54 protein-coding genes (2 of these 54 running past the window's edge) are annotated in these 56,290 nt (G+C 60.7%); 31 read left to right on the top strand and 23 right to left on the bottom strand.

The features are described from left to right. Window positions 1-1,691, bottom strand: the 5' end (the start) of a protein-coding gene (locus BOP93_RS06655; RefSeq protein ID WP_104501988.1) for a dermonecrotic toxin domain-containing protein. Its footprint begins 2,545 nt before the window's first position; 1,691 of the gene's 4,236 nt are visible here — the first part of the coding sequence; it begins with the start codon at window positions 1,689-1,691; the stop codon falls past the left edge of the window. Window positions 1,692-1,942: 251 nt separating this feature from the next. Then, window positions 1,943-2,254: a DUF2288 domain-containing protein gene (locus BOP93_RS06650; protein WP_104501987.1), complete on the bottom strand. Its 312-nt coding sequence runs from the start codon at window positions 2,252-2,254 to the stop codon at window positions 1,943-1,945. 341 nt (window positions 2,255-2,595) lie between these two features. Between BOP93_RS06650 and BOP93_RS06645 the strand changes: the two genes are divergently transcribed. From BOP93_RS06645 to BOP93_RS06605, 9 genes are all read left to right on the top strand, one after another. Beyond that, window positions 2,596-3,723: a branched-chain amino acid ABC transporter substrate-binding protein gene (locus BOP93_RS06645; RefSeq protein WP_104501986.1), complete on the top strand. Its 1,128-nt coding sequence runs from the start codon at window positions 2,596-2,598 to the stop codon at window positions 3,721-3,723. A 226-nt stretch (window positions 3,724-3,949) separates the two neighbouring features. After that, window positions 3,950-4,873, top strand: coding sequence for a high-affinity branched-chain amino acid ABC transporter permease LivH (gene livH, locus BOP93_RS06640; protein ID WP_104501985.1), 924 nt, complete (start codon window positions 3,950-3,952; stop codon window positions 4,871-4,873). Next, entirely contained in the window at window positions 4,870-6,123 is a 1,254-nt protein-coding gene (locus BOP93_RS06635; protein ID WP_065893411.1) for a high-affinity branched-chain amino acid ABC transporter permease LivM, read from the top strand. The genes livH and BOP93_RS06635 overlap by 4 nt, the downstream gene beginning before the upstream one ends. Next, window positions 6,120-6,887 (top strand): high-affinity branched-chain amino acid ABC transporter ATP-binding protein LivG, encoded by a 768-nt coding sequence (livG, locus tag BOP93_RS06630; protein WP_065893410.1) that lies wholly within the window; start codon window positions 6,120-6,122, stop codon window positions 6,885-6,887. The genes BOP93_RS06635 and livG overlap by 4 nt, the downstream gene beginning before the upstream one ends. 1 nt (window position 6,888) lies before the next feature. Then, window positions 6,889-7,590: an ABC transporter ATP-binding protein gene (locus tag BOP93_RS06625; RefSeq protein ID WP_065886142.1), complete on the top strand. Its 702-nt coding sequence runs from the start codon at window positions 6,889-6,891 to the stop codon at window positions 7,588-7,590. A gap of 229 nt (window positions 7,591-7,819) precedes the next feature. After that, window positions 7,820-8,116: a BufA1 family periplasmic bufferin-type metallophore gene (locus BOP93_RS06620; RefSeq protein ID WP_104501984.1), complete on the top strand. Its 297-nt coding sequence runs from the start codon at window positions 7,820-7,822 to the stop codon at window positions 8,114-8,116. 23 nt (window positions 8,117-8,139) lie between these two features. Beyond that, window positions 8,140-9,018, top strand: coding sequence for an MNIO family bufferin maturase (gene bufB / locus BOP93_RS06615; protein WP_104501983.1), 879 nt, complete (start codon window positions 8,140-8,142; stop codon window positions 9,016-9,018). Next, entirely contained in the window at window positions 9,015-9,791 is a 777-nt protein-coding gene (locus tag BOP93_RS06610) for an HvfC/BufC N-terminal domain-containing protein (protein ID WP_104501982.1), read from the top strand. Before bufB ends, BOP93_RS06610 begins: the two co-directional genes overlap by 4 nt. After that, window positions 9,788-10,273, top strand: a complete 486-nt coding sequence (locus BOP93_RS06605) for a DoxX family protein (protein ID WP_104501981.1) — start codon at window positions 9,788-9,790, stop codon at window positions 10,271-10,273. The genes BOP93_RS06610 and BOP93_RS06605 overlap by 4 nt, the downstream gene beginning before the upstream one ends. Here the strand turns inward: BOP93_RS06605 and BOP93_RS06600 are convergent. Then, window positions 10,264-11,178 carry a LysR family transcriptional regulator gene (locus BOP93_RS06600; RefSeq protein WP_104501980.1) on the bottom strand — a complete coding sequence of 305 codons (915 nt, stop codon included), beginning with the start codon at window positions 11,176-11,178 and terminating at the stop codon, window positions 10,264-10,266. The two genes, BOP93_RS06605 and BOP93_RS06600, sit on opposite strands and share 10 nt — an antisense overlap. A 104-nt stretch (window positions 11,179-11,282) precedes the next feature. Here BOP93_RS06600 and BOP93_RS06595 point away from each other — a divergent pair, with 104 nt between their 5' ends. The 3 genes from BOP93_RS06595 (at window position 11,283) to BOP93_RS06585 (ending at window position 14,369) form a co-directional block, all read left to right on the top strand. After that, the gene (locus tag BOP93_RS06595; RefSeq protein ID WP_104501979.1) at window positions 11,283-11,882 is read left to right on the top strand and encodes a short chain dehydrogenase; all 600 of its coding nucleotides are present in this window, start codon (window positions 11,283-11,285) and stop codon (window positions 11,880-11,882) included. A 95-nt stretch (window positions 11,883-11,977) separates the two neighbouring features. Then, window positions 11,978-12,649 carry a COG3650 family protein gene (locus BOP93_RS06590; protein WP_104501978.1) on the top strand — a complete coding sequence of 224 codons (672 nt, stop codon included), beginning with the start codon at window positions 11,978-11,980 and terminating at the stop codon, window positions 12,647-12,649. A 106-nt stretch (window positions 12,650-12,755) separates the two neighbouring features. After that, window positions 12,756-14,369 (top strand): NAD(P)/FAD-dependent oxidoreductase, encoded by a 1,614-nt coding sequence (locus tag BOP93_RS06585; RefSeq protein WP_104501977.1) that lies wholly within the window; start codon window positions 12,756-12,758, stop codon window positions 14,367-14,369. Between the two features lie 110 nt (window positions 14,370-14,479). On the opposite strand, the gene BOP93_RS06580 is transcribed toward BOP93_RS06585, so the two are convergent. Further along, on the bottom strand, window positions 14,480-15,574 hold the full coding sequence (locus BOP93_RS06580) for a PLP-dependent cysteine synthase family protein (protein ID WP_104501976.1): 1,095 nt from the start codon (window positions 15,572-15,574) through the stop codon (window positions 14,480-14,482). Window positions 15,575-15,789: 215 nt separating this feature from the next. On the opposite strand from BOP93_RS06580, the gene nhaA reads away from it, so the two are divergent. Beyond that, entirely contained in the window at window positions 15,790-16,974 is a 1,185-nt protein-coding gene (gene nhaA, locus BOP93_RS06575; protein ID WP_104501975.1) for a Na+/H+ antiporter NhaA, read from the top strand. Between the two features lie 715 nt (window positions 16,975-17,689). Here nhaA and BOP93_RS06570 read toward each other — a convergent pair. The 6 genes from BOP93_RS06570 to dinG form a co-directional block, all read right to left on the bottom strand. After that, window positions 17,690-18,154 carry a glycine zipper 2TM domain-containing protein gene (locus tag BOP93_RS06570; protein ID WP_065886131.1) on the bottom strand — a complete coding sequence of 155 codons (465 nt, stop codon included), beginning with the start codon at window positions 18,152-18,154 and terminating at the stop codon, window positions 17,690-17,692. Between the two features lie 256 nt (window positions 18,155-18,410). After that, window positions 18,411-19,058: a pyridoxamine 5'-phosphate oxidase gene (gene pdxH / locus BOP93_RS06565; protein WP_065897010.1), complete on the bottom strand. Its 648-nt coding sequence runs from the start codon at window positions 19,056-19,058 to the stop codon at window positions 18,411-18,413. 27 nt (window positions 19,059-19,085) lie between these two features. After that, window positions 19,086-20,240 carry an OmpA family protein gene (locus BOP93_RS06560; protein WP_104501974.1) on the bottom strand — a complete coding sequence of 385 codons (1,155 nt, stop codon included), beginning with the start codon at window positions 20,238-20,240 and terminating at the stop codon, window positions 19,086-19,088. A 142-nt stretch (window positions 20,241-20,382) separates the two neighbouring features. After that, on the bottom strand, window positions 20,383-21,528 hold the full coding sequence (locus BOP93_RS06555; protein WP_104501973.1) for a serine hydrolase domain-containing protein: 1,146 nt from the start codon (window positions 21,526-21,528) through the stop codon (window positions 20,383-20,385). Window positions 21,529-21,611: 83 nt separating this feature from the next. Further along, a complete protein-coding gene (locus BOP93_RS06550; RefSeq protein ID WP_104501972.1) occupies window positions 21,612-23,909 on the bottom strand; it encodes a beta-galactosidase in 2,298 nt (765 codons plus the stop codon). 88 nt (window positions 23,910-23,997) lie between these two features. Further along, window positions 23,998-26,142 carry an ATP-dependent DNA helicase DinG gene (dinG, locus tag BOP93_RS06545; RefSeq protein WP_104501971.1) on the bottom strand — a complete coding sequence of 715 codons (2,145 nt, stop codon included), beginning with the start codon at window positions 26,140-26,142 and terminating at the stop codon, window positions 23,998-24,000. 99 nt (window positions 26,143-26,241) lie between these two features. Here dinG and BOP93_RS06540 point away from each other — a divergent pair, with 99 nt between their 5' ends. After that, the gene (locus tag BOP93_RS06540; RefSeq protein ID WP_104501970.1) at window positions 26,242-26,706 is read left to right on the top strand and encodes a CopD family protein; all 465 of its coding nucleotides are present in this window, start codon (window positions 26,242-26,244) and stop codon (window positions 26,704-26,706) included. Window positions 26,707-26,821: 115 nt separating this feature from the next. On the opposite strand, the gene BOP93_RS06535 is transcribed toward BOP93_RS06540, so the two are convergent. Beyond that, on the bottom strand, window positions 26,822-27,580 hold the full coding sequence (locus BOP93_RS06535; protein ID WP_065886455.1) for a collagen-like triple helix repeat-containing protein: 759 nt from the start codon (window positions 27,578-27,580) through the stop codon (window positions 26,822-26,824). A 188-nt stretch (window positions 27,581-27,768) separates the two neighbouring features. Here BOP93_RS06535 and BOP93_RS06530 point away from each other — a divergent pair, with 188 nt between their 5' ends. From BOP93_RS06530 to pdeM, 14 genes are all read left to right on the top strand, one after another. Next, window positions 27,769-28,266, top strand: a complete 498-nt coding sequence (locus tag BOP93_RS06530; protein WP_104501969.1) for a DUF6231 family protein — start codon at window positions 27,769-27,771, stop codon at window positions 28,264-28,266. Window positions 28,267-28,270: 4 nt separating this feature from the next. Continuing rightward, window positions 28,271-28,741 carry a YchJ family protein gene (locus tag BOP93_RS06525; protein WP_104501968.1) on the top strand — a complete coding sequence of 157 codons (471 nt, stop codon included), beginning with the start codon at window positions 28,271-28,273 and terminating at the stop codon, window positions 28,739-28,741. Between the two features lie 22 nt (window positions 28,742-28,763). Next, window positions 28,764-29,246 carry an LEA type 2 family protein gene (locus tag BOP93_RS06520; protein WP_104501967.1) on the top strand — a complete coding sequence of 161 codons (483 nt, stop codon included), beginning with the start codon at window positions 28,764-28,766 and terminating at the stop codon, window positions 29,244-29,246. Beyond that, on the top strand, window positions 29,243-29,443 hold the full coding sequence (locus tag BOP93_RS06515; protein ID WP_065886122.1) for an SEC-C metal-binding domain-containing protein: 201 nt from the start codon (window positions 29,243-29,245) through the stop codon (window positions 29,441-29,443). The genes BOP93_RS06520 and BOP93_RS06515 overlap by 4 nt, the downstream gene beginning before the upstream one ends. 205 nt (window positions 29,444-29,648) lie before the next feature. After that, window positions 29,649-32,090, top strand: coding sequence for a penicillin acylase family protein (locus tag BOP93_RS06510; protein ID WP_104501966.1), 2,442 nt, complete (start codon window positions 29,649-29,651; stop codon window positions 32,088-32,090). A 182-nt stretch (window positions 32,091-32,272) separates the two neighbouring features. Beyond that, window positions 32,273-33,277, top strand: coding sequence for a ligase-associated DNA damage response exonuclease (locus BOP93_RS06505; protein ID WP_104501965.1), 1,005 nt, complete (start codon window positions 32,273-32,275; stop codon window positions 33,275-33,277). Continuing rightward, window positions 33,274-34,908 (top strand): ATP-dependent DNA ligase, encoded by a 1,635-nt coding sequence (locus BOP93_RS06500; RefSeq protein WP_104501964.1) that lies wholly within the window; start codon window positions 33,274-33,276, stop codon window positions 34,906-34,908. Before BOP93_RS06505 ends, BOP93_RS06500 begins: the two co-directional genes overlap by 4 nt. Window positions 34,909-35,218: 310 nt before the next feature. Then, window positions 35,219-35,998 (top strand): transporter substrate-binding domain-containing protein, encoded by a 780-nt coding sequence (locus tag BOP93_RS06495; protein WP_057723170.1) that lies wholly within the window; start codon window positions 35,219-35,221, stop codon window positions 35,996-35,998. A gap of 56 nt (window positions 35,999-36,054) precedes the next feature. Next, window positions 36,055-36,783, top strand: a complete 729-nt coding sequence (locus BOP93_RS06490) for an ABC transporter permease (protein WP_065893388.1) — start codon at window positions 36,055-36,057, stop codon at window positions 36,781-36,783. After that, window positions 36,780-37,490, top strand: coding sequence for an ABC transporter permease (locus tag BOP93_RS06485; protein WP_104501963.1), 711 nt, complete (start codon window positions 36,780-36,782; stop codon window positions 37,488-37,490). Before BOP93_RS06490 ends, BOP93_RS06485 begins: the two co-directional genes overlap by 4 nt. 9 nt (window positions 37,491-37,499) lie before the next feature. Further along, the gene (locus BOP93_RS06480) at window positions 37,500-38,618 is read left to right on the top strand and encodes a succinylglutamate desuccinylase/aspartoacylase family protein (protein WP_104501962.1); all 1,119 of its coding nucleotides are present in this window, start codon (window positions 37,500-37,502) and stop codon (window positions 38,616-38,618) included. A gap of 13 nt (window positions 38,619-38,631) precedes the next feature. Further along, window positions 38,632-39,396, top strand: coding sequence for an ABC transporter ATP-binding protein (locus BOP93_RS06475; protein ID WP_104501961.1), 765 nt, complete (start codon window positions 38,632-38,634; stop codon window positions 39,394-39,396). Between the two features lie 57 nt (window positions 39,397-39,453). Then, complete coding sequence (locus tag BOP93_RS06470) at window positions 39,454-41,934, top strand: ligase-associated DNA damage response DEXH box helicase (RefSeq protein WP_104501960.1); 2,481 nt, start codon at window positions 39,454-39,456, stop codon at window positions 41,932-41,934. After that, the gene (gene pdeM, locus BOP93_RS06465) at window positions 41,934-42,584 is read left to right on the top strand and encodes a ligase-associated DNA damage response endonuclease PdeM (protein ID WP_104501959.1); all 651 of its coding nucleotides are present in this window, start codon (window positions 41,934-41,936) and stop codon (window positions 42,582-42,584) included. The genes BOP93_RS06470 and pdeM overlap by 1 nt, the downstream gene beginning before the upstream one ends. Window positions 42,585-42,606: 22 nt before the next feature. Here the strand turns inward: pdeM and BOP93_RS06460 are convergent, their stop codons facing one another. Further along, a complete protein-coding gene (locus tag BOP93_RS06460; RefSeq protein ID WP_065886112.1) occupies window positions 42,607-42,804 on the bottom strand; it encodes a hypothetical protein in 198 nt (65 codons plus the stop codon). Window positions 42,805-42,912: 108 nt separating this feature from the next. After that, window positions 42,913-43,479: a dCTP deaminase gene (gene dcd / locus BOP93_RS06455; protein ID WP_003189215.1), complete on the bottom strand. Its 567-nt coding sequence runs from the start codon at window positions 43,477-43,479 to the stop codon at window positions 42,913-42,915. A gap of 388 nt (window positions 43,480-43,867) precedes the next feature. On the opposite strand from dcd, the gene BOP93_RS06450 reads away from it, so the two are divergent. Then, a complete protein-coding gene (locus BOP93_RS06450; protein WP_002554837.1) occupies window positions 43,868-44,077 on the top strand; it encodes a cold-shock protein in 210 nt (69 codons plus the stop codon). A 178-nt stretch (window positions 44,078-44,255) separates the two neighbouring features. On the opposite strand, the gene rpoS is transcribed toward BOP93_RS06450, so the two are convergent. From rpoS to BOP93_RS06410, 8 genes are all read right to left on the bottom strand, one after another. Further along, window positions 44,256-45,263, bottom strand: coding sequence for an RNA polymerase sigma factor RpoS (gene rpoS / locus BOP93_RS06445; protein WP_057723178.1), 1,008 nt, complete (start codon window positions 45,261-45,263; stop codon window positions 44,256-44,258). A 105-nt stretch (window positions 45,264-45,368) separates the two neighbouring features. After that, a complete protein-coding gene (locus tag BOP93_RS06440; protein WP_065932847.1) occupies window positions 45,369-46,205 on the bottom strand; it encodes a peptidoglycan DD-metalloendopeptidase family protein in 837 nt (278 codons plus the stop codon). A gap of 208 nt (window positions 46,206-46,413) precedes the next feature. Next, on the bottom strand, window positions 46,414-47,049 hold the full coding sequence (locus BOP93_RS06435; protein ID WP_170827533.1) for a protein-L-isoaspartate(D-aspartate) O-methyltransferase: 636 nt from the start codon (window positions 47,047-47,049) through the stop codon (window positions 46,414-46,416). Between the two features lie 41 nt (window positions 47,050-47,090). Further along, complete coding sequence (surE, locus tag BOP93_RS06430; RefSeq protein ID WP_065886108.1) at window positions 47,091-47,840, bottom strand: 5'/3'-nucleotidase SurE; 750 nt, start codon at window positions 47,838-47,840, stop codon at window positions 47,091-47,093. Next, window positions 47,828-48,886 (bottom strand): tRNA pseudouridine(13) synthase TruD, encoded by a 1,059-nt coding sequence (gene truD / locus BOP93_RS06425; RefSeq protein ID WP_104501958.1) that lies wholly within the window; start codon window positions 48,884-48,886, stop codon window positions 47,828-47,830. Before truD ends, surE begins: the two co-directional genes overlap by 13 nt. Beyond that, window positions 48,883-49,356 carry a 2-C-methyl-D-erythritol 2,4-cyclodiphosphate synthase gene (ispF, locus tag BOP93_RS06420; RefSeq protein ID WP_057723182.1) on the bottom strand — a complete coding sequence of 158 codons (474 nt, stop codon included), beginning with the start codon at window positions 49,354-49,356 and terminating at the stop codon, window positions 48,883-48,885. The genes truD and ispF overlap by 4 nt, the downstream gene beginning before the upstream one ends. A gap of 55 nt (window positions 49,357-49,411) precedes the next feature. Beyond that, a complete protein-coding gene (gene fghA / locus BOP93_RS06415) occupies window positions 49,412-50,257 on the bottom strand; it encodes an S-formylglutathione hydrolase (protein ID WP_104501957.1) in 846 nt (281 codons plus the stop codon). An 8-nt stretch (window positions 50,258-50,265) separates the two neighbouring features. Beyond that, a complete protein-coding gene (locus BOP93_RS06410) occupies window positions 50,266-51,378 on the bottom strand; it encodes an S-(hydroxymethyl)glutathione dehydrogenase/class III alcohol dehydrogenase (protein WP_065896986.1) in 1,113 nt (370 codons plus the stop codon). Between the two features lie 109 nt (window positions 51,379-51,487). Between BOP93_RS06410 and BOP93_RS06405 the strand changes: the two genes are divergently transcribed. Next, entirely contained in the window at window positions 51,488-52,384 is an 897-nt protein-coding gene (locus BOP93_RS06405) for a LysR substrate-binding domain-containing protein (protein WP_104501956.1), read from the top strand. A gap of 69 nt (window positions 52,385-52,453) precedes the next feature. Further along, window positions 52,454-55,480 carry a membrane-targeted effector domain-containing toxin gene (locus tag BOP93_RS06400; RefSeq protein ID WP_104501955.1) on the top strand — a complete coding sequence of 1,009 codons (3,027 nt, stop codon included), beginning with the start codon at window positions 52,454-52,456 and terminating at the stop codon, window positions 55,478-55,480. Window positions 55,481-55,483: 3 nt separating this feature from the next. Here BOP93_RS06400 and ispD read toward each other — a convergent pair whose 3' ends face one another. Together ispD and ftsB are read right to left on the bottom strand one after the other, a co-directional pair. Further along, entirely contained in the window at window positions 55,484-56,194 is a 711-nt protein-coding gene (ispD, locus tag BOP93_RS06395) for a 2-C-methyl-D-erythritol 4-phosphate cytidylyltransferase (protein WP_104501954.1), read from the bottom strand. After that, a protein-coding gene (gene ftsB / locus BOP93_RS06390; RefSeq protein WP_057723188.1) for a cell division protein FtsB crosses the window boundary here: on the bottom strand, window positions 56,191-56,290 show its 3' end. 179 nt of this gene lie beyond the right edge of the window; only the last 100 of its 279 coding nucleotides appear in the window; its start codon lies off the right edge, out of view; the stop codon is at window positions 56,191-56,193. Before ftsB ends, ispD begins: the two co-directional genes overlap by 4 nt.

Below are 56,290 nucleotides of genomic sequence, written 5' to 3'. Positions count from 1 at the left end.
TCCTTGACTTGCTGCGTGGTCAACTCCGTATAGGGCTCGCCGTAGAGGCTTAAGCGGGACTTGGCTACGAACACCTCGTCGAGGTAATCGACATTGACCAGCGCCAACTCTGCCAGGCTTTTTGTTTCAATGGCATAGTGGGACTGGCCGGTTTGCGGATTAGGCCTGGCACCGGGAAAATAGATGCCCGGTGCAGGGTTTGGCCGACGAATAGTGACCTTGATATCGGAAGGGTCCGTGTTGATGCCATATTGGTCCTCCAGCGCCTTCGCCAGTTGTTCATTGCTGTAGGCCAATAACGCTTTGTGGTCACCGAACTGTAAAACCGAGGGCGCGCCCTCCCCTGTATCGGTACGTTGCAGCTCACTCAAGTAGTCGCGCACGGCCGTCGCCCAAGCCTGTTTGTCCGCTTCTGCTGCTGTGCTTAAAAATTGATCGAGTTCAGCCTTGGAGCGCTTTGTTTCCCGAGCGAGCAGCACATCACTTACGCCAAAAAGCCGCTGCATGTCCGTGGCCAGATTCAAGCTGGCCGGCAATTGGCTAAAGTCTTCGTCTACACCCCGTTGCTGATAACGGCTGACCTCGAATGCCAAGTCTTCAATCAACTTTTCGTATTGCGACGCTACACTGGTGCTGAAGACCGATTCGAAAATCTCCTCATAGGCAAAACATCCTGTGGCGGGCACCCTGTCACGCAAGGTTGTAGCAGGTTCACAATCTTTGTTTGCCAGCAGTGTGAACAGGCTATCGAACTCGTAGTCGGTGTTTAAACGACGATGCAGTTCCTGATCCAGAAGCGCCAATGAAGGGAATGCCTCCAGCCCCCGATTGGGTGTGAACAACACCACGATGCCCACGCTGGCACTGGGCTCGACACGGCGAGCGACAGGGGCCGCAGGTGAAGTGTTGTCAGCTGACGGCGGATCAGAGGGGCCCTGGGAGGTTAGCACCAACGCCCCATGCAATGGCATGTCCGCAGTTGTGCCCTTGAGCACCAGGGAGTAGCCGGCAGGCCGGTTGGGCCTTGTTTGTCGTGCTACAGCATCGGGGTACGCCACAAACGCCTCGACCAGCAGCAAGCCATTAGAGTTCAGCGTTCCGTCCGCCCTGAGCAATGACGCTTCCAGGCTGATTTGCAAACTGCGCGCTAAAATAACGCGTTGCTTGTGCGAGCGCGGGTCTGCTGCGGTATCTGCCTTATTCCAGAACGCATCCAGGCAAGTCTTGTAGGCGGTCTGCAGTGAACCGGCAAGGTCATCCAGAAAAGCGTCAAATGCAACTGGGGTAAGCGACGATGGCAACCCCTGGTCGGCCGCCTCGTCTCGATCAAAGGTAAAGCGCGTACGCCGATTGGCATATGTCGCGGGTTGATCATCGACAATTCGCCTCACCACGGCATCCATCAAGCTGGGGAGTAGCCGGGTCACCTGATCGGCATCCGGCTCGACCGTCGCGTCGCTCGAATCGCTTTCAATGAACACCCGAGAGGCGTCCAAAGGCTTGGCGGTCGAGGGGAATATGGCATTCACTCGCTCGTTTAAAAACGATGAAAACGTCGGCCGCGCACGCAGAACCTGAAGCTTTTTATCGATGCCTTCGAGTTGATTCCGGTAGTGCGCCTTGTAGTCATTATCCTGCGTCGCCCAAAGGCTCGCAGAGGGAGTGGAAGACAAGCGTGAAGCCAGTTGCATGATTGAGCCCTTGCTGAAAAATGAATAGTTCAGGGCTCAAAATACGTCGCTGTCAGTTCGAGTAGGCATCACATACTTACGACGGAGATTCAGTTGTACTCAGTAACAATTAAACTGAGTTGGCAACAGTCATACAACTGTGCCCATGACGTTAACGTCACCCTTACCTGTGACATTTCTCTACGGCAAAGAGCCATCACGCTACTGGCCTACACACTTCGCTTCGCTGCGCTGGCGCACCATTGCGGGGCTCACCTGCTGATCGTCGCCCTTTCCTGGATCAGTATCCACGGCGAAACCACCACCGCCCACAAGCTCGGATCACGCTCAACAAGGTCCAACGCCCGCGTCGCAGACACTTCGCCAAGGCTCCCCGAAGCCAGCCAGGCAGCGACTTTGTCACGGTTGTCTTCGGCCATTCCCTCGGCCGCTTCGATCAAATCCAGGCCGGCGTCGACCCACAATAGGGCACCCTTGGCAAAGAACGGTTCGAGCTCCTTCCAGGTAATTTCAGCGGTTTCACCGAGCAGCTTGGCATAGAGGGTGCTTGGTTCTTGCGTCATGGGAGTTCACCTGAGTAAAAAATCGGCGCAATCATAGCGTCGTGGCTCAGTCAGAAAAACCCAGTAGCAAATGAGGTAGCGATTGAAAGCGTCGGAAAAGCCAGGGAATGCTTGAAAGACTGGTATAACCCCGGCGCAATTCTGTCTTTTTCTTTCATTTAAGCGACACAACCCGGTTTTGCCCCCGACAGCCAGCTTTTCAAGCGATCAACCGGCGCTCTACACTGTACCGGTACAGTTGCCAGGGCAATGCCGGGGGGATATCCGCGATATCTGATCCGGTTCTGCAGCTCACAAGGCCGCTAGAACTATAAAAAATACAACAGTAAGAGTGGAGCACTATGAATAAGGCTACTAAGCAGATTTCCAAACTGTTTGCCGCTATGGTCCTGGCTGGGGTTGCCGGCCATTCGTTCGCAGCCGACACCATCAAGATCGGCATCGCCGGTCCCAAGACCGGTCCCGTAACGCAATACGGCGACATGCAATTCATGGGTGCCAAGCAGGCCATCGCCGACATCAACGCCAAGGGCGGCGTAGACGGCAAAATGCTTGAAGCCAAGGAATACGATGACGCCTGCGATCCGAAACAGGCCGTTGCCGTCGCCAACAAAGTGGTCAATGACGGCGTCAAGTTCGTGGTCGGTCACCTCTGCTCCAGCTCCACTCAGCCCGCGTCGGATATTTATGAAGACGAAGGCGTCATCATGATTACCCCGGCAGCCACCAGCCCGGAAATCACCGCCCGTGGCTACAAGCTGATCTTCCGCACCATCGGCCTGGACAGCGCACAAGGCCCGGCGGCCGGCAACTACATCGCCGACCATGTGAAGCCGAAAATCGTTGCCGTACTGCACGACAAGCAGCAATACGGTGAAGGCATCGCCAGCGCCGTAAAGAAAACCCTTGAAGAAAAAGGCGTCAAAGTTGCCGTCTTCGAAGGCCTGAACGCCGGTGACAAGGACTTCTCCTCGATCATCCAGAAACTCAAGCAAGCCAACGTCGACTTCGTCTACTACGGCGGCTACCACCCGGAGCTGGGCCTGATCCTGCGCCAGGCCAAGGAAAAAGGCCTGAACGCCAAGTTCATGGGCCCAGAAGGCGTCGGCAACGATTCCATCTCGCAAATTGCCCAGGGCGCTTCCGAAGGCCTGCTGGTGACCCTGCCGAAATCCTTCGACACCGATCCTGCCAACAAAGCCATCGTTGAAGAGTTTGCCAAGAACAAGCAGGACCCAACCGGTCCGTTCGTGTTCCCGGCCTACTCGGCCATCGAAGTGATCGCCGGCGGTATCAAGGCCGCGAAAAGCGAAGACACTGCCAAGGTGGCCGAAGCCATCCACGCCGGTACCTTCAAGACCCCTACTGGTGACCTGAGCTTCGATGCCAAGGGCGACCTGAAGGACTTCAAGTTCGTGGTCTACGAATGGCACTTCGGTAAACCAAAAACCGAAGTTTCCCCTCAGTAAGCCAGGCGTTACTGGTCAACAAGCCCACTGTGAGAGCAGTGGGCTTTGTTTTACGAGGTTTATGGGCCTGTCACCCGCGATCCGGGCGCTGGCTCACCTGAAAATCTTAAAACCGTCACCAGCGGTTCGCTGGCAAACGCTTCGTGCAACCTGGTCACAGAACAGGGCACCCAGCCGGAAATGACTCCACCAGTGAAATGCGTATCGGGTTTTTAGGAGCGCTGTAATGCCTGAGATCTATCATTTTTTCCAACAGCTGGTTAATGGCCTGACCATTGGCAGCACCTATGCCTTGATAGCCATTGGCTACACAATGGTTTACGGCATCATTGGAATGATCAACTTCGCCCATGGCGAGGTGTACATGATTGGTTCCTACGTGGCCTTCATCGCCCTTGCCGGGCTGGCCATGATGGGGATCCACTCCCTGCCGCTGTTGATGACCGCTGCGTTCCTGGCGTCGATCATCGTGACCAGTGCCTATGGCTACAGTATCGAGCGGGTTGCCTACCGTCCCCTGCGTGGCAGCAACCGTTTGATCCCGCTGATTTCCGCCATCGGCATGTCGATTTTCCTGCAGAACACCGTACTGCTGTCCCAGGACTCCAAGGACAAGTCCATTCCCAACCTGATTCCGGGGAGCATCTCCTTCGGCCCAGGTGGCGCACAAGAAGTGCTGATCTCCTACATGCAGATCCTGGTCTTCATTGTCACCCTGGTGGCCATGCTCGGCCTCACGCTGTTCATTTCCCGCTCCCGTCTGGGGCGCGCCTGCCGGGCCTGCGCCGAAGACATCAAGATGGCCAACCTGCTGGGCATCAACACCAACAACATCATTGCCCTGACCTTCGTGATCGGCGCCGCACTCGCAGCCGTCGCTGCCGTGTTGCTGAGCATGCAGTACGGCGTGATCAACCCCAACGCCGGCTTCCTGGTAGGCCTCAAGGCCTTTACCGCGGCGGTATTGGGCGGCATCGGCAGCATCCCGGGCGCCATGCTCGGCGGGCTGGTGCTGGGTGTGGCCGAAGCCTTTGGCGCCGATATCTTCGGTGACCAGTACAAGGACGTCGTGGCATTCGGCCTGTTGGTTCTGGTGCTGTTGTTCCGTCCGACCGGCATCCTGGGCCGTCCGGAGGTTGAGAAAGTATGAGCAGATATCTTAAATCGGCGTTTTTCAGCGCCTTGCTGGTATGGGCCGTGGCCTTTCCGGTACTCGGCCTCAAGCTGAGCATTGTCGGGATCAACCTGGAAGTGCATGGCACCGGGCCCGTAACCCTGACCATCATCGCTCTGTGTTCGGTGCTGATGTTCTTGCGCGTGCTGTTCACCCAGCAGGTCGGCGCCCTGTTCAAGGGCAACCGTGCGCCGTTGGTGTCGCCCAAGGTCAGCCAATTCCTGACCCTGCCGCGCACCCAGCGCTACATCATCATCGGCCTGATCATCGCCGCATTGATCTGGCCGTTCTTCGGCTCGCGTGGCGCGGTGGACATCGCCACCCTGATCCTGATCTACGTGTTGCTTGGCCTTGGCCTGAACATCGTGGTGGGTCTGGCAGGGCTGCTCGACCTGGGCTATGTGGGCTTCTATGCGGTGGGTGCCTACACCTACGCGCTGCTCTCGCACTACCTGGGTTGGAGTTTCTGGATCTGCCTGCCATTGGCAGGTATGGCGGCGGCCACTTTCGGCTTCCTGCTGGGCTTTCCGGTGTTGCGCCTGCGCGGTGACTACCTGGCCATCGTGACCCTGGGCTTCGGTGAAATCATCCGCCTGTTCCTGCGTAACCTCACCGATATCACTGGTGGCCCCAATGGCATCAGCAGCATCCCCAAGCCGACGTTCTTCGGGCTGTCATTCGACCGCACCGCAGCCGAAGGCATGCAGACCTTCCACGAGTACTTCGGGATTGCCTACAACCCGGTGAGCAAAGTGGTGTTCCTGTACCTGGTCGCCCTGTTGCTGGCGTTGGCGGCACTGTTCGTGATCAACCGTTTGCTGCGCATGCCCATCGGCCGTGCGTGGGAAGCGTTGCGCGAAGATGAAATCGCCTGTCGCGCCCTGGGTCTGAACCCGACCATTATCAAGCTCTCCGCGTTCACCCTGGGCGCCGCGTTCGCCGGTTTTGCCGGCAGCTTCTTCGCCGCGCGCCAGGGCCTGGTGACCCCGGAGTCGTTCACCTTTATCGAGTCGGCGATCATTCTCGCCATCGTCGTATTGGGTGGCATGGGCTCGCAACTGGGCGTGATCCTGGCGGCGATCGTGATGATTCTGCTGCCGGAAATGATGCGTGAGTTCAGCGAATACCGCATGTTGATGTTCGGCGCCATGATGGTGCTGATGATGATCTGGCGCCCTCAAGGCCTGCTGCCCATGCAACGTCCACACATGGAGCTGCGCAAATGAGCCGCGAGATCCTGAAAGTCGAAAATCTGAGCATGCGCTTCGGCGGCTTGCTGGCGGTCAATGGCGTTGCCCTGACCGTCAAAGAGAAACAGGTTGTGGCGCTGATCGGCCCGAACGGCGCCGGCAAGACCACGGTGTTCAACTGCCTCACCGGTTTCTACAAGCCGAGCGGCGGCAATATCCTGCTGGACGGTCAGCCGATCCAGGGCCTGGCCGGTCACGAGATCGCCCGCAAGGGTGTGGTGCGCACCTTCCAGAACGTGCGTCTGTTCAAGGACATGACGGCGGTCGAGAACCTGCTGATCGCCCAGCACCGTCACCTGAACACCAACTTCTTCGCAGGCCTGTTCAAGACCCCGGCGTTCCGCAAGAGCGAGCGCGAGGCCATGGAGTACGCGGAATACTGGCTGGACAAGGTCAATCTCACCGAGTTCGCCAACCGGCCGGCCGGCACCCTCGCCTACGGCCAGCAACGGCGCCTGGAAATCGCCCGCTGCATGATGACTCGCCCGCGAATCCTGATGCTCGACGAACCGGCGGCCGGCCTGAACCCCAAGGAAACCGAAGACCTCAAGGCACTGATCGGCGTGTTGCGTGAGGAAAACAACGCCACGGTGCTGTTGATCGAACACGACATGAAACTGGTCATGAGCATTTCCGACCATATCGTGGTGATCAACCAGGGCACGCCGCTGGCCGACGGGACGCCGGAGCAGATCCGCGACAATCCCGAAGTGATCAAAGCCTATCTGGGGGAAGCGTAAAATGCTGCAATTCGAAAACGTTTGCACTTTCTACGGCAAGATCCAGGCCCTGCACAGCGTCAACGTGGAAGTGCGCCAGGGAGAGATCGTGACCCTGATCGGCGCCAACGGTGCCGGCAAGTCCACCCTGCTGATGACCCTGTGCGGCTCGCCCCAGGCCCACAGCGGGAGCATCCGCTACATGGGTGAAGAGCTGGTGGGCAAGCACTCCGCCGAAATCATGCGCAAGAGCATTGCGGTGGTACCGGAAGGCCGTCGCGTGTTCTCGCGCCTGACCGTGGAGGAGAACCTGGCCATGGGCGGGTTCTTTACCGACAAGGGCGACTACCAGGAGCAGATGGACAAGGTGCTGCACCTGTTCCCCCGTCTCAAGGAACGCTTCAGCCAGCGCGGCGGCACCATGTCCGGCGGCGAGCAGCAAATGCTCGCCATCGGCCGCGCGTTGATGAGCAAGCCCAAGCTGTTGCTGCTGGACGAGCCATCTTTGGGCCTGGCACCGATCATCATCCAGCAGATCTTCGACATCATCGAACAGCTGCGCAAGGACGGCGTGACGGTGTTCCTGGTGGAACAGAACGCCAACCAGGCCCTGAAAATCGCCGACCGGGCCTATGTGCTGGAGAACGGCCGGGTGGTGATGCAGGGCACTGGCGAGCAGCTGTTGACGGATCCGAAGGTGCGGGAGGCGTACCTCGGCGGCTAAGACCCGGCGCTGGCTCTAAATGTGGGAGGGGGCTTGCTCCCGATGGCGGTGGTTCAGTCAGAACATTTTTGACTGATACACCGCTATCGGGGGCAAGCCCCCTCCCACATTTGTTTTGCGTCATTTGAAGTTTTTTCGACTGGTCTTGTAACGAACCCAATCCCCCTCTCTCTAGTGGTGCAGGCAGGCAATCGAGCCTGTCCTTTCAACCCACTGCTGGAGATACACCATGACCACCAAGCTGTCCGCCGCCGCCCTCGTAATGGCCCTCGGCTCGGCTCTGAGCCTGTCTGCCCTCGCCACCACCGCCCATGCCGCCGACGACATGCAGAAATGCTTCGGCATCGCCGAAGCCGGCAAGAACGACTGCGCCGCAGGCGCCGGCACTTCCTGCGCCGGCACCTCGAAAACCAAAGACCAGGCCAACGCCTGGAAACTGGTCCCAGCCGGTACGTGCCTCAAGACCCCAAGCTCCACCTCGCCAACCGGTTTCGGTCAGGAAGCGGCCTTTACCGCCAAGTCCTGAATCCAAAAAAAACCTGAGGACTGATGATGACGCTTTCACTCTCCCCCACGGTCTCACCGGCTCAGGTGCCCGGCCTCCCTCACAGGGCCGGGCTGGGACTGAAGACCGAGCACATCCAGCACGTGCTTGAGACCCGCCCCGACGTCGGTTTCTTCGAAGTGCATGCCGAAAACTACATGGTTGCCGGCGGGCCTTTTCACCACCACCTGGGCTTGGTCCGCGAGCACTACCCACTGTCACTGCATGGCGTGGGCCTCTCCATCGGCGGCGAAAGTCCACTGAACCCTCAGCACCTGGCGAGGTTGGCCAGGCTGATCGATCGCTATCAACCCCACGCATTTTCCGAACACCTGGCCTGGTCCAGCCACGGCCCGGTATTTCTCAATGACCTGCTGCCCCTGGCCTACGATGCGCAAGCGCTGGCTCGGGTATGCGAGCACATAGACCAGCTGCAAAGCACGCTCAAGCGGCCGATGCTGCTGGAGAACCCGTCGACTTATGTGCAGTTCCAGCGCTCCACCCTGGACGAAACCGACTTCATCAGCGAGATCGTTCGGCGCACCGGCTGCGGTTTGCTGCTGGACGTGAATAACGTCTACGTGTCGTGCATCAATCATCAGCGTGATGCGCTGACCTACATCGATGCCTTGCCTTTGCATGCCGTCGGCGAGGTACACCTGGCCGGCTTTGCCGAAGACACCGACAGCCTGGGCGACCGACTGCTCATCGATGATCACGGTGCGCCGGTCGATGATGCCGTGTGGCGACTCTACGAACAGGTGCTCGAACGTACGGGGCCGGTCGCCACACTGATCGAGCGCGATAACCGGGTGCCGGCCTTCAGCGTGCTGCACGCCGAGGCCCGGCAAGCCGAATGGCATCTGTCGCGGGTGATGTCATGAGTGTCCAGAGCGCGTTTGCCGATGCCCTGCTCGCGGCGCACGGTGGCTGCCCGGATGGCCTGTTCAGCAGCAACGGCGCCGACCCCGCCAGCCGCTTTGCGGTGTATCGCAACAATGTGCATGGCTCGCTGATCAATGCCTTGGCGGCCAGTTATCCGGTGACGTTGCAACTGGTGGGCGATGAGTTCTTTCGCGCCATGGCCGGCCTTTTCGTCCAGGCCAACCCGCCTGCCAGCCCGCTGATCAACGAGTACGGCAGCCGATTGGCCGATTTTATTCAGGTATTCGAACCGGCCGACAGCGTGCCTTACCTGGCGGATGTCGCACGACTGGAGCGCCTGCGGGTGCGTGCCTATCACGCAGCCGACACGCCGGCGCTGTGCCAGCAGCATATTCTTCAGCACCTTCAGGGCCAGGCCAACCTCGGGCAGTCAAGCCTGCAACTGCATCCATCGCTTGCCACCTTGCGCTCTGCCCATGCGGTGGTGGCGATATGGGCCGCGCACCAGACTGACGGCGGTCTCGCTGATTTCAACCCCTGGCCTGCGCAGAACGCATTGGTGTTGCGCCACGGGCTGGCGGTCAAGACTTTCGCCATCGACAGCGGCTCGGTGGCCTTTATCAACTGCCTGAACCAGGGCACGGGGCTGGAAATGGCGGTGGAGCATGCCTTGCAGGCCTCCTCCGAATTCGACCTGCATCGCTGCCTGACGCTGTTGATCAGGCACGACGCCATCGCTCACTTACACCTGGAACAAAAGGTATCGCCATGAACAGTTCCGCTGCCGGCCTGCTGAAACAGGCCATAGCCCTTCTCGAAAAAACCCCTTACAGCCTGATCGCTTTTATCGCCCGTTTCTCCATCGCGGCGGTGTTCTGGAAGTCGGGGCAAACCAAGGTCGAAGGCTTTACCATCGACCTGATCAATGGCACCTTCGAACTCGGCGAACCCAGACTTGCTGCCTCGACCTTGCCACTGTTTCGCAGCGAATATCATGTCCCGCTGTTGTCCCCCGAAGTCGCCGCGCACCTGGCGGCATTTGCCGAGCACTTTTTCCCGGTGCTGATCCTGCTGGGATTGGCCACGCGATTCTCGGCCCTTGCCTTGATCGGCATGACCCTGACCATTCAGTTGTTTGTCTACCCGGACGCCTACCCCACCCATGGCACCTGGATTGCGCTGTTATTACTGTTGGTGGCCAGGGGCCCGGGCCGGTTATCCATCGACCACTGGATCGCTCGGCACTACCGCTGAAGGCGATCCAGGGTTGCACCGCTGCGCTTGAACCAGTCCACCAGGTAGTCGGCCAGTACCTGGGTGCGGCGCGGCAGGCCACCTTGATAGGGATGAACCAGGTACATCGGCTGGCTGCGCGTCTGATAGTCACGCAACAGCCAGCATAATCGACCGTCAGCCAATTCCGCCGGCAGCAGGTACGACGGCAGCCGCGCGATACCGGCGCCCACCAATGCGGCCTTCTTCAACAGGTTGTAGTGGTTGGAAGCGAAGGTGCCACTCACGCGCACACGCAGAAGCTCATGCCGCTGGTGATACAGCCATTCCTCGCGGCCGCTGTAGTGACTGTTGAGCAAACAGGTGTGGCCCGCCAGATCCGCCGGGCACAGCGGTTCGCCATGCTGTTGCAGATAAGCCGGGCTGGCGCAGGTCATCTCGTGCCAGGCCAGCAGAGGCTTGACCACCAGACGCTCATTCTCGATGGCCCCCGAGCGCACGCCCAGATCGAATCCGTCCCGTGCCAGGTCTCGATAGCCGTTGTTCAGTTCCAGTTCGATCTGCACCTGGGGGTATTGCTTGGAAAACTCCAGCAACAAGCCATCGAAGAATGTTTCTCCCAATGAAACCGGAACCGTCATACGCACCGGCCCGGCCAAGTCATCCTTAAGCCGTGCCAGTGCCTGACGCGCCCGTTCCACCTGCACCACCAGCGCTTGTGCCTGGGGCAGCAACACCGCGCCCGCCGCAGTAAGGCTCAGCTTGCGAGTGGTGCGATGCAGCAGCACCACGCCGAACTGCGCTTCCAACTGGCTGATCCGCTTGGACAATTGCCCCTTGCTGCACCCCAGTTGCTCGGCCGCCAGGGTGAAACTGCCGGCTTCGATCAATACGGCGAAAGCCGCCAGATCGTCCATTTCGCTCATCGATTGTTTCCAATTGAAAACCAACGGTTGCCCATTAGCGCGTTTATCCACGGAAAAAGCCACTCTAGACTGAACCTTCATCTCACTCCTGGAGGAACAGTACGATGAAAATCCTTTTGATTGGTGCCGGCGGCACGATCGGTTCGGCAGTCAAGGCCGAGCTGGCGCAGCGTCACGACGTGATTGCCATCGGTCGTAACAGCGGCGACTTCCAAGTCGATATCAGCGACAGCGCCTCGATACGCAAGCTGTTCGAGCAGACCGGCACGTTCGACGCGCTGATCTGCGCGGCAGGCAACGTGAACTTCGTGGCGCTGGGAGAGATGAGCCAAACCGACTTCGAACTGGGCTTGCGTGACAAGCTGATGGGCCAGGTCAACCTGCTGCTGATCGGCCGCGAGTTCGCCAATGATGGCGCGTCGTTTACCTTCACCAGCGGCATCCTGAACCGTGATCCGATCCGCACAGGTGCCTCGGCGGCGCTGGTCAACGGTGCGCTGGACGCCTTCGTCAAAGCCGCAGCAATCGAACTGCCCCGGGGGTTGCGCGTCAACTCCGTGAGCCCGACGGTGCTGGTGGAAGCCATGGGCAGCTACGCCCCCTATTTCCGTGGGTTCAAACCGGTAGCAGGCGCCGAAGTGGCTTTGGCCTACGCGAAAAGTGTCGAGGGCTTGCAGACCGGTCAGACTTTTATCGTGGGCTGAGTTTCAGGGTTGTAAGAATCGCCTGAAGCTGCGCCGCACACTTGTGATGCGGCGCGAGCCTGCGTAACGTGACGGCACTTGTCTGGAGACCGAAAATGCGTGCCGCCTCGACCCTTACCCTGCTAGCCCTGTTCCCCTTGTTCGCCGCTTGCCAGATGTTCGACAGCGAGCCGGCCAGGCTGTCTACCGTCGGGCTGACCCGCATGCAGGGCGAATTGACGGCAGTTGACGGCAAGCTGCTGTTCCAACCCTGCGGCGACCAGCGCAACTACGTGGTCAACGATACCGCCGGCACCAGCATCCTGCAGGAAGCCGCCTCCCTGGCCGGCCAGCAAGGCACGTTGTTTGCCGACTTGCGCGGCAAGTTTTCCGGCGTCGCCAGCGGCACCCAGGGCTCGGTGGACCTGCAACAGTTGTATCGCGTGGAGCGCTCGACATCGGCCTGCAATGACCCGGACTTCAAGCGCATGATCCTGCGGGCAAACGGCCATAAGCCGGCCTGGGCGATGAGCGTCACGGCCAAGGGCATGGTGCTGGAACGCGAAGGCCAGCCGCCTCTGGCGGTGCCTTATGTCGAAGAGCAACTGGGTGACGGGCGCTTCAATCTGATGACCGATGCCAATCACCAGCACATCGAATTGTGGGTCGCCCCGCAGCGCTGCGTCGACAGCGTGAGCGGCAGCCTGCAGCACATGAGCGCCGAATTGCGTGTCAACGGCCAGGTACAGCGTGGTTGTGCGGCGTTCGGCGGCTCGCGAGAGGACTGATTGCAGCTTGCATCGTTTTAACCTGACGGAAAAACCCTATTGGGGCTTATAATCGCCGGTTTGCAAAACAGCCGGCCTTCTTGCCCGCCGCCTACCGGATCCTGTCATGTTACGAATCACCGAACTCAAGCTGCCCATCGACCATCCCGAAGAAGACCTGCGGCCTGCCATCGTGCAGCGCCTGGGCATCGCCAGTGATGACCTGCTCGATTTCACCCTGTTCAAGCGCAGCTATGATGCCCGCAAGAAGTCCTCGGAATTGTGCTTCATCTACACCGTCGACCTCAATGTGAAGAACGAAGCGGCCCTGCTGCTCAAGTTTGCCGATGATCGCAACGTCAATCCGGCGCCGGATGTCAGCTACCACGTGGTGGGCAAGGCACCGGATGGCCTGGTCGAACGGCCGGTGGTAGTCGGTTTCGGCCCATGCGGAATCTTCGCCGGGCTGCTGCTGGCACAGATGGGCTTCAAGCCGATCATCCTCGAACGTGGCAAGGAAGTGCGCCAACGCACCAAGGACACCTGGGGTCTGTGGCGCAAAAGCGTGCTCAACCCCGAGTCCAACGTGCAGTTCGGCGAAGGCGGCGCCGGGACCTTCTCCGACGGCAAGCTGTACAGCCAGATCAAGGACCCGAAATTCCACGGGCGCAAGGTGCTGCACGAGTTCGTCAAGGCCGGCGCGCCGGAAGAGATTCTGTATGTCAGCAAACCGCATATCGGCACGTTCCGCCTGACCGGCGTGGTGGAAAACATGCGCCAGCAGATCATCGCCCTGGGCGGTGAAGTGCGCTTCGAACAACGGGTCACCGACGTGCTGATCGAAGATGGCCAGTTGAATGGCGTGGTCATCGACGGCGGCGAGCACATCCTCTCCAGGCACGTGATCCTTGCGCTGGGCCACAGTGCCCGCGACACCTTCCGCATGCTTCACAGCCGTGGCGTGTACATGGAGGCCAAGCCGTTCTCGGTGGGTTTCCGTATCGAACATCCACAATCGTTGATCGACGCCGCACGCCTGGGCAAATACGCCGGGCACCCGAAACTCGGTGCCGCCGATTACAAGCTGGTGCATCACGCCAAAAACGGTCGCTCGGTCTATAGCTTCTGCATGTGCCCTGGCGGTACCGTGGTGGCCGCGACGTCGGAACCCAATCGCGTCGTGACCAATGGCATGAGCCAATATTCGCGCAATGAGCGCAATGCCAACTCGGGCATCGTGGTCGGCATTACGCCTGAGGTGGACTACCCGGGCGGGCCGCTCGCCGGTATCGAACTGCAGGAGCGCCTGGAGTCCCATGCCTACGTGCTCGGCGGCAGCAATTACGAAGCCCCGGCGCAGTTGGTCGGCGATTTCATCGCAGGCAAGCCGTCCACGGCTATCGGCAGCGTGGAGCCGTCCTATAAGCCGGGGGTATCCCTGGGTGACTTGGCCCTGGCCCTGCCGGACTTCGCCATCGAAGCCATCCGCGAAGCCTTGCCGGCATTCGAGAAGCAGATCAAAGGCTACTCGCTGCACGACGCGGTCTTAACCGGCATCGAGACCCGCACCTCATCGCCGCTGCGGATCACCCGTGATGAATCGATGCAGAGCCTGAATGTGAAAGGCTTGTTCCCGGCCGGTGAAGGCGCGGGTTATGCCGGGGGCATTCTGTCGGCAGGTGTCGATGGCATTCGGATTGCCGAGGCCTTGGCGCGGGACATGCTGGGCATCGAGGCCTGAGAACATGTGGGAGGGGGCTTGCCCCCGATAGCAGTGGTTCAGTTGGAGCCTCTTTGACTGACACACCGCAATCGGGGGCAAGCCCCCTCCCACATTTGGTTCGTGGTGTGTCAGATATTAGCGCGCAGGACAGTGTCGGGTAGCGCATCACCGTGTTCGACACTTGCTGCAACGGCCGCGATCAATCCTTGCAAGTCATAGCCCTGCCCCGCCAGCCACGCCTGATCGTAGTAAGTGGTGGCATAGCGCTCTCCCCCATCACATAGAATCGCCACGATCGACCCCGACTCCCCCGCCGCTTTCATCTGTTGCGCAGCCACCAGGGCACCGATCAGATTCGTCCCGCTGGACCCCCCTACCCGCCGGCCCAACCGCTCGGCCAGGTAATGCATGGCCGCCAGGGACAGCGCGTCCGGCACCTTGACCATCGCATCGATCACCGCCGGCAAAAACGAGGCCTCGACCCGTGGCCGGCCAATGCCTTCGATCCGCGAACCACAGTCCAGGCGCAGGCTGGCGTCGCCGCTCAGGTAATAATCAAAAAACACCGAACGTTCGGCATCGGCACACAGCACGCGGGTGCAATGCTGGCGATAGCGCACATAGCGTCCCAGGGTCGCGGTAGTGCCGCCGGTTCCGGGGCTGGAAATCAACCAACTCGGCTCCGGGTGTTGCTCGAAACGCAACTGTTGGAAGATCGACTCGGCGATGTTGTTGTTCGCGCGCCAGTCGGTGGCGCGCTCGGCGTAGGTGAACTGGTCCATGAAGTGGCCGCCGCGCTCCTGCGCCAGACGTTCGGACTCGGCATATATTTGCGTAGGGTCCTGCACCAGATGGCTCTTGCCGCCATAAAAGGCGATTTGGGCGATCTTCTCCTGGGAGGTGGTGGCGGGCATCACGGCAATGAACGGCAGGCCGAGCAGGCGCGCGAAATAGGCTTCGGAAATGGCCGTCGAGCCGCTGGAAGCCTCGATCACGGGTGCACCCGGCTTCAGCCAGCCGTTGCACAATGCGTACAGGAACAGCGAACGGGCCAGCCGGTGCTTCAGGCTGCCGGTCGGATGGCTGGACTCATCCTTGAAGTACAACTCGATACCCGGCAAGCCCGGCAATGGCAACGGGATCAGGTGGGTGTCGGCGCTGCGCTGGAAATCCGCTTCAATGATACGGATGGCTTCGCGGGCCCAGGGACGGTGGTCGCTCATGAGGGACTTCTCTAAGGATTTCAGCCCGATATTAGGGGGTTTCCTACACTGCACACAGATACAGTGAAGACTCAATTGGACACACAATTGCTAGGCTTAGACGCAACGCTAGCGCTGCCCTACGCTTATAACAAATAAGAATATAACTTTTGTTTTAACAACTAACGGTACGGGTTAGGGTACCCACCTATTGAACCTGGATTGGAGAGCATCCCTTGCCTCTGCGTAGCACTTTCACTCGTTTCTTCCAGCTGGAGGCCGCCAGCGGCCTGTTGCTGATCGCTGCCGCCGCCTTGGCGCTGATTATCAACAACTCACCTTTGTCGCACCTGTACGGCGCCTTTCTCGACACGCCCGTGGTGGCCCAGGTTGGCGCGCTGCAGATCGCCAAGCCCGCCTTGCTGTGGATCAATGACGGCCTGATGGCGTTGTTCTTCCTGCTGATCGGTCTTGAGGTCAAGCGCGAGCTGCTCGATGGGCACCTGTCCAAACCGTCGCAAGTGGTGCTTCCGGGTGCGGCGGCGATCGGCGGCATGGTCGTGCCCGCGCTCATCTACTGGGCGTTGAACAAGGACAACCCTGCGGCCCTCGCCGGTTGGGCGATCCCGATGGCCACGGATATCGCCTTTGCGCTGGGCGTGCTGGCACTGCTGGGTAAACGCGTGCCGGTGTCGTTGAAACTGTTCCTGATGACCCTGGCAATCATCGACGACCTGGGCGCCATCATCGTCATTGCGCTGTTCTATTCCGCCGACCTGTCCGGCGCATCCCTGGCAGGCGCAGCGGCCTGCCTGATCGCCTTGATCGCGATGAACCGCATGGGCGTGGTCAAGCTTGGGCCGTACCTGATCATCGGCCTGATCCTGTGGGTGTGCGTACTCAAGAGCGGCGTGCACGCCACGTTGGCCGGGGTGACCCTGGCGTTCTGCATTCCATTGCGCACCCGCAATGCCGAAACCTCGCCCCTGCTGACTCTGGAGCATGCCCTGCACCCATGGGTGGCCTACGCCATACTGCCGTTGTTCGCGTTTGCCAACGCTGGGGTGTCCCTCACCGGCGTCAGCCTCGAGAGCTTTACCCACCACGTGCCCATGGGCATTGCCGCCGGCCTGTTGATCGGCAAGACCATCGGTGTGTTCGGCCTGACCTGGCTGGCCATCAAGACCGGCATCGCCTCACTGCCCAGCGGCGCTAACTGGGGCCAGGTGCTGGGGGTAGCGATTCTGTGTGGTATCGGCTTTACCATGAGCCTGTTTGTCGGCTCACTGGCCTTCGTACCGGGTGTCAGCGAGTTTGCCGGCGAGGATCGCATGGGGATTCTGACCGGTTCGATATTGGCGGCCTGTATCGGTTATGCGGTGACGGCGATGGCCAGTCGCAGGAAAGCCGTCACTTCCTAGCAGGTGATCGCCAAACACCAAAAAGCCGCCTCGAACTGAATCGAGGCGGCCCCACTTCTCAGACCTTACAGGTCATCGAAGCTGTCCCGCAGGAATACCCATACGTGATAAACACGCAGGGCATTCACTACGAGGTTCCACGTACGTCGTGCAAACTTAGACATACTCGGCCCTCCAAGCGTTGGGCCTTACCTCCAGCGCACTTACCGGAACACGTGGGCCTTCGAATGCTGTCATTGCGTTCTATGAGGCGGCAGGGTTGACGGGCCCTCCGCATCAATCCGGCACGGATTACTAGCCCGTGGCGGCGGGTCCAAAACCTTGCTCATTGACCCGGCTGACTCACAGGATGACGAACGTAGAACGGCGTCGATACTAACTGAGCGGCCCACCGAAGGTGTGACCAAGCGCACGGCGAATTTTGTTATTTATTTTCAATTTCTTTCTGACAAAAAAAGTATCAGAAGCGCTAGTGCTGCTTTACAACGGCTTCTTGCCAGATACCGCAGCCGGCAGTAACATTCCGACCATGTCATTGCGTTCTGTGAGCCTGCAAGGCTAGCTTGATATGGCCTTGCGATAAAAAACCGCCCTACTAAGGCGGTTTTTTATTATGTGCAATTAGGATCTTTTAGACGGTAAGATCACGGCCCATTAAACAAAAAACCCCAACCAGTCACCCGGTTGGGGTTTTTCTTTGCCTTTCGCTGACCGCTTAGCGGGTAACGCGGCTGGTACCGTCAACCGTCATGATGCGTACACGGTCGCCAATGCGGAAAATTTCATTTTCCTGCACGGCTTGTACGTAGGAGCGCATGCTGCCGTCGTCTTCGCGAACGGTGATTTCCACGCCCTGGGTGCGGGTCAGGCCTTCTTCGGTGGCCGAACCCAGCAGGCCGCCGGCCACCGCGCCGATCACAGCGGTGACGATACTGCCACGGCCGCCGCCGATGGCGCTGCCGCCAACGCCGCCGATGACTGCACCCGCAGCGCCGCCGATTGGGGTTTTGGTGCCTTCGATTTTCACCGGACGCAGGGATTCGATGGTGCCCATGCGAACGGTCTGTACGCGACGCGCCTCGTCACGGGAGTAGGAGTCGCCGGTCAGACTCGAGGCGCAGCCACCCAACAGCAAGGACAGGGTAGTAAAGCAGGCAACTAGTAAAACAGACTTACGCATAGCATCAACTCCAAAGGACAGGTATTCATTAAACGCTGCGGCTTGGCGCCTGTCACGGCAAGCCAGGCAAAAAAGTGCTTTCATTCAGCCTGAGTACAGACTGTCGGTACCACAGGATTCGACGAGCGGTAGCTAAGCCGCACCATGCCATAGCCTGGTTGATCAGTGTAGTCGTACAGCCGAAAACGCCGAAATCTCGTACATAAAGACTTCGGCGCGCAGGACATGATTCAGATGAGATGACGAAAGGCGACGCTCAAGGCGCAAGACGCTCGCGCGTCCATTGGCCCGCTTGCAGCCGATAGTTGAGGCGATCATGCAGTCGGCTGGCGCGGCCTTGCCAGAACTCGATGCGCTCCGGCAACAAACGATAGCCTCCCCAATGCTCGGGGCAATCGGGTTGGGTGTCGCTGAAACGTTGTTCAGTCGCCTTGAGCAGTTGCTGCAGTTCTTCGCGATCACCAATGACCTTGCTCTGCGGCGATGCCCACGCACCCAGGCGGCTGCCCAGGGGGCGTACCTGATAATAAGCATCCGACTCTTCAGGCGTGACCTTGACCACCCGCCCTTCAATACGCACCTGGCGCTCGAGGGTCGGCCAGAAAAAGGTCATGGCCGCGAACGGGCGCGCCGCCAGTTGCTCACCCTTGGCGCTCTGATAGTTGGTAAAGAAGGTAAAGCCCTGTGCATCCAGGCCCTTGAGCAACAGGATGCGACAGTGCGGCCGACCGTCCTGGTCAACCGTCGCCAGGGTCATGGCATTGGCCTCCACCGGTGCCTGCTCGGTTTTCACCGCATCGGCGAACCACTGGTGGAACAAGGCAAACGGTTCGTCCGGGGCCTGGGCCTCGCTCAAACCGTCCCGTGTGTAGTCACGGCGCATATCGGCCAGTGCCTGGGTCATGCGGCTTTATCCTTGTGGTTCAACGGATCAGTTTTTCGCCTGGTCGTTACTCGCCGGTGCAGCAGCCTTGGCTTTGGTCGCAGCCGGTTTCTTCGCAGCCGGCTTGGCCGGGGCCTTTTTAGCGGCTGACTTGGCAGCCGGCTTGGCGGCGGCTTTCTTGGCCGGCGCTTTCTTGGCCGGGGCTTTTGCCGCCGGGGCCGGTGCGGGAACATCCTGCACGGCGACCATTTCAGCCACAGGCGGAGTCTTGCCCGAGTTGTACTGGCTCAGCAGCGCCAACATAGTTGTACGCTGAGTGAACATGATTTCCATGCGACGATTCAGCGCACGGCCCTGGGAACTGTCATTGGCGGCGCGCGGCATCAGGTCGCCCATGCCCCGCAGCATCAGGCGGTCCTGCTTCAAACCGCTGAGGCTGAAAATCGAGGCAATCGACTGCGCGCGTTCCTTGCTCAGCGCCTGGCTGGCCGGAGCGCTGCCGGTGGCATCAACGTGGCCCAGAACCAGTACGGCGGTCTTTGGATCGGCTTCAACGGCCTTGGCGACGCGCGTGAACGGGCCCAGGGTCACCGGCAGCAGCATCGCCGGGCGTTTCGGGTTGTAAGAGCCGTCTACCGGGGCAATGACCACCAGTACGTTGTCGCGACGTTCCAATTGCAGGTTGCTGTCCTTGATCGCAGCGCGCAGGCGCGGCTCGTAATCGTCCAGCCAGGCCTGGGTGATTTTCGGATCGGGCATCTGCACGTTGGTCACATCGACCTTGGCCAGTGGCTTGGGCTTGGTATCGAACGGCCACCACCAGTGGGCTTCGGTGTCGGTCTTGGCCACGGGAGCCGGGGTGGCGGCCTGGAGGTCGGCTTTCAGGTCGGCCTTGGCCTCGGCGGCCTTGTCGTCGGCGCTCTTGGCGGAGAATGGCCACCAGTTGAAGCCAGTGTCGCTCTTGGCTGCCGGAGCAGGCGCTGCGGCGACAGGCGCGACAGGCTTGGCATCGGCAGCGGGCTTGGCGTCAGCAACAGGCTTGGCATCCGGCTTGGCGTCGGTCTGGGTCACTGCGTCCTTGGTAGCAACCTTATCTGATCCAAATGACCACCAGTGCCCACCTTCGGCATCATTTTGTGGAGTTTGTGCACAGCCGGTAATAGTGAGGCACAGCGCCAGTGCCAAGGACTTGTTCGATAACATGAGATATCCACAAAATGAGAAAAAACCAAGGGGCCACATGCCCCGTTAACCAGACGCTTAAAGAACATTGAAGTTACATCATTGCGTTCAGCGTCTTCTTATACGTGCCTTTGTAACAAAAAATTGTGAAACAGCAAGGGGTTTATAGACAACCGGCCAATATTCCGACCAACTTCTGAGCCCGTGGGTCCATAAGTACATAGGGCCCCAGGGTATTAGTCACAAAACCGAAGGCTACATCATGCTCAGGGTCGGCAAACCCTACCGAGCCCCCTGCCCCCGGATGCCCAAATGCGCGCGGACCAAGGCCGAACGTAGCATTGGGCAACTCCGGTTGATCCAACATGCAACCCAGGCCGAAACGGGTTTGGGTCAATAAGGTTTTATCCGGCCCGATACTGTGCTCGCGGGTCAATTGTTCGAGCATGTCGCTTTCCAGCAAACTACCGTCCAATAAACCACTATAAAAGCCGGCCAGGCTGCGTGCATTACCGTGACCATTTGCCGCGGGTTGCTGCATACGCCGCCATTCGGGTTTATTAGTGCTGGTCAGAATAGACGGCGGATTGGCAAATGCACTTGTAGTCATTGCCGTGGGTTCACGCATCATTACTTGAAGTAACCGTTGTGCCGCAGCATCGCCCATATTGCCCTTGCTGCGGGCTATATGGGCGACACGGTAAAACTCTTCGTCCGCCAGGCCCACGTGAAAATCCAGTCCCAACGGCCGCGCCACCCGCGCCACGATAGACTCCCCGGGCCCGCGACCATCGGCACGGCGCAACAGTTCACCGACCAGCCAGCCATAGGTGATCGCCTCGTAGCCATGGCCCTGGCCAGGTGTCCACCACGGCGCTTCGGCCGCCAGGGTATCGACCATCAGTTGCCAGTCGTACAGGGCTTCGATGGGCAGCATCTCGCGGATCGCCGGCAGCCCGGCCTGATGGCAGAGCAACTGGCGCAAGGTAATGGACGCTTTGCCCGCTGCGGCAAATTCCGGCCAGTAATCGGCCACGGGCGCATCCAGCTTCAGCTTGCCTTCGGCAACCAGCTGCAGGGCGGTGACGGCAGTGAAGGTCTTGGTGCAGGAGAACAGATTGACGATCGTGTCACTGTGCCAGGCCTCGGCGCCGTCCTTATCGGCGGTGCCGGCCCACAGGTCGACAACCGTCTCGCCGCCGACCTGGATGCAAAGCCCGGCACCGCGCTCCTGAGGGTCATCGAACAATGCGGCAAACGCTTCACGTACCGCTTCGAACTGGAGCGCGTAATGACCCTGAATCTGCACCGGAGCGACCTCGAGAAAACCGCATGAAAAGTGGCCGACATTGTTCCAGTCATTGAGGGATTTGTGAACCCGTCAACGGCGAATCAATGCCCATTTCCGGAGTGCCCGCCAGCATGCCCGGCGCCCTGGCCAGCACCTTTGCCGGCCTGACCCGAGCGGCCGCCTTCACTCTCACGGGACGCACCGGCGGCCCTGGCTTTTTCAGCCTCCTTACCCAGTTGGTCGACCGCCGCGAGATTGCTTTTACGCACGCTCTCGACAAAACCCTGAAAGGGCACGTCAGTGATGCCAACCAGGCCGAAATGGCCGTTTTCACCGTCCAGCAGGCGTCCGGTCACGGGCTGGTCCAGGTACTGGAACCAGTGCACGCCGACAATCGAAGGCTCCGCCATGGCTTGCTTGAGGAAGGCGGCATAGGCCGCGCCCCGCTCTTCTTCACGGGCCAACTGCGTCACGCCGCCCCAGAATGGGCCACGGTCGCTCGAGCCAAAGTTGAACTCGGTGATCAATACCGGTTTGTCGAGTGCGCGCAGGGCGGCGAAGTCATAACCGTCCTGGGGCTTGAGGGTATACATATTGAAGCTCAGCACATCGCAATACTGTGCACAGGACGCCACGGCTTCAGGGGTGCTCACGGCGTAACGCCCGCCCAGCAGCAGTTGGTTGGGCGCGTGCCATTTCAGCGAGTCGGAGATGGTCTTGAAGTAGGCATCGGCGAAGGTCTTCTGGAAATACTTGAAGTCGGCCTCGATTTCCGGGTGTTCCGGGCTGGGCATCGGCGGCTCGAAGCCGGGGTCTTCCATCAGCTCCCAGCCGGCCAGGTGGATGCCCCAGGCTTTCGACAGACCGTCCTCATTGCGGTACTTGTCGCGCAGTTGCTTGAGGAAGGCACGCTTGGCCGGCACGTCGGTGGTCATGCGCAGGGTGCCGTAGGCCAGGGCATAGCGCGATTTTGCATCGTCGCCAGGGCCGGCCCAGGCCAGTTCGTTGTCGGCGAAGAAGCCGATCAGCCACGGGTCGTCGCGATGATCGCGAGCGGCAATGGCCACGGCGCGCTCAGTGGCCATGGCGAAGCGTGGGTCGAACGGGTCGGGCATGCCGCCCCACCAGTCGGTGCCGGTGCTGATGCTGGCGTAGTCACCCACAATCGACAGCGGCAAGGTGTAAGGCACACGGTCAGCCGTGGCCAGGTCCGGATCGCTCCAGTTGCCCACGGTGTTGAAGCCCCAGGCTTGCAGGCGGTCGAGGGTATGGGTCACCCAGCGCTTCTGATCGAAGCCGTCACCGCCATAGGTGCGCTGCAGGTTGGCGCCATAAAAATCATACCAGCGTCCCGAACCGAAACCGCGACCTTCGCCCGCGCCGTTGCCGGTACGGTTGTCGCCACTGCCGTAATACTTGTCGAAGGGCTCACCGGCCTTGGGCAGCGCCGCAAACATCCACTCTCGTCCCGCCACATAGGTCTGGCTGTTGTCCGCAGCCACGGTGTTGACCCCCAGCGAGTAGAACGGATGGCCTTGCGGCGTGACCAAGTACCAGCGACCGTCGCGCTTTTCAGTGCGGAAGAAGCCGCTGGCGTCGAACGCCGGGCCTTTGTTCCAGCCGCCGTACTGATCCAGGGCGGATTTGTCACGCTCGGCGAGCCACCCCTTCAGTTGTTGCTGCTCCTTGGCGGCTGCGGCCTTGAGCTGCTCGTCGCTGCTGACTTTTTCCGGCCAGCGCGCGCGGGTGGACTGACCGTAAGCGTCCACCAGTTCGCTGTAGGCGGCCTTCATCACCGGCTCGCTGTCCTGCACGCCAAAGCGCTCCAGCAGGATGCTTTGGGCGGCATCGGGTTTGATCATCGACAGCGTCACCGACACCACCTGGCTGCGGTCAACTTCCCCGGTGCTGGCGGCCAGCAACACACGCTGACCGTCCACGGTCATCGGCATCGGCGGGCCGGCCTTCATGCCCTGGCTCAGCGGCGAGTTGGCTTGCAGTGGCACCAGCAAGGTCTGGGCCGGGCCGGCCGGCAGGTCGACGCGACTGACCAGGGTCTTGCCGTCGGCACTTTGTACTTTCACGTAGAGGGTCAACGCCCAATTCATGGCGCTCTGGATACGCAGGCTCATGGCGCCCGATTGCGACCAGTCCCACACGCCGGTTTGCGGGCTGAGCACCAGGCTCGGCTCGGCCGCCGGGCTGAAGGTGATGCGGCGCAGCACTTCGCCCTCCGGGGTTTGTTCGGCGTTGTATTGCGGCAGGCTGGCGTCCTGGGTCGCCACCTTGACCACATCGGCGGGCCGGACGAAGTTGAACAGCGTTTGTTGCCCGGCCGGCGCGGCCATCAAGGGCGCGGCGAACAGCAGGGCAAAAAGAGCGGGCAGCGTGCGAATCATACGAACAAGGTTCTCCCAGACGGCCGATGAATGGCCTGATGACATACATGAGATAGACCACGAAGTGGGCGAGTTCGCCCACGGTGGCTTAAGAAATTTCGCGCCTGAACGGCGGCAAGGCATTCAGGATTGCCTTGCCATAGCGCTGGGTGACCAGGCGGCGATCGAGCAACGTGATGGTGCCCCGGTCCTGCTCGGTGCGCAGCAAGCGCCCGCAGGCCTGCACCAGCTTGAGCGACGCATCGGGTACCGAAATTTCCATGAACGGGTTGCCGCCGCGGGCTTCGATCCATTCGGCCAGCGCCGCTTCGACCGGATCATCCGGCACCGAGAACGGGATCTTGGCGATGACTACATGCTCGCAGTAGGCGCCGGGCAAGTCCACGCCCTCGGCAAAGCTCGCCAGGCCGAACAGCACGCTGGAATCACCACCATCGACCCGCGCCTTGTGTTTGTTCAAGGTTTCCTGCTTGGACAGGTTGCCCTGGATGAACACCTGCTTACGCCAGTCGCGGTCAAGGCCGTCAAACACATCCTGCATCTGTTTACGCGACGAAAACAGCACCAGGGTGCCTCGCGAGCCTTCCACCAGCTCGGGCAGGTCGCGGATGATCGCCGCCGTGTGTGCCGCCGCGTCCCGTGGGTCGGCCTTGAGGTCGGGCACCCGCAGGACGCCGGCGTCGGCGTGATGAAACGGGCTTGGCACCACTGCAGTGACGGCCTTTTTCGGCAGGCCGGCGCGCATGCGGAAGCGGTCGAAGGTGCCCAGCGCCGTCAGCGTGGCCGAGGTCACCAGGCAGCCGTAGGCCACGTTCCACAGGTTGCGGCGCAGCATCTCGGCGGCGAGGATCGGGCTGGCATTGACCTCGATATCGAATAGCGCACCGCTTTCGGCCAGGGTCAACCAGCGCGCCATGGGCGGGTTGTCTTCCGGGTCTTCAACGGTGAAGGCGGTCCACAACTCCCAGTTGCCCTGGGCGCGGGACAGCAGGCTGCCGAACAGCGGGTACCATTCTTCGGCCTGGTTACTGGCGATGCCGATATTGACCTCGCCATCCATGCCTTCCTTGAGCAAGTCGGTGAGACGGGTGAACAGGTCGGTCAGGCGGGAAAAGCCCTTCTTCAGTTCAATGCCCATTTCGCGCATATGCTCGGGAATCATCCCACCGACAAAACGGTGACGCGGCCGCTCACGGCCTTCCACGTCTTCGCCGGGCTTGAAGTCGGCCACCTGCTCGCAGGCGCTGAACATGAACTGCTGCTGGGTCTTGATCTCCCGCGCCAGCTCAGGCACCTGTTCGATCAGCTTGCCCAGGTCGCCGGGCAGCGGATGCTGGGCCAGCAGCTTTGTGAGGTTCTTGGCGGTGGTTTCCAGCCAGTCGGCGGTAGAGCGCAGGCGCGTGTAGTGGGCGAAGTGGCCGATGGCCTTGTCCGGCAGGTGATGGCCTTCGTCGAACACGTACAAGGTATCGCGCGGGTCCGGCAGTACGGCGCCGCCGCCCAGGGCCAGGTCGGCCAGCACCATGTCGTGGTTGGTGACGATCACGTCAACCTTGCCCATGCCTTCGCGGGCCTTGTAGAAGGCGCACTGACCGAAGTTGGGGCAATGGCGATTGGTGCATTGACTGTGGTCGGTGGTCAGGCGCGCCCAGTCGGCGTCTTCCAGGGCGGTGGGCCAGCTGTCGCGGTCGCCGTCCCATTTGTTACCGGCGAGTTTCTCGATCATGCTGGTAAACAATTTCTGGCTGACTTCGTCGACTTCGATCTTGAAGCCTTCTTCTTCGAACAGCGAGGCCGTGGCAGTCTGCGCGTGGCCTTCCTGCAGCAGCACGTCAAGCTTGGACAGGCACATGTAACGACCACGGCCCTTGGCCAGCGCGAACGTGAAGTTCAGCCCGCTGTTGCGCATCAGGTCCGGCAGGTCCTTGTAGACGATCTGTTCCTGCAGGGCGACGGTAGCGGTGGCAATCACCAGGCGCTTGCCGGCGGCCTTGGCAGTGGGAATCGCCGCCAGGCTGTAGGCCACAGTCTTGCCGGTACCGGTGCCGGCTTCGACGGCCACGACCGCAGGGTCGCCGCTGCGCCGCCCTTCGTCGTCGGTGTCGATATCCCCGAGGACCTTGGCCACTTCGGCGATCATCAGGCGTTGGCCGTAACGCGGTTTCAAGCTCTTGGCTTCGAGAAAACGCGAGTAGGCGCCCTGGATCGTGGTTTTGAGTTCAGTGCTGATCATGGATAGTCGGGCGCAAAAAACGCTGGATAAATTTTCAGTGGTTCGGATCGGCCGCTATCATACCCCGCTAATTAATCCCGCGCAGAACGGAGTACCACAATGACCGCGTTTAGCCTCGCTTACACCCTGCATGTATTGGCCGCCCTGATCTGGGTCGGCGGCATGTTTTTCGCCTGGATGATCCTGCGCCCCGCCGCCATGGCGGCCCTTGAGGGCCCTGCCCGGCTCAAGTTGTGGGCAAATGTGTTTCAACGTTTTTTTGTATGGGTGTGGGTGGCGGTGCTGATTTTGCCGATCAGCGGCGTAGGCCTGCTGCACCTGCGCTTCAACGGTTTTGAAACGGCGCCGCGCTATGTGCAGGTGATGATGGGTTTGTATCTGGTGATGACGGCGCTGTTTATTCGCATCCAGGCGTTGAAGTTTCCGGCGTTGAAGGCGGCGGTGGCGGCTGAGGATTGGCCCGCGGGCGCGGCTGCATTGGGGCAGATTCGCAAGCTGGTGGGGATTAACTTGATTGTCGGGTTGGTGGTAGTGGCGATTGCTTCGGCTAGGCCGATGTTGTAAGGCGACTCTTACATCGCCATCGGGGGCAAGCCCCCTCCCACCTTTGATCGCATTCCAATGTGGGAGGGGCGGTGCGACGATTCGACTTGCCCCCGATGGCGTCAGGCCAGGCGACTCAGAGCCGCTGGATAGTCACTGTTCCAGCAGGCCCCGCCGGCCCCGGTTGCCCTTCCAACCCCGAGCGGCCTTTTTCACCGCCATCGGCGCGGTACACCAGGCAGCCCTTGGACTGACCGCCCTTGCCGGGTTTACCCGCGACACCGGCCAAGCCCCCAGGCCCGCCGTCCACCAAGACCTTGATCTGATCAGCCGGGAAACTCTGCGGCAACTCCACGCGCACTAGCGCACCCGACGCACCCGGCAACCCATCGCCGCCGTTATCGCCATTGAACCCACGCCCGGCAGAACCCCAGGTGCACCCCGGATCGACGCCATTGGCGCCATCCAGGCCGGCATAACCCTGGGCACCGGCGCCACCGCGGGCATCCACCGACAGTGCTTCTGCAGTCAGCGACTCGATACGCAAGGTCAAGTCGCGCCCCGGCTTGGCTGGTCTTTCATGGGTGCCGGGCGCGCCGCGAGAGGTGATCTGGCTGCCCTGATCCAGTTGAGCCTGGCGCACCTGCAACTGCAGCGCGGTAGTGCCGGGGACGATGGCGATACGTGCTTCACGCCCCAGATGCAGTTCCTCCACCGCGATCTGACTGATGGTGGCGGGAATCAACAGGGTGCCGTAGTCCGCCACGTCCAGTCGCTCGAGCTGCAACACGCTGGTACTGCTGGGCAGGCGCATCAACGAATGGGTTTCGACGCTGACACTCTGGGCCAGGGCAATGGGGCTGACCAACAGGGCCAGCAGAAAAACCTTACGCATCATGGGGCTCCCGAGTGTTTCCGAATTTTTCTTTGGACGCACAGTAACGACTTCTACAGGCGATTTGCCAGTGAAGGATCAAAAAACTTCAGAAGGCCCGGCTCAGGCACCGGCGCTATCGGCACTGATGCGCTAGGCCAGCACGCCCAGCCGCGCTAGTCTCTAGGGTCCTGATGTGAGGATCTTAAATGACCGCTGGATTTTCTTCCCGTACACCCCAGCAAGCGCTGGCCGCGTTGCTGGACCTGCACGCCCCCAAACGCCTGTTGCTGTTGGGCGCCAGCCAGTTTCCCGCACTGGATGCGTTTAAAACGGCGCATCCCGATATGCGTGTCAGCGTTGCCCCACCCGGACCGCTGCCCGCCGAACTGGCGGCGCAGCGTTTTGACCTGGCGCTGGTGGTCGATTGCCTTGAACACCTGCCCAAATCCCAGGGTCTGACGTTGCTGGGCGGCATTCGCAACCTCAATGCCAGCCGCATCGCGGTGCTGGTGGACCTGGGCGCCTGCGACTGGCAGGACACCGATTTTTTCTCCCTGGCCCTGCAGGCCGGTGAGCGTTTCCAGCGCGATGAGCAGGTGCTGACGCTGTTTACCTATGATCTGCTTGACTATAAACAAGTACCCGACTGGCTCAACGCCCGTTTCTGGGCCAACCCGGAAAATTTTGGCAAGTATTGGTGGTAACACAATGAGTACATCCATTTGCCCCTGCGGCAGTGGCAATCTGCTGGATGCCTGCTGCGGCCATTACCACGCCGGCCACCCCGCGCCGTGTGCCAGCGCATTGATGCGCTCGCGCTACAGCGCCTATGTGCTGGGCCTGGTCGACTATCTGGTGGCAACCACCTTGCCGGCGCAGCAGGCCGGCCTGGACCGCGAGGCCATTACCGCCTGGAGTGCGCAGAGCACCTGGCTTGGGCTGGAGGTGGAAAATTCCGAGGTCTTCGGCGGCCAACCGGAACATGCCTTCGTGACCTTCACGGCGCGCTGGCACGACAGCAGTGGTGAACATAGCCACCGCGAGCGCTCTTCTTTCGTACAGAATGAGGGGCGCTGGTACTTCATCGACCCGACGGTGGATGTGAAGGCCGGGCGCAATGACCCATGCCTGTGCGGCAGCGGGCAGAAGTTCAAGAAGTGCTGTTCCAGCTATTTTTAACGACCTGACAGGGATAACGCCAATGCTTCGCACATTCAGCCTGATGCTGGCGTTAACCCTGGGCCTGAGCGGCTGCGCCTCCTGGTTCGAGGACGATTCGCCGCCGCCCCACGTATCACTGGTTAAGGTCGAAGTGGTGCGTGCCAAGTTGCTGGAGCAGAAGTTCAAGCTCTACTTTCGCGTGGATAACCGCGACGACGCCGACCTGACCGTGCGCGGCCTGATCTACAAGGTCACCCTCGGCGACCTGGTGCTGACCGAAGGCGAATCCAACGAATGGCTGACCGTACCGCCGCGCAGTCATAAATACTTCCGGGTGTCGGTACGGACCAACCTGTGGCCGCGAATACGCGATGTGGTGCAAATGCTGAAAAACCCCGAGCGCCCCGTGCCCTATCGTCTTGAAGGCGAGTTGAAAACCGGATTATTCATCGGTAATGACGTGCAGGTGGCTCACAATGGCGAGATAATGCCCGGCGATTTTATTCCGGAGCGACATCGATGACTCAGCAACCCCATGTCCATGGTCCCGACTGCAACCACGATCACGATCACCAGGATCACGACCACGGCCATGTCCACGGCCCGAACTGCGGCCACGCTCACCAGGAGCCGGTGCGCAATGCGTTGAAAGACGTCGGTCGCAACGATCCTTGCCCATGCGGCAGCGCGAAGAAATTCAAGAAGTGCCACGGCGCCTAAGCCACACTGAAGATCAAAATGTGGGAGGGGGCTTGCCCCCGATTCAGTGTGTCAGTCAGCCTATTTGTTACTGACCCACTGCTATCGGGAGCAAGCCCCCTCCTACATTAGTACTCATGCAATTACACAACTCCCGCTTGCGTCGTTTCGCCGCGCTCACTAACGTAGCGCCTTTAATGACGCTACCCCCCGCAGGAGCTTTGCCATGGCCTCGCCAGCCCTTACACATTTTCTTCCCCGGTTCGGCGTTGCCGCGGCAGTGGTCAGTGCGTTGAGCCTGGCCGGTTGCCAGCTCCAGAACACCCAGGACACCCTGCCCCCCGCAGCTGGCGTAGAGCCGATCAAGGGCCTGGCGCAAAACGTGTCGATACGCCGCAATGCCCAGGGCATGCCGCTGATCGAAAGCAACACCTTCCACGACGCGTTGTTCAGCCTCGGCTATGTGCATGCCAGCGACCGGATCACCCAGATGGTCACTCTGCGGCTGCTGGCCCAGGGCCGCCTGGCGGAAATGTCCGGGCCCGAGGTCCTTGATGTCGACCGCTTCATGCGCGCAGTCAACCTGAAAAAGAGCGCCGGCGAGCTGTACAACGCCTCGTCGCCGCGGCTCAAGCGTTTCTTTGAAGTCTACGCACGGGGCGTCAACGCCTACCTGTTCCGCTACCGCGACAAGCTGCCGACCGACCTGGCCCAGACCGGCTACAAACCCGAATACTGGAAACCGGAAGATTCGGCGCTGCTGTTCTGCCTGCTGAACTTCAGTGAGTCGAGCAACCTGCAGGAAGAAATCTCATCGCTGGTGCTGGCGCAAAAAGTCGGCGTCGACAAGCTCGCCTGGCTTATCCCCAGCGCGCCGGACGAAGCGATCCCGCTGGCCGAGGCCGACAAGCTCAAGGGCGTGAACCTGAGCCAGATCACCGGTCTTGCCGGGTTGGACACCGTCAGCCAGCAACTCAACAGCCTCAATGCCCTGGGCGTGACCACGTCGAGCAACTGGGCCATCGGGCCGCAACGCAGCCGCAGCGGCAAAAGCCTGCTGGCCAACGACATCGCCGCCCAGCCGCAAGCACCAACGCCCTGGAGCTACGTGCAGATCCGTGCGCCGAAATATCAGGCGGTCGGCGCGTCGATCGCCGGCCTGCCGACCCTGCTGTCGGGTTTCAACGGCAAGGTGGCGTGGAGCATGAGCGCGGTCAAGGGCGACACCCAGGACCTGTTCCTGGAAAAGGTCAAACGCCAGGGCAGCGCGCTGTACTACGAGAACAACGGCAAATGGCTACCGGCCGGCGTGCGTAACGAGACCTTCTTCATCAAAGGCCAACGCTCGATTCGTGACGTGGTGTACGAAACCCGCCACGGCGCCTTGCTCAACAGCAGCCAGGCGCTCACCAGCGGTTTTGGCCTGGCCCTGCAAACCGCCGATTTGAAGGACGACAAGAGCCTGGATGCGTTCTTCGACCTGTCCCGCGCGCAGAACGCCGGCAAGGCCTCGGACGCTACCCGAGAAATTCGCGCCATTGCGCTGAACATGATCTTCGCCGACGCCAGTAACATTGGCTGGCAAGTCACCGGCCGCTTCCCCAACCGCCGCGAAGGCCAAGGCCTGCTGCCGTCGCCCGGCTGGGACACGCGCTTTGACTGGGACGGTTACGCCGACGCGATGCTGCACCCCTATGACCAGGACCCGGCTCAAGGCTGGATCGGCACCGCCAACCAGCGCACAGCCCCGCGTGGCTATGGCATGCAACTGTCCAATTCCTGGGACGCGCCGGAGCGCAGCGAGCGCCTGGCGCAACTGGCCAACGCAGGCAAGCACGACAGCCGCAGCCTGATCGCCATGCAATACGACCAGACCACCCTGTTTGCCGCCAAACTCAAGGGGATGTTCCAGGCACCGGGCATGGCCCAGCCGCTGAAACAGGCAATCGACGCGCTGCCCGCCGCCGAACAGGCCAAGGCGCGCGAAGCACTGGGCCGCTTGATGGCCTTTGATGGTCGCCTTGCACCGACGTCCGCCGACGCGGCGGTCTACGAACTGTTCCTGCAGGAAAGCGCCAGGCAGATCTTCCTCGACAAACTCGGCCCGGAACACAGCGCCAGCTGGAAAGCCTTTGTCAGCAACGCCAGCCTGTCCTACTCCGCCATCGCAGACCATTTGCTGGGCCGTGAAGACAGCCCGCTCTGGGATGACACGCGCACACCGCAAAAAGAAGACAAGCCGGCGATTCTCGCACGCACCCTGGCCGCTGCGATCAGCAGCGGCGACAGCTTGCTGGGCGCCGATCACAAGGCCTGGCAATGGGGCAAGCTGCACACCACCGCCTGGAAAAACGCCGGCGGCCAGGTTATTCGCGGGCCTTTCGCCAGCGGTGGCGACCACAACACCCTGAACCCGGCACCGTACCACTGGGGGCAGGATTTCAATGTGGCCCAGACGTCAGCGCTGCGCACGATTGTCGACTTCGGCCAGCCCGAACCGATGATGGGCCAGGGCGGCACCGGCCAGTCCGGCAACCCGGCCAGCCCGAACTATGCCAACGGCATCGATCCGTCGCTCAAGGCGCAATACCTGAGCTTCCCGATGCAGCCGCAGAACTTTGACAAGGTGTATGGCAAAAGCCGGCTAACCCTCACACCTGGCAAATAACCCGGTTTTCAAATGTGGGAGGGGGCTTGCCCCCGAAAGCGATGGATAAGCCACTGCATCAGTGGCTGACACTCTGTCATCGGGGGCAAGCCCCCTCCCACATTTGGACCCCATGCATTCTGATAGAACTTCTGCACAGCCCCCCGCCTCATAAGTAACAAGCCCATCTCCCCGGTCACCCCATGGACCTCGTCATCGCCCGACCCGAAGGCCTCTATTGCCCCGCCGGGGATTTCTACATTGATCCCTGGCGCCCGGTGCAACGCTCCGTCATCACCCACGCCCACGGCGACCACGCCCGCACCGGCAACGAACATTACCTGGCCGCCGCGCCCGGCGAAGGCATCCTGCGCTCGCGCCTCGGCCAGGACATCAACTTGCAGACGCTGGCCTACGGCGAAAAACTCGTGCACCACGGCGTCACGTTGAGTTTCCACCCGGCCGGACATGTCCTCGGTTCGGCCCAGGTGCGCCTGGAATACCAGGGCGAGGTGTGGGTCGCGTCCGGCGATTACAAGGTCGAGCCCGATGGCACCTGCGCGCCTTTCGAACCAGTGCGCTGCCACACCTTTATCACCGAATCCACCTTTGGCCTGCCGATCTATCGCTGGCAGCCGCAGACGCAGATTTTTTCCGGTATCAACGACTGGTGGCAGGCCAATATCGCTGCCGGCAAGGCCAGCGTGTTGTTCTGCTATTCCTTCGGCAAGGCACAACGCATCCTGCACGGTATCGATGCCAGCATCGGTCCGATCCTCAGCCATGGCGCCGTCGAGCCGTTGAACCGGGTCTACCGCGAAGCGGGTATCTACATCCCCGAAACGCTATACGCCGGCGACTTCAAAAAAAACGACCCGCTGCTGCGCCAGGCCCTGATCATCGCCCCGCCCTCCACCGGTGGCAGCACCTGGATACGTCGCTTTGGCGACTACAGCGACGCCTTCGCCAGCGGCTGGATGCGCCTGCGCGGCACGCGGCGCCGGCGCGGGGTCGATCGCGGCTTTGTGCTGTCGGACCATGCCGATTGGCCCGGGCTGTTGTGGGCGATTGAGCAGACCGGCGCCGAGCGGGTGATGGTCACCCACGGTTCGGTCGGCGTGCTGGTGCGCCATCTGCGCGAGAAAGGCCTGGATGCCCAAGGGTTCAGCACCGAATACGGCGACGACGAAGAAGAGGCCAGCGCATGAAAGCCTTCGCCGAGCTGTACGCCAACCTCGATGCCACGACCTCCAGCAACGCCAAGCTGGCGGCACTGCAAGCATATTTTCAGCAGGCACCGCCACAGGATGCGGCCTGGGCGGTGTACTTCCTTTCCGGCGGGCGCCCGCGACAATTAGTACCGACCCGCCTGCTGAGGGATATGGCGACGCAAGCGGCGAACATCGAGCCGTGGTTGTTCGAAGAAAGCTACCAGTCCGTCGGCGATCTGGCGGAGACCATTTCCTTGCTGTTACCCGAATCCACCTACACCTCTGAAGATGGCCTGGCGGTGTGGCTGGAAGACAAACTGTTACCGCTGCGTGGCCTTGCGCCGCTTGAACTGGCCGAGCGCCTGCCGGCGCTGTGGGTGCAACTGGATCAACCGAGCCTGATGGTGTGCATCAAGTTGATCACAGGCAGCTTTCGCGTGGGCGTGTCCAAACTGCTGGTGACCCGTGCGCTTGCCGCCATGGCCGGGCTCGACAGCAAGCGCGTGGCCCAACGGCTGGTGGGCTACACCGACCTGTCCAATCGCCCGACGGCCGCAGGCTATCTCAAGCTGATTGCCGCCGAATCATCCGACGAGCATGCGCAACGCGGCGGGCAGCCGTATCCGTTTTTTCTCGCCCATGGCTTGGCGCAACCAGTGGAGCAGTTTGACGCCCTGCTCGGCTCTCCCGCCGACTGGCAAGTGGAATGGAAGTTTGATGGCATTCGCGCGCAGTTGGTCAAGCGTGAGGGTCGCTTGTGGGTCTGGTCGCGCGGTGAAGAACTGGTGACCGAGCGGTTCCCCGAGCTTCACAGCCTGGTCAGCGGCTTGCCCGACGGCACGGTGATCGACGGTGAAATCGTGGTCTGGAAAGAGGCGGTGCAACCCTTCGCCCTGCTGCAGCAGCGGATCGGCCGCAAGACATTGAGTAAAAAAGTGCTGGAGGATGCACCGGTGGCGGTGCTCGCCTACGACCTGCTCGAATACCAGGGCGACGACTGGCGCAACCACACCCTGGCTGAACGCCGTACGCAGCTGGAACGCGTGATCGCGCAGTGCAACCAACCCGTGCTGTTGCCCTCGCCACTGCTCGAGGGGCAAACCTGGGAAGCGTTGGCCGTGCAACGCGAAGCCTCCCGCAGCCTCGGCGTCGAAGGCATGATGATCAAGGATCGCAAAGGCCTTTACGGCGTGGGCCGCACCAAGGACATGGGCCTGTGGTGGAAGTGGAAGGTGGACCCGTTCAGCATCGACGCCGTGTTGATCTACGCCCAGCGCGGCCATGGCCGGCGCGCGAGCCTGTACAGCGATTACACCTTCGCGGTCTGGGACGGCCCGCCGGGCAGCGAGCGCACACTCGTGCCGTTCGCCAAGGCCTATTCGGGGCTGACTGACGAAGAAATGCGCAAGGTCGATGCAATCGTGCGCAAGACCACCGTGGAAAAATTCGGGCCGGTCAGCAGCGTCACGCCGAGCATGGTGTTTGAGTTGGGGTTTGAAGGGATCGCCCTGTCCAAGCGGCACAAGAGCGGCATTGCGGTGCGCTTTCCGCGGATGTTGCGTTGGCGCCAGGATAAGCCGGTGGAGGAAGCCGACAGTCTCGCCACGCTGCAGGACTTGTTGGCCTGACACCGGACTCCTGTGGGAGGGGGCTTGCCCCCGATGGCGGTGTGTCAGTCAGAGCATTTGTGTCTGCCCCACCGCTATCGGGGGCAAGCCCCCTCCCACATTGGAATCTCCATATGACCTGTAATGGTGCGACCTTTTCCGAATGCACATTAGTGGGCATTTCCTACACTTATAAATCCCTTATCCCACCTTTTAAAACGATCATTCGGAACTATGGTGCAGAAATTGCTACTTGTGCTGCGTCTGACACCGTTCAGTAACAGTCCTAAACGCGCCACAAGCGCTTATCTTGGTTTTCAGGGAACACATAATGAAAAAAGCATTGCTGACCCTTTCTGCACTGGCTCTGTGCATGGCTGCAGGTGTTGCAACCGCCAAGGAATACAAGGAATTGCGTTTCGGTGTCGATCCCTCCTACGCACCGTTCGAATCCAAGGCCGCCGACGGCAGCCTGGTGGGCTTCGATATTGACCTGGGCAACGCCATTTGTGCGGAACTGAAGGTCAAGTGCAAATGGGTTGAAAGCGACTTTGACGGCATGATTCCGGGCCTCAAAGCCAACAAGTTCGACGGTGTGATTTCTTCCATGACCGTGACCCCGGTGCGCGAGAAGGCGATCGACTTCTCCAACGAGCTGTTCTCGGGCCCTACTTCGCTGGTGTTCAAAAAAGGTGCAGGGTATTCGACGCCTGAATCGCTCAAGGGCAAATCCGTGGGCTATGAGCAAGGCACCATCCAGGAAGCCTACGCCAAGGCCGTGCTGGACAAGGCCGGTGTGACCACCAAGGCCTATGCCAACCAGGACCAGGTATATGCCGACTTGACGTCCGGGCGCCTCGACGCGTCCGTGCAGGACATGCTGCAAGCCGAACTGGGCTTCCTCAAGTCGCCGGCCGGTGCCGGCTACGAAGTCAGCGCCGCCATCGACGACCCGCTGCTGCCCTCGAAAACTGCGATCGGTATCAAAAAAGGTAACACTGAGCTCAAGGCGCTTTTGGATAAAGGTATCAAAGCGTTACACGATGATGGCACCTACGCCACCATCCAGAAAAAACACTTTGGCGATCTGAACCTGTACAGCGGCAAATAATGCCTGGGGCGCCCCTTTTTCAAGGGGCGCTTTTTTATCGCCATAGGTCCTGATTTATGTTCGAAGATCTGTTGCAAACCCTCGGGCTGAGCGCGTTCAGCTTGAAGGGTTTCGGCCCGCTGTTGCTGCAAGGCACCTGGATGACAATCAAGTTGTCGGTGCTGTCCCTGGCCGTCAGCGTGTTGCTGGGCCTGCTCGGCGCCAGCGCCAAACTGTCCAGCCTGCCCGTGCTGCGTATCCCCGCCCAGCTCTACACCACATTGATTCGCGGCGTCCCCGACCTGGTGCTGATGTTGCTGATTTTCTACAGCCTGCAAACCTGGCTGACCGGCCTCACCGACTTCATGGAATGGGAATACATCGAGATCGACCCATTCAGCGCCGGGGTCATCACCCTGGGCTTTATCTACGGTGCTTATTTCACCGAGACCTTTCGAGGCGCGATCCTGGCCGTGCCCCGTGGCCAGCTGGAAGCCGCCACCGCCTACGGGCTCAAGCGCGGGCAACGGTTTCGCTACGTGACCTTCCCGCAAATGATGCGCTTTGCCCTGCCGGGCATCGGCAATAACTGGATGGTGATGCTCAAAGCCACCGCGCTGGTGTCGATCATCGGCCTGGCCGATCTGGTGAAAGCAGCCCAGGATGCCGGCAAGAGCACCTATCAACTGTTCTACTTCCTGGTACTGGCCGCGCTGATCTACCTGTTGATCACCAGCGCCTCCAATTTTGTCTTGCGCCGTCTTGAACGTCGCTACGCCGCAGGTTCACGGGAGGCCGTGCGATGATCGAGCTTTTGCAGGAATACTGGCGCCCGTTCCTTTATAGCGACGGCCAGCACATCACCGGCCTGGCCATGACCCTGTGGCTGCTCAGCGCGGCATTGGTGATCGGCTTCCTGGTGTCGATTCCACTGTCTATCGCCCGGGTATCGCGCAGGCGCCTGGTGCGCTGGCCGGTGCAATTCTACACCTACCTGTTTCGCGGCACTCCGCTGTATATCCAGTTGCTGATTTGCTACACCGGAATCTACAGCCTTGCCGCCGTGCGTGCGCAACCGGTACTCGATGGGTTCTTTCGCGATGCGATGAACTGCACCCTCCTGGCCTTCGCCCTCAACACCTGCGCCTACACCACGGAAATTTTCGCCGGGGCGATCCGCAGCATGGCCCACGGCGAAGTCGAAGCGGCCAAGGCCTACGGCCTCAGCGGCTGGAAACTGTACGCCTATGTGATCATGCCGTCGGCACTGCGCCGTTCGTTGCCCTACTACAGCAACGAGGTGATCCTGATGCTGCATTCGACCACGGTGGCGTTTACCGCAACCATTCCGGATATCCTCAAGGTCGCCAGGGACGCCAACTCAGCCACCTTCATGACCTTTCAATCATTCGGCATCGCGGCATTGATCTACCTGGCCGTGACCTTTGCCCTGGTCGGCCTGTTTCGTCTGGCGGAACGCCGCTGGCTGGCCTTTCTCGGGCCGAGCCATTAAGGAGCGCTCATGCGTCATCAGCAACATGACCTGATTGCGCCGGTGCCCGGCACGGCGCGACAGATTCACAGTTTCCACTTCGGCCCGGAGCAGGCGCAAAGCAAGGTCTACATCCAATCATCACTGCACGCCGATGAACTGCCGGGCATGCTGGTGGCCTGGCACTTGAAGGCGCGCCTGGCACAGTTGGCGGCGACCGGGCGCGTGCGCAGCGAAATCGTCCTGGTGCCGGTCGCCAACCCAGTGGGGCTGGAACAGGTGCTGATGGACGTCCCCCTGGGCCGCTACGAGCTGGAAAGCGGACAGAACTTCAATCGCCTGTTTGTCGACATCAGCGACGCGGTCGGCGATCAGGTTGAAGACTTGCTGGGCAGTGATCCACAACGCAACGCCCGGTTGATCCGCACCGCGTTATCCGCCGCCCTGGCCGCGCAAACCGCGTCGACTCAACTGCAATCCCAGCGCCTGGTGCTGCAGCGCCTGGCGTGCGATGCCGACGTGGTGCTGGACCTGCACTGCGATTTCGAAGCCGTGGCGCACCTCTACACCACGCCCGAGGCCTGGCCGCAGGTGGAGCCGCTGGCGTGTTACCTGGGTTCGGAGGCCAACCTGCTGGCCACCGATTCCGGCGGGCAGTCGTTCGATGAATGCTTCACCCTGGTGTGGTGGCAGTTGCAGCAACGCTTCGGCACGAGCTTCCCGATCCCCATGGGCAGCTTTTCCGTGACCGTCGAATTGCGCGGTCAAGGCGACGTCAACCACGGCCTCGCGGCCCTGGACTGCCAGGCGATCATCAATTACCTGACCCACCTCGGCGCGATTGAAGGCGACGCGCCACCACAGCCCGCACTGCCCTACCCGGCCACGCCACTGGCAGGCGTGGAGCCTGTGACCACAGCGGTGGGCGGCTTGCTGGTGTTCCACGCCTTGCCGGGGGAATACCTGGAGGCCGGGCAGCTTATCGCCGAAATCATCGACCCCATCACCGACCGCGTAACGCCCGTGCATTGCCGCAATGCCGGCCTGCTTTACGCCCGCTCGCTGCGACGCATGGCCACCGCCGGAATGGTGATCAGCCATGTCGCCGGCGCAGAGGCCTACCGCAGCGGCTACCTACTTTCGCCTTGAGGATGCACGCCCCATGTACAAATTGACCGTTGAAGGCCTGCATAAAAGCTATGGCGACAATGAAGTGCTCAAAGGTGTCTCGCTCAAGGCCAAAACCGGCGACGTGATCAGCCTGATCGGCGCCAGCGGCTCGGGCAAGAGCACGTTCCTGCGCTGCATCAACTTCCTGGAAACCCCCAACGACGGCGCCATGACCCTGGATGGTCAAGTGATCCGCATGGTCAGCGACCGCCACGGCATGCGCGTGGCCGACGATGCCGAGTTACAACGTTTGCGCACGCGGTTGGCCATGGTATTCCAGCACTTCAACCTGTGGAGCCACATGAGCGTGCTGGAAAACATCACCATGGCCCCGCGCCGCGTGCTGGGGTGCAGCAGGAAAGACGCAGAAGACCGCGCCCGCCGCTACCTGGATAAAGTCGGCCTGCCCGCGCGGGTGGCTGATCAATACCCGGCGTTCCTCTCCGGCGGCCAGCAGCAACGGGTCGCGATTGCCCGCGCGCTGGCGATGGAGCCCGAGGTGATGCTGTTCGATGAACCCACTTCGGCGCTGGACCCGGAGTTGGTGGGTGAAGTGTTGAAAGTGATCCAGGGCCTGGCCGAAGAAGGCCGCACCATGATCATGGTGACCCATGAAATGAGCTTCGCGCGCAAAGTCTCAAGCCAGGTGCTGTTCCTGCACCAGGGCCGCGTGGAAGAGCAAGGCGCGCCGGCGGACGTACTGGGCAATCCGAAGAGCGAGCGTCTGCAGCAATTCCTGAGCGGCAACTTGAAGTAAACCTTTGGGGCGCCTGGGGGGTCTGTGCATTAGAGCCTCCAGAGCGTCCGCTGCCGCATGGCAAAACCCGTCGACTTCGCCAAACAATGGTTTGCCACCCGCGGCTGGCGCCCGTTCGCCTTTCAGAAAGACGTGTGGAAGGCCGTCAAGGAGGGTCAGTCAGGCTTATTGCATGCCAGTACCGGCGCGGGTAAAACCTACGCGCTGTGGTTCGCAGCCCTCAATCGTTTCGCCGTAACGCGCCCACCCGCTACCGGCAAGCGCAAGCCTGCGGCCGAACCCCTGACCGTGTTGTGGATCACGCCGATGCGTGCGTTGGCCGCCGACACCGCGCGTGCCCTCGAGGCGCCGTTGGCGGCATTGCAGATCCCCTGGAGCGTCGGCCTGCGCACGGGCGACACCAGCAGCAGCGAACGTGCGCGCCAGACCCGCCGCCAGCCCACCACGCTGATCACCACGCCGGAAAGCCTGACGCTGATGCTCGCGCGCGCCGACAGCGAGGTCAGCCTGGGGCATCTGCGCATGGTGGTGGTGGATGAGTGGCACGAACTGATCGGCAATAAACGCGGCGTGCAACTGCAATTGGCGTTGGCGCGGCTACGGCGCTGGCACCCGGATTTGCTGGTGTGGGGTATTTCCGCAACCTTGGGTAATCAGGCGCACGCGCTGGAGGTGTTGGTCCCACAGGGTGGCGGGATAAACGTGCAGGGGCAGACCGCCAAACAGCTGCAAGTGGACACACTGCTGCCGCCCACTGCCGAACGCTTTCCCTGGGCCGGACATATCGGTTTGAAGATGCTGCCGCAAGTCGTGGCTGAAGTGGACTCGAGCAGCAGCTGCCTGGTATTCACCAACACCCGCGCGCAATCGGAAATCTGGTATCAGGCGTTGCTCGAGGCCAGGCCGGACTGGGCCGGCCTGATTGCGCTGCATCACGGTTCGCTGTCGCGGGAAACCCGTGACTGGGTGGAGCGTGCGTTGAAAGAAGGCCAACTCAAGGCGGTGGTGTGCACCTCAAGCCTGGACCTGGGCGTGGACTTTCTGCCGGTGGAACGAGTGCTGCAGATCGGTTCGGCCAAGGGTGTGGCGCGCCTGATGCAACGCGCCGGCCGCTCGGGGCATGCACCGGGGCGTCCGTCACGGGTGACATTGGTACCGACCCACAGCCTGGAGCTGGTGGAAGCCGCCGCCGCCCAGGATGCGATTGCCCAGCGGCGCATTGAAGCCCGCGAATCACCGCACAAACCCTTGGATGTGCTGGTGCAGCATCTGGTCAGCATGGCCCTGGGCGGTGGGTTTACTCCCGACGCGCTGCTGGCGGAGGTACGCGGTGCCTGGGCCTACCGCGACCTGACCGACGCCGATTGGGCCTGGGCCCTGGCCTTTGTGCGCCATGGCGGGCTGTCGCTCACCGCCTATCCGGATTACCGCCGCGTCGAGCCCGACGAACAGGGCATCTGGCGCGTCCCCGATGCGCGCCTGGCACGCCGCCATCGCATGAGCGTGGGCACCATCGTCAGCGATGCGAGTATGCATCTGAAGTACTGGAGCAAGGGCGGCGGCGGCAAGAACCTCGGCAGTGTCGAGGAAGGCTTTATTGCACGGCTCAAGCCGGGGGATGGCTTTCTGTTCGCCGGGCGCCTGCTGGAGTTGGTGCGCGTGGAAAACATGACCGCCTATGTCCGCCGCAGCACCGCGAAAAAAGCCGCCGTGCCGCGCTGGAATGGCGGGCGCATGCCCCTTTCCAACGAGCTGGCGCAGGCGGTGATCGAGCGCTTTGACGCGGCGGCTCAGGGTCGCTTCGAGGGGCCGGAAATGCGTGCGGTGCAGCCGCTGTTGCAGACGCAATTGCGCTGGTCCGGCCTGCCGACCCGCGACCATTTGCTGGCGGAGTTTCTCAAGTCACGCGAGGGCTGGCACCTGTTTCTCTACCCCTTCGCGGGGCGTCAGGTGCATCTGGGGCTGGCAAGCTTGCTGGCGTGGCGCGTCAGCCGGCGGCAACCCGTGACCTTTTCCATCGCGGTCAATGATTACGGGCTGGAGCTGCTGAGCGCCACCGAGGTGCACTGGCCGGATATCTTCAATGAGGCACTGCTCAGCCCGCAGGAGCTGCTGACGGATGTGGCAGAAAGCCTCAATGCCGGTGAACTGGCGTTGCGCCGCTTTCGCGAAATCGCGCGCATTGCCGGGCTGGTGTTCGCCGGCTATCCCGGTGCGCCGAAAAGTACTCGCCAGGTGCAGGCTTCCAGCGGGCTGTTCTTCGAAGTGTTCAAGCAATACGACCCGCAGAACCTGTTGCTGGCCCAGGCGGGGGAAGAAGTCCTGCGCAACGAACTCGACATTCAGCGCCTGGAGGAGACATTGCTGCGCCTGTCGGCGCTGCAACTGGACCTGCATGTGATCCAACGGCCTACGCCGCTGGCCTTCCCCCTGCTGGTGGAGCGGATGCGCGAAAGCCTGAGTTCCGAAAAACTCTCGGAACGCATTGCGCGGATGGTCAAGGACCTGGAAAAAATTGCGGACAAAGGAAAAGGTTAATGGCTTGTTCGATAACGCTTGAGGGTGAGCAGTTGTGGTTACTGGCGGACAAAGCGGTTTACTGGCCGGCGCGCCACAGCCTGTTGATCGCCGACGCTCACTTTGGCAAGGCTTCGGCCTACCGCAGCCTCGGGCAACCGGTCCCCCAGGGCACCACCAGCGAAAACCTGCAGCGCCTGGACCGGCTGCTGACGGCGTTTCCCTGCAATGAGGTGATCTTTCTCGGCGACTTCCTCCACGGCCCCGGCTCCCACGCCAGCGGCACCCTGGGCGCGCTGAGGGCCTGGCGAGCGCGGCATGCCGAGTTGCCCATCACGTTGATTCGCGGCAACCACGATCAACGCGCTGGCGATCCGCCTGCCGACTTGGGCATTGAGGTCGTTTCCGAGCCTCTCTTAATGGGCCCGTTCGCGCTGCAGCACGAACCGGACGCCCACCCCAGCCATCATGTGCTGGCCGGGCATGTCCATCCGGTGTATCGCTTGCGCGGCAGAGGTCGGCAGAGCCTGCGCCTGCCGTGCTTCCAGATAGGCGATCGCGTCAGCCTGCTGCCGGCGTTTGGCGCATTTACCGGAGGGTATGCAGTGGAACAGGACAGTGAGCGCCGAATCTTCGTGATCGGCGATCACCAGGTATGGCCCGTTCAGTGAACGCCGGTTGGCCGTGCGTGGATCAGGCCACGGGCGCGGGTGGTGGCTCATCCGGCAGGGTCGGCTCACCCGGTTCGGTAGGTTGCGGATAGTCCGGCTCAGGTTGACCGGGGATGCCGCCCGCATAAGCAGGGTCGGCCATCAAGGACCAGGCCAGAACACCAATCTGGTTGGGTTCAAGCCGGGCAAGTTCTGCGCTGATTCGCGGGTTGATCTTCATAAGGCACTCCTCAAGCGTGGCTCGACGCGTTTCACACGCGCCGAGGCAGTACACCTAGATAGAGTCACTTTCTGCAGACTAATTCCCTTTAAGCGTAGGAGCTTTCTATCAAGCGCGTGGGAGAGTAACGCCGCGCTGGCCCTGGTACTTGCCCGCACGGTCCTTGTAGGACACTTCACATGCCTCGTCGGACTGCAGGAACAGCATCTGTGCCACGCCTTCGTTGGCGTAGATTTTCGCCGGCAACGTGGTGGTGTTGGAGAACTCCAGGGTCACGTGGCCTTCCCACTCGGGTTCCAGCGGCGTGACGTTGACGATGATGCCGCAACGGGCATAAGTGCTTTTACCCAGGCAGATGGTCAATACATCCCGTGGAATACGGAAGAATTCCACGGTGCGGGCCAGGGCGAAGGAGTTTGGCGGGATGATGCATACGTCGCTCTTGACGTCGACGAAGCTTTTTTCGTCGAAGTTTTTCGGATCGACGATCGCCGAGTTGATATTGGTGAACACCTTGAATTCATCGGCGCAACGCACGTCGTAGCCATAGCTGGAAACCCCGTACGAAATCACGCGTTCGTCACCTTCGCCACGAATCTGGCGCTCGACGAACGGTTCGATCATGCCGTGTTCCTGCGCCATGCGGCGAATCCACTTGTCCGATTTGATGCTCATGGCGGTGTCCTGAATAGCGAGGTGGAAAAATTCTGTGGGGCATCTTACCGGGGCCGGCGGTGGGGTTCAAAGGGCGCACCGCTTTTAATGACGAATGCACCGGCGCCCATAACCCCCAGCCAACGGGGCCGGGGCTCCTGGCGCAGTTTTACGGGACAATAAATACCACCGCCAGTGACGAAATTAGAGAAACCTGCGGAAATACCATTGGCACGTTCCGGAAAAAGGGTTAAGGTGGCGTCACTGTGTTGCTTGTGTCACTGAGAATCTCTACACGATATGTTGAATTTCGATCCAACCATCTCCAAGAATTTTTCCTGCTCTTTGCACTCAGTCTCGGCCAGGGCTTTTCCTGAGTCGCAGTTAACTTTGTTCAAGGAGTTACACCATGTCTAATCGCCAAACTGGTACCGTTAAGTGGTTCAACGATGAAAAAGGCTTCGGCTTCATCACTCCACAATCCGGTGACGACCTGTTCGTTCACTTCAAAGCTATCCAATCCGACGGCTTCAAAAGCCTGAAAGAAGGCCAACAGGTTTCTTTCATCGCTACCCGCGGTCAGAAAGGCATGCAAGCTGAAGAAGTTCAAGTTATCTAACTTGTACTGACTTAGTCGAAAAGACCCCGCCCTCAAAAGCGGGGTTTTTTTATGCCTGGGAAAAATGTGGGAGGGGGCTTGCCCCCGATAGCGGTGTCTCAGTCAAAGCCTATATCGACTGAAGCGCCGCCATCGGGGGCAAGCCCCCCTCTCACATTCAAGCCTTCAAGCAGGGTCGTTATTGAAACAACGACTCACTCGACAAGCCGTTCTTCTCCAGGATCTCGCGCAAGCGCTTGAGACCTTCTACCTGAATCTGCCGAACCCGCTCACGGGTCAGGCCGATCTCCAGGCCTACGTCCTCCAGGGTGCTGCTCTCATGGCCGCGCAGGCCGAAGCGGCGAATCACCACCTCACGCTGCTTGTCCGTGAGTTCCGACAGCCACTGGTCGATGCTTTGCGACAAATCGTCGTCCTGCAACAGTTCGCAAGGATCCGTCGGACGATCATCCGTCAGGGTGTCCAGCAGGGTTTTATCCGAATCCGGACCCAGCGAGACGTCAACCGAAGACACGCGCTCGTTAAGGCCGAGCATGCGCTTGACCTCCCCTACCGGTTTTTCCAGCAGGTTGGCGATTTCTTCGGGCGAAGGTTCATGATCGAGTTTCTGTGTCAGCTCCCGCGCTGCCCGCAGGTAGACGTTGAGCTCCTTGACCACATGGATCGGCAACCGGATCGTGCGGGTCTGATTCATGATCGCCCGTTCGATGGTCTGGCGAATCCACCAGGTGGCATAGGTCGAGAAGCGAAAGCCCCGCTCAGGATCGAACTTCTCCACCGCCCGGATCAAGCCCAGGTTGCCCTCCTCGATCAAGTCCAGCAGCGACAATCCGCGATTGACGTAGCGTCGGGCGATTTTAACCACCAGGCGCAGGTTGCTTTCAATCATGCGTTTGCGCCCAGCCGGATCACCCTTCTGCGACAGACGCGCAAAATGGACTTCTTCTTCGGGGGTGAGCAGGGGGGAGAAGCCAATTTCATTGAGGTACAGCTGGGTCGCATCGAGCGCCCGCGTGTAGTCGATGTACTTGTGTTGCTTTAACGCGGAGGAGTTCTTGGATTTGGTACGAACTGAGGGAGGTGAAGCCCCCTCATTATCTGACATCGTTTCCGTAGCGATACCGGTCTCCATAAGGAGAACCTCATCGTCGATGTCAAACTCCGGCGCTTCTTTACTGAGAGCCATTGTTATAGTCCTTTGGTGAGTTCGACCTCAAGCTCAAGCGACGCCTTTATCCTTGGCAACGCTGGAGCCTGTTCCTTCTACGTGAGGGAACAGGCTGGCAACACATCAACGACGGGGTAGGAATTGCAGTGGATCTACAGGCTTGCCCTGACGGCGAATCTCAAAGTGCAGTTTCACCCGGTCTGTCCCCGTTGAACCCATTTCGGCAATCGTCTGTCCGACCTTGACCTGCTGCCCCTCCCGAACCAACAACCTGCGGTTATGACCGTAGGCACTGACGTAGGTATCGCTGTGTTTGATGATGACCAGCTCGCCGTAGCCCCGTAGACCACTCCCGGCGTACACCACTGTCCCATCAGACGCAGCCAAAACAGGCTGTCCCAAATCCCCGGCGATATCAATGCCTTTATTCAAACTGCCGTTTGAAGAGAATTTTCCAATCAGCACCCCGTTTGAGGGCCATCCCCAACCGGTCGGCGCAGGCCCCGCAGGTGGCAATGGCGCAGGTGCCGGCTTGCTCGCAACCGAAGGCGCGGCAGTGCCGGCCGGCCGCGTGAATACGGTGGTTTTGCTCGAAGAGGAAGACGAAGAACCGGACTTTGTCACAACTGCCGTAGGCGCCGAACCGGTGCGACCGTCGAAACGAATCGTCTGCCCCGGATGTATCGTATAAGGCAGGGGAATGTTGTTACGAGCTGCAAGCGCCTTGTAATCCCAACCGTAACGGAAGGCAATCGAGAACAACGTGTCGCCCTTGCGTACAACGTACTGGCCCGTGGTCACCATCGGCTTTTGCGGTGCCGCATTCGTGCGGTCGACCACCCGCGCACCACCGGATGGCGTGCTCGAGCAGGCGGCCAGTAAGGAACTCAAGACAAGGCCAAGCACCAGTCGCTGAAAGCTTGTTTTACTCATTCGCTGCGCAGGACCTGTGAGACTCACCCGCCGCTCCCTTTGTGGTGGCTGAACATTAACGCCCGTATCAGGCTTGAAATATGACGCAAGTATAACTGGGCACTGGCTTTTTACCGGCACACGGCTGAAACGAAAAATTCATCGTGTTTAATGCCGGCTCTCACCCTTGTTGAATCTATAGACCCCGCTGTAAGACACATCCGCGTCTATGGAATTCACTAACAGGGAATAAATGTCAGGCCAGCGGGCCATTGAGCAACGGCACGAACCGCACGGCGCCAAGCACATGCCGGGAAAAGCCGTCGTCCTCTCGAATGATGAGCATCAATTGTTGCACTTCGCCGGAGCCCACCGGGATGACCAGTCGACCGCCAGGCGCCAACTGGTCCAGCAACGCTTGCGGCACATCGGTGGCCACTGCAGTCACGATGATGCCGTTGTAGGGCGCCAATGCAGGCCAGCCTTCCCAGCCATCCCCCCAACGAAACACCACGTTACGCAGGTTCAGCTCCACCAGGCGCTCCTTGGCGCGGTCCTGCAGCACCTTGATGCGCTCAACCGAGAACACCCGCTCGACCAACTGGGACAACACGGCGGTCTGGTAGCCGGAGCCGGTGCCGATTTCCAGCACCTTGTCCAATGGCCCTGCGGCCAGCAACAGTTCGCTCATGCGCGCGACCATATAAGGCTGGGAGATGGTCTGGTTGTGGCCGATCGGCAGCGCGGTGTCTTCATAGGCGCGGTGCGCCAGGGCTTCGTCGACAAACAGGTGCCGAGGCGTGCGCCGTATCACTTCCAGCACCTGCGCATTGGACAGGCCTTCTTCGTACAGACGCTGGATCAAACGCTCGCGGGTGCGCTGGGAGGTCATCCCGATGCCACGGCGCAGCAGGTCGTCTTGTTCACGAGCCATCAGCGCAGTCCCTCCAGCCAGCCATCCAGACCACTGAAGGCATCACTGAAGGTGCGATCGAATTGCAACGGGGTAATCGATACATAACCTTGCATCACCGCATGAAAGTCCGTGCCCTCACCACCATCCTCGGCGTCGCCGGCCGCCGCGATCCAATAGCCTTCCCTGCCACGCGGGTCGACCACCTTCAAGGGGGCCGCCGCACGGGCACGGTGCCCCAGCCGCGTCAGCTGGATGCCGCGAATATGGTCCAGAGGCAGGTTGGGAATATTGACGTTGAGCACGGTGCGCGGCGGCAGGTCCAGGGAACCGTGCGCCTCCACCAGCTTGCGCGCGTAATACGCCGCCGTGGCCAGGTTATCCAGTTGCCGGGAGGCGAAGGAAAACGCGAACCCGATCCCGCCCAGAAAGCGCCCTTCGAGGGCTGCCGCCACGGTGCCGGAATACAGCACATCATCGCCCAGGTTCGCGCCCAGGTTGATGCCCGACACCACCAGGTCCGGCGCGTGTTCCAGCAGGCTGTTGATCGCCAGGTGCACACAGTCGGTGGGCGTGCCGTTCACGCTGATAAAGCCGTTGGCCAGAACCTTGGGGTGCAACGGACGGTCGAGCGTCAGCGAACTGCTGGCGCCGCTCTTGTCCTGGTCGGGGGCGACCACCACGCACTCGGCGTAATCGGCCAGCGCAGCATGAAGCGCGGCGAGACCGGGTGCGGTGGCACCGTCATCGTTTGATATCAGAATACGCATGGGTTGTCCGTCGGCCCCACCGGCACCAGATCAACAAGCTCGCGCACCAATACAGTGGCAAAGCATCCGGCCGGCAGGACGAATTCCAATTGCAGAATGTCAGGCCCGGGATAATGCCACGTCAACCCGCCAATGGGCAGTCGCAGAATGCGACGTTCTTGGCTCATGCCCGCATTCACTAGCCAATCACGCAGGTCAGCTTCTGCGGCGGCGACAGATTGTTCCAGTTCGTACGTAGGACCCTTCGCCGGCGACTCACCCTCGCCCCACTGCGGGCCGGTGGGGTGCAGGTCCAGGATCGCCAGGCGCGGGTCGCTGCATTCAGCCTCCCCGGCCGGGAAAAAGCTGCGGCTGTCGGTGAAGGCGAGCAGGTCGCCGACCTGGGCGCGTTGCCACGAGCCGTCAGCGACGCGTGCCGCCAACACTTTGTTGAACAGAAAGCTTCGGGCGGTGGACAGCAGCCGCGAACGCACATTGCGCTGTTCCGGCAAGGCCTTGCGCGCAGCCCAGTCACGGGCATCGACGACATTGCCGCCGTTGTGGCCAAAGCGCTGGGCGCCGAAATAGTTGGGAATGCCGTGCCGGGCAATCAACTGCAGGCGCGCATCGAGGGCGGCGGTATCACCGGCCAACTGGGTCAGGCGCAAGGTGAAGCCGTTGGCGGCATGGGCGCCGCGCTGCAGCTTGCGTTTGTGCCGGGCGGTTTTCAGGATCCTGAGGGTGTCGTTCTCGGCGGCACCCATGTCCGGGTCGGCCTTGCCGGGCAATTGCAGGCTGAACCACTGACGGGTCAATGCCTGGCGATCCTTGAGCCCGGCATAGCTGACGGTGCGCAACGGCACGCCCGCCGCCTTGGCGATACGCCGCGCCGCTTCTTCGGTATTCAGGCCGCGCTTCTCCACCCACAACCACAAGTGTTCGCCTTCGCCGGTCAGCGGGATGTCGAGCACTTCGTCTACCTGGAAATCTTCGGCAGTAGCCTTCAGCACCGCGCTGCCCAGGGCCTCGCCATAGGCACGCGGGCCGAGTAATTCAAATTCGTTCATGCGCGCAGCAACAAGGCGACGGAGTGCACGGCGATACCCTCTTCACGACCGGTGAACCCGAGCTTTTCGGTGGTGGTGGCTTTCACGTTGACTTGGTCCAATTCTATTTGCAGGTCTGCGGCAATCAGGGCCCGCATGGATTCGATATGCGGGGCCATTTTCGGCGCCTGGGCCACGATGGTGTTATCGACGTTACCGACTTTCCAGCCCCTGGCATGGATCAAACCCACGACATGGCGCAGCAGGACACGACTGTCCGCGCCCTTGAAGGTTGGATCGGTGTCCGGAAAATGCTTGCCGATATCACCTAACGCCGCTGCGCCGAGCAATGCATCGCTCAGGGCGTGCAGGACAACGTCGCCGTCGGAATGAGCCAGCAGTCCATGATGGTGCGCGATACGCACGCCGCCCAACGTGATGAAATCGCCTTCAGCGAAACGGTGCACATCGTAGCCGTGGCCAATACGCATAAAAAAAACGCCCCGATTTAATTCAGGGCGTGATTCTACCTACTTTTGCCTCACATTAACCGAGCAAAGCACGACCATGATGGCGCAAATGGTCATCGATGAAGCTGGCGATAAAGAAGTAGCTGTGGTCATAGCCAGGTTGCAGGCGCAGTTCCAGCGGATGGCCGGCGGCCTTGGCCGCTTGCTGCAGGGCCTCGGGCTTGAGCTGCACGGTGAGGAAATCGTCGCGATCGCCCTGGTCCACCAACAGCGGCAACTGTTCCGAGGCTTCGCTGATCAGTACGCAGGCGTCCCATTCACGCCACTTCGAGCGCTCCTCCCCCAGGTAATGGGAAAAGGCTTTCTGGCCCCAGGGACAATCCATCGGATTGCTGATCGGCGAAAACGCCGACACTGACTGGTAACGCCCGGGGTTGCGCAGCGCAAAGACCAACGCACCGTGGCCGCCCATCGAGTGACCGCTGATGCCGCGCTTGTCCGAAGCCGGAAAATGCGCTTCCACCAGCGCCGGCAATTCCTGCACCACGTAGTCATGCATCCGATAATGCCTGGCCCAGGGTTGCTGGGTGGCATTGAGGTAAAAACCCGCGCCGAGGCCGAAGTCCCAGGCATTGTCCGGGTCATCGGGCACACCGGGGCCGCGCGGGCTGGTATCCGGCGCCACGATGATCAAGCCCAGCTCGGCGGCCATGCGCTGGGCGCCGGCCTTCTGCATGAAGTTCTCGTCGGTGCAGGTCAGGCCGGACAGCCAATACAGCACCGGCAGCTTGCCGCCCTGCTCCGCTTGCGGCGGCAGGTAGACCGCGAAGGTCATGTCGCAATCGAGCACATCGGAGTGATGCTTATAGCGTTTGTGCCAGCCGCCGAAGCTTTTCTGGCAGGACAGGTTTTCCAGACTCATGGCCGACCTCAGAAATGGATGACGGTACGAATGCTCTTGCCTTCATGCATCAGGTCAAACGCTTTGTTGATGTCTTCCAGGCCCATGGTGTGGGTGATGAAGGTGTCCAGCGGGATCTCGCCGGTCTGGGCCATGTCCACGTAGCTTGGCAATTCGCTGCGTCCGCGTACGCCGCCGAATGCCGACCCGCGCCAGACGCGACCGGTCACCAGCTGGAAAGGACGGGTGGAAATTTCCTGGCCGGCGCCGGCCACACCGATGATCACCGATTCACCCCAACCTTTGTGGCAGCACTCCAGGGCCGCACGCATCAGTTGAACATTGCCGATGCATTCGAAGGAGAAGTCCACGCCGCCATCGGTCAAATCGACAATCACGTCCTGGATCGGGCGGTCGTAGTCTTTCGGGTTGATGCAGTCGGTAGCACCCAACTGCTTGGCGATCTCGAATTTGGCCGGATTGATGTCGATCGCAATAATGCGACCGGCCTTGGCTTTTACCGCACCAATCACCGCCGACAGACCGATACCGCCCAGACCGAAGATGGCCACGGTATCGCCCGGCTTGACCTTGGCGGTGTTGAGCACCGCACCGATACCGGTGGTGACGCCGCAACCGAGCAGGCAGACTTTTTCCAGCGGCGCTTCTTTAGAAATCTTGGCCACCGAAATTTCCGGCAGCACGGTGTACTCGGAAAACGTCGAGGTGCCCATGTAGTGGAAAATCGGCTCGCCTTTGTAGGAGAAGCGCGTGGTGCCGTCAGGCATCAGGCCTTTGCCCTGGGTGGCACGGATGGCCTGGCAGAGGTTGGTCTTGCCTGACAGACAGAATTTGCACTTGCCGCATTCCGGGGTGTACAGCGGGATCACATGGTCGCCAACGGCAACCGAGGTCACGCCTTCACCAATGGCCTCGACCACTGCGCCACCTTCATGACCCAGAATCGACGGGAAGATGCCTTCCGGGTCCGCGCCGGACAGCGTGTAGGCGTCGGTGTGACACACGCCGGAGGCGACCACGCGCAACAGCACTTCACCCGCCTTGGGCATGGCGACGTCGACTTCCACGATCTCGAGGGGTTTATTGGCTTCGAAGGCTACGGCGGCGCGGGACTTGATCATCCGGGTTTCTCCATGGAGTTGAACATTGATGGAATGAGTGTAAACCATGGCTTATTGATTAATAATCCAGGCAAAAGCAAAACATTATTGCCATACAGGGACAATCAACGTGTTGGAAAACCGCTGGGAAGGCATCGATGAGTTCGTCGCCGTGGCCGAATGCAGCCAATTCACGGCAGCGGCCGAGCGTCTTGGGGTGTCGTCGTCCCATATCAGCCGTCAGGTGGCGCGCCTGGAAGAACGCCTGCAAACGCGCCTGCTGTATCGCAGCACGCGCAAGGTGACGCTGACCGAAGCAGGCCAGACCTTCCTGCACCACTGTCAACGTTTGCAGGACGGTCGCGAAGAAGCCCTGCGTGCAGTGGGCGACCTAACCAGCGAACCCAAGGGCATGTTGCGCATGACCTGCGCGGTGGCCTATGGCGAACGTTTTATCGTGCCCCTGGTAACTAGGTTCATGGCGCTCTATCCGCAGTTACGGGTCGATATCGAACTGAGTAATCGCCAACTGGATCTGGTACACGAGGGCCTGGATTTGGCCATCCGCCTGGGTCGCCTGCAAGACTCGCGCATGGTCGCCAGCCGCCTGGCACCTCGACGCATGTACCTGTGCGCCTCCCCTTCCTACCTGAAGCGGTATGGCCGGCCACATAGCTTGTCGGAATTGAGTCGGCATAACTGCCTGATCGGCAGCTCGGATATCTGGCAATTGGCCCTGGACGGGCGGGAGTTTTCCCAAAGGGTGCAGGGAAACTGGCGCTGTAACAGTGGGCAGGCGGTGCTGGATGCAGCGCTACAAGGCGTAGGACTGTGTCAGTTGCCGGATTATTACGTGCTGGAGCATTTGCACAGTGGCGCGCTGGTGTCGTTGCTGGAGGCACATCAGCCACCGAATACGGCGGTGTGGGCACTGTATCCGCAGCAGCGGCATCTGTCGCCGAAGGTCAGGAAGCTGGTGGACTTTCTCAAAGAAGGCTTGGGTGACAATCCGGTCTATCGAGCATAAACAGCTACCGTTCGTGCATTGCCTGGACACCGGTTAATAACCGCTTTCATTACAAGCCCAGGCAAGCCCATGACGTCCAACGCCCAGCAACTCCAGCATATCAATCATTTTGTACGCAAGGTCCTGGCTGACTTTCCGGTGCCCGGCGCTATCGCTGCCCAATTGCTTTACGAGCATCTGCAGCCATTCACCCAGGAACAGCTGGACCCGGATACCACGCTCCTGACCACGCTGGAATACAACCTCGATAATCCCAATGCGCCCTACACCGCGGTGATCGTCCAATCCATGAGCCTGACCGAGGCCATGATCTGCAATGCGCCCCAGGCCCCTGGCGGCATGATCAACAACACGGGCTTTTCCACCATCGCGCCGTACTTCAATATCGTTGATGAGCTGCCGCGCCTGATGGATAACCGCATACCGCAAATGTTCAACGAAGAGTTCATCACCTCCGGCTGGATCCCGCCCAGACGGTATGAGGCGCTTTACCGGCAGAGCGAACCTCAGGTCTACGACCCGACCACCCAACTGGAGATCGCGCCTGCTGTTCTCAGAAAGGTCATTGACTCAAGCAACTTCGAACAAACCTATGACAAGGCAATCACCCAGTTCTGGGGCGAACATCGGGACAATTACACTACCCTGATGCGCATCGCCTTCGCCAAGGCGTACCTCAATCAGTACGAAGAATTCACGCTCACCGCAGCCGAACGGCAACTGGCCGCACGGGCGGCGGGTATCGGCGTCGACAAGGACGCCGGAAATCTGACCCTCGAAGATTTTCAGGCGCCCTACTCGCCGGATGAAAATCTGTCCGTGCGTGTGCTGCGCATTCATCAGTTCGACGCCACCGACATTCTTGCGATTACCGACAACCAGAGCCAGGTCACCCTGCTGTACATCCCGGGCAACTCCTCGCCCATCCATGGTTTCAACAGCCCATCGGACATGCGTAATGCGTTGGTGAAAGTGGCTAAGGACCCGACCCAGCGCAAAGCCCTGACCAACCACTTTGAACCCGACTCGGTTGACTCCGGCCTGATCTACAGTGGCGTCGAGGAAGCATTGATCGGGATGGCGATGTACCCGGAATCCTCCAGCCCTCCCGGTTTCTTCAACAGTTTGTTGCACAACGGCTACTGGGACCCGGAGCAATACATCAATAACCCGATGTATCCGGCACTCAGAAGCGACCCATTTGCGTTTATCGCGCGACAGATCCGCACTCGAATTGCAAAATTGGCAGCCAAAACCATTGTCTCGCCCCTGGACGCGTTCAAGGCCGACACCCTTGACGCCCTGGATAAAGCCTGTCTGCTGGCGATCCCCGTGGCGCTGACCATGGGCGTGGCGTTGCTGGCGGAGTTTTGCTTCGTAACATCGGGCTTGACTGGAATGGCTATCGGCACCGATGACGCGCTCAAAGACAAACCCCACGCCGTCGAGCGCATAGTGTTCGGCGCCCTGAACGCGCTTCCAGTGGTTATCCACGGCATCAGCAAAGGCGTGAGCAGCCTGGAGGCGCTACGCCCTGTACTTGGCCAGGCTACGCGGGCAGAGGAGGGTCAGATCAGCGTCAAGATCATCACTTTGGCCCCCGCCTCCGCCCAAACCGAGACTCGCCCCCTGGTCGCTGCAACATCCCCCAGCGGCTTGCAGACCATCAAGATTCAGGGCGAGGCCTTCCTGACCTACAAAAGCCCTAATAACTGGGGTTTCTTTGAGCTGTTCGTGAATAATCCAGAAGCCCCCGATAAGATTCAATCCACGGGGCTCTACGCTATTCAAAGTTCCGACCTGCAATGGCGACGTGCCGGATTGGCCGGAGGCGGGGCATTTCGCAATGCCTGGCAACGAGTTTACAAACTGTTCGGAGGCGCCCAGCAGTTGAGTTTCTTCAGCGCTTACCAGATGCCAGCCCCCGCGCGCGCGATCGTCATGCAGATGCTCACCGACACCAGCTCATTTGCGGAAGACTTCGAACCCTTCGGAATGGATGCACCATTGATCAGCAACGCCCGGAAACTGTTCTTTGAAAAAAGGAGTCAATTAAACCAGGATTCGGCGATCTTCTTTAACCAACTGCCCTATTCACCGCTGCAGCCGGTACTCCCCCGCTTGAGCTTGAACGAATCACAGCAAAGCATTATCGAGAAATTGCTGCGTGCCAGCGACGGCCTTGTGATCGGTGAAAGCCACAGCGCCGAATCGAGCAAAGCCTTTCTGATCGACAACATGCAGCTACTCGCCAGCCAAGGCGTCAAACGCATCTACTTCGAACATCTTTTGACGGATGTGCACGTTCCAATGTTGAAGGCTTTTTATCGCTCAAAGAGCGCCTCCATGGCCGAGGAGCTGACAAACTATCTGAACGGGATCTACCCACTGCCCCGAAACCACTATTACTCTTTCCGAAACGTCGTGGCCAAAGCCCGAGACGCCGGGATCAAGATCCAGCCGATCGACTGCACCGCGAGCTACATACTTCGCGATATGCGCGACAGTGCGGGCACCCTGCGCCAGCGGATGATGAACTATTACGCCACCGAGGTGATTCAATGGATCCAGACCACCAAGCGCCAACCAGGTAAATGGGTCGCACTGGTGGGCGATACCCATACCAATACCTTCAAGGACATCCCTGGGATTGCCGAACTCACCAGCAGCATCGGCCTGCGCATAGAAGACAGGGTGGGCGCCCAACATTTGGGCATCGAAGTCGATCCGGGGCGCACTGCCAGCCTGGGCCTCAACAAAGGGGAAGGCACAGTCAAAGCCAACCTGGTGTTGCGCGTTGATCCTGCCGCCTTGCAGCACGCAGTGGAACCGCAGCCTGGCCCTTCGCACAGTCGAGTGGTGAAGTCGGCCCAGACACTGCTGACGCAACCGGGCCAATTCATGCTCTGCGAAGCCAGCCACATTGGCTATCGTTCCCGACGTGGGGAGCTGCGTTATGTCAGGATCAACGGCCAGGAGGGTCGATATTTGATCAATGCGTGCGGCTGGTCTATCGATCAGAAGCCATTCGACAGCATTGAGGCATTGGTAAACGAGCTGAAAACCCAGCCGGGGATGCAGCAAGTCAGCGGCTGAGGGTCAGGACGCTTGATAACCCCGGCGCTGACGCAGCCATTCGAGGTCTTCTGGACGGGTGACCTTGATGTTATCCGCACGCCCTTCGATCAGACGCGGCGCCTGGCCGGACCACTCCATGGCCGAAGCTTCATCGGTGATCATGGCATCGGCGACCAGGCTGTCCGCCAGAGCGCGGTGCAAGGCGCCCAGGCGGAACATCTGCGGCGTATACGCCTGCCAGATCAGGCGGCGGTCGACGGTTTCCACCACGCGGCCCTGCTTGTCGACGCGCTTGAGGGTGTCGCGGGCCGGCACCGCCAGCAGACCGCCCACCGGGTCATCCGCCAGCTCAGCCAACAGTTTGTCGAGGTCGTCACGGTTCAGGTTGGGCCGCGCGGCATCGTGCACCAGCACCCAGTCATCATCACTGGCGCCCAGAGCATTAAGATGCAGCAATGCATTCAGCACCGAGCCCGAGCGTTCCGAGCCGCCGTCCGCACGCTGGATACGCGGGTCGGTGGCACACGCCAGGGTGGGCCAGTAAGGATCATCGACAGCCAGACTGACTACCAGGCCCTTGAGCGATGGATGGTGGAGAAAACAGCCGAGGCTGTGTTCGAGAATAGTGCGTCCGCCCAGTTGCAGGTATTGCTTGGGACGGTCCGCGGCCATACGGGCACCGACGCCCGCGGCAGGAATCACGGCCCAGAAGGCCGGCAACGCGGTACTCATTGGGCCAGCTGGTAGAGGGTTTCGCCCTCCTTGACCATGCCCAACTCATGACGAGCACGCTCTTCGACGGTTTCGGTACCTTTCTTCAGCTCGAGC

The organism is Pseudomonas orientalis (genome assembly GCF_002934065.1).
GTDB lineage: Bacteria > Pseudomonadota > Gammaproteobacteria > Pseudomonadales > Pseudomonadaceae > Aquipseudomonas > Aquipseudomonas orientalis_A.
The sequence above is the reverse complement of the archived record's forward strand: the minus strand, read 5'-3'. Positions and strand labels throughout refer to the sequence as shown.

What these genes read in the sequence shown, in the direction of transcription:
- BOP93_RS06650 (WP_104501987.1), bottom strand. Translation starts at nt 2,254, where the DNA reads ATGACGCAAGAACCAAGCACCCTCTATGCCAAGCTGCTCGGTGAAACC.
- BOP93_RS06645 (WP_104501986.1), top strand. Translation starts at nt 2,596, where the DNA reads ATGAATAAGGCTACTAAGCAGATTTCCAAACTGTTTGCCGCTATGGTC.
- livH (WP_104501985.1), top strand. Translation starts at nt 3,950, where the DNA reads ATGCCTGAGATCTATCATTTTTTCCAACAGCTGGTTAATGGCCTGACC.
- BOP93_RS06635 (WP_065893411.1), top strand. Translation starts at nt 4,870, where the DNA reads ATGAGCAGATATCTTAAATCGGCGTTTTTCAGCGCCTTGCTGGTATGG.
- livG (WP_065893410.1), top strand. Translation starts at nt 6,120, where the DNA reads ATGAGCCGCGAGATCCTGAAAGTCGAAAATCTGAGCATGCGCTTCGGC.
- BOP93_RS06625 (WP_065886142.1), top strand. Translation starts at nt 6,889, where the DNA reads ATGCTGCAATTCGAAAACGTTTGCACTTTCTACGGCAAGATCCAGGCC.
- BOP93_RS06620 (WP_104501984.1), top strand. Translation starts at nt 7,820, where the DNA reads ATGACCACCAAGCTGTCCGCCGCCGCCCTCGTAATGGCCCTCGGCTCG.
- bufB (WP_104501983.1), top strand. Translation starts at nt 8,140, where the DNA reads ATGATGACGCTTTCACTCTCCCCCACGGTCTCACCGGCTCAGGTGCCC.
- BOP93_RS06610 (WP_104501982.1), top strand. Translation starts at nt 9,015, where the DNA reads ATGAGTGTCCAGAGCGCGTTTGCCGATGCCCTGCTCGCGGCGCACGGT.
- BOP93_RS06605 (WP_104501981.1), top strand. Translation starts at nt 9,788, where the DNA reads ATGAACAGTTCCGCTGCCGGCCTGCTGAAACAGGCCATAGCCCTTCTC.
- BOP93_RS06600 (WP_104501980.1), bottom strand. Translation starts at nt 11,178, where the DNA reads ATGAGCGAAATGGACGATCTGGCGGCTTTCGCCGTATTGATCGAAGCC.
- BOP93_RS06595 (WP_104501979.1), top strand. Translation starts at nt 11,283, where the DNA reads ATGAAAATCCTTTTGATTGGTGCCGGCGGCACGATCGGTTCGGCAGTC.
- BOP93_RS06590 (WP_104501978.1), top strand. Translation starts at nt 11,978, where the DNA reads ATGCGTGCCGCCTCGACCCTTACCCTGCTAGCCCTGTTCCCCTTGTTC.
- BOP93_RS06585 (WP_104501977.1), top strand. Translation starts at nt 12,756, where the DNA reads ATGTTACGAATCACCGAACTCAAGCTGCCCATCGACCATCCCGAAGAA.
- BOP93_RS06580 (WP_104501976.1), bottom strand. Translation starts at nt 15,574, where the DNA reads ATGAGCGACCACCGTCCCTGGGCCCGCGAAGCCATCCGTATCATTGAA.
- BOP93_RS06570 (WP_065886131.1), bottom strand. Translation starts at nt 18,154, where the DNA reads ATGCGTAAGTCTGTTTTACTAGTTGCCTGCTTTACTACCCTGTCCTTG.
- pdxH (WP_065897010.1), bottom strand. Translation starts at nt 19,058, where the DNA reads ATGACCCAGGCACTGGCCGATATGCGCCGTGACTACACACGGGACGGT.
- BOP93_RS06560 (WP_104501974.1), bottom strand. Translation starts at nt 20,240, where the DNA reads ATGTTATCGAACAAGTCCTTGGCACTGGCGCTGTGCCTCACTATTACC.
- BOP93_RS06550 (WP_104501972.1), bottom strand. Translation starts at nt 23,909, where the DNA reads ATGATTCGCACGCTGCCCGCTCTTTTTGCCCTGCTGTTCGCCGCGCCC.
- dinG (WP_104501971.1), bottom strand. Translation starts at nt 26,142, where the DNA reads ATGATCAGCACTGAACTCAAAACCACGATCCAGGGCGCCTACTCGCGT.
- BOP93_RS06540 (WP_104501970.1), top strand. Translation starts at nt 26,242, where the DNA reads ATGACCGCGTTTAGCCTCGCTTACACCCTGCATGTATTGGCCGCCCTG.
- BOP93_RS06535 (WP_065886455.1), bottom strand. Translation starts at nt 27,580, where the DNA reads ATGCGTAAGGTTTTTCTGCTGGCCCTGTTGGTCAGCCCCATTGCCCTG.
- BOP93_RS06530 (WP_104501969.1), top strand. Translation starts at nt 27,769, where the DNA reads ATGACCGCTGGATTTTCTTCCCGTACACCCCAGCAAGCGCTGGCCGCG.
- BOP93_RS06525 (WP_104501968.1), top strand. Translation starts at nt 28,271, where the DNA reads ATGAGTACATCCATTTGCCCCTGCGGCAGTGGCAATCTGCTGGATGCC.
- BOP93_RS06520 (WP_104501967.1), top strand. Translation starts at nt 28,764, where the DNA reads ATGCTTCGCACATTCAGCCTGATGCTGGCGTTAACCCTGGGCCTGAGC.
- BOP93_RS06515 (WP_065886122.1), top strand. Translation starts at nt 29,243, where the DNA reads ATGACTCAGCAACCCCATGTCCATGGTCCCGACTGCAACCACGATCAC.
- BOP93_RS06510 (WP_104501966.1), top strand. Translation starts at nt 29,649, where the DNA reads ATGGCCTCGCCAGCCCTTACACATTTTCTTCCCCGGTTCGGCGTTGCC.
- BOP93_RS06505 (WP_104501965.1), top strand. Translation starts at nt 32,273, where the DNA reads ATGGACCTCGTCATCGCCCGACCCGAAGGCCTCTATTGCCCCGCCGGG.
- BOP93_RS06500 (WP_104501964.1), top strand. Translation starts at nt 33,274, where the DNA reads ATGAAAGCCTTCGCCGAGCTGTACGCCAACCTCGATGCCACGACCTCC.
- BOP93_RS06495 (WP_057723170.1), top strand. Translation starts at nt 35,219, where the DNA reads ATGAAAAAAGCATTGCTGACCCTTTCTGCACTGGCTCTGTGCATGGCT.
- BOP93_RS06490 (WP_065893388.1), top strand. Translation starts at nt 36,055, where the DNA reads ATGTTCGAAGATCTGTTGCAAACCCTCGGGCTGAGCGCGTTCAGCTTG.
- BOP93_RS06485 (WP_104501963.1), top strand. Translation starts at nt 36,780, where the DNA reads ATGATCGAGCTTTTGCAGGAATACTGGCGCCCGTTCCTTTATAGCGAC.
- BOP93_RS06480 (WP_104501962.1), top strand. Translation starts at nt 37,500, where the DNA reads ATGCGTCATCAGCAACATGACCTGATTGCGCCGGTGCCCGGCACGGCG.
- BOP93_RS06475 (WP_104501961.1), top strand. Translation starts at nt 38,632, where the DNA reads ATGTACAAATTGACCGTTGAAGGCCTGCATAAAAGCTATGGCGACAAT.
- BOP93_RS06470 (WP_104501960.1), top strand. Translation starts at nt 39,454, where the DNA reads ATGGCAAAACCCGTCGACTTCGCCAAACAATGGTTTGCCACCCGCGGC.
- pdeM (WP_104501959.1), top strand. Translation starts at nt 41,934, where the DNA reads ATGGCTTGTTCGATAACGCTTGAGGGTGAGCAGTTGTGGTTACTGGCG.
- BOP93_RS06460 (WP_065886112.1), bottom strand. Translation starts at nt 42,804, where the DNA reads ATGAAGATCAACCCGCGAATCAGCGCAGAACTTGCCCGGCTTGAACCC.
- dcd (WP_003189215.1), bottom strand. Translation starts at nt 43,479, where the DNA reads ATGAGCATCAAATCGGACAAGTGGATTCGCCGCATGGCGCAGGAACAC.
- BOP93_RS06450 (WP_002554837.1), top strand. Translation starts at nt 43,868, where the DNA reads ATGTCTAATCGCCAAACTGGTACCGTTAAGTGGTTCAACGATGAAAAA.
- rpoS (WP_057723178.1), bottom strand. Translation starts at nt 45,263, where the DNA reads ATGGCTCTCAGTAAAGAAGCGCCGGAGTTTGACATCGACGATGAGGTT.
- BOP93_RS06435 (WP_170827533.1), bottom strand. Translation starts at nt 47,049, where the DNA reads ATGACCTCCCAGCGCACCCGCGAGCGTTTGATCCAGCGTCTGTACGAA.
- surE (WP_065886108.1), bottom strand. Translation starts at nt 47,840, where the DNA reads ATGCGTATTCTGATATCAAACGATGACGGTGCCACCGCACCCGGTCTC.
- truD (WP_104501958.1), bottom strand. Translation starts at nt 48,886, where the DNA reads ATGAACGAATTTGAATTACTCGGCCCGCGTGCCTATGGCGAGGCCCTG.
- ispF (WP_057723182.1), bottom strand. Translation starts at nt 49,356, where the DNA reads ATGCGTATTGGCCACGGCTACGATGTGCACCGTTTCGCTGAAGGCGAT.
- fghA (WP_104501957.1), bottom strand. Translation starts at nt 50,257, where the DNA reads ATGAGTCTGGAAAACCTGTCCTGCCAGAAAAGCTTCGGCGGCTGGCAC.
- BOP93_RS06410 (WP_065896986.1), bottom strand. Translation starts at nt 51,378, where the DNA reads ATGATCAAGTCCCGCGCCGCCGTAGCCTTCGAAGCCAATAAACCCCTC.
- BOP93_RS06400 (WP_104501955.1), top strand. Translation starts at nt 52,454, where the DNA reads ATGACGTCCAACGCCCAGCAACTCCAGCATATCAATCATTTTGTACGC.
- ispD (WP_104501954.1), bottom strand. Translation starts at nt 56,194, where the DNA reads ATGAGTACCGCGTTGCCGGCCTTCTGGGCCGTGATTCCTGCCGCGGGC.